We start from the raw sequence: 53,049 nt of genomic DNA, 5'->3' as shown, positions 1-53,049 counted from the left end.
CCGGAAGCTGGGCGATCTCAGGATTGGCCAGCACCAGGATGTCGCGGTTGAAGTTGGTCAGCTCATTGGCCTGGGAACCGGAGGCCTGGGCCACGGCGGGCAGGCCGTCGCCCTCGTCGTTGTAGTACTGCAGCCGACCGTCCGCGTTCTGATCCTCCCATCCCAGAAGGCCCGTGGTCGCCCAGTTCTCGAACCAGGCGGGAGCCTCGTCGATCTGCATGGCCTGCGCCCCTTCGCCGGTGCCGCCCGGCCAGATCGTCGTCATGATGTTGAGCCGCGCCATGGCCCCCACCGCGGGGGCGGTCAGATACACGATGGCGATGAACACCAGCGCCCAGCCCGCCGACAGGCGCGCGTCCGACACCTTGGGCACCGTGAAGAAGCGGATGATGACATGGGGCAGACCCGCCGTGCCGATCATCAGCGTCAGGGTGAACAGGAACATGTTGATCACCGCCGACGGGGTCGTGTCCTGCGCGGTGTAGGACGCGAAGCCGAGATCGGCGAGCGTCTGGTTCAGCGTCACCAGGAGCGGCTCTCCGGTGCCTTCGTAGTTGGAAAACAGGCCGAGTCCCGGGATCGGATTGCCGGTCAGCTGGAGCGAGATGAAGATCGCCGGGACCGTATAGGCGAACACCAGGACGATGTACTGCGCGACCTGTGTGTAGGTGATCCCCTTCATGCCGCCGAGAACGGCGTAGAAGAACACGACCGCCGCGCCGATGAACAGGCCGGTGGTGTTGGACACCTGCAGGAACCGCGAGAACGCGACACCCACGCCGGTCATCTGGCCGATCACGTAGGTCAGGGAGGCGATGATCAGGCACAGCACCGCCACCAGCCGCGCGGTGCGGCTGTAATAGCGGTCGCCGATGAATTCGGGCACCGTGAACGAGCCGAACTTGCGCAGGTAGGGCGCCAGGCACAGCGCCAGCAGCACATAGCCCCCGGTCCAGCCCATCAGGTAGGCCGAAGCGGAATAGCCGGAGAACGCGATCAGCCCCGCCATGGAGATGAACGACGCCGCCGACATCCAGTCCGCCGCCGTGGCCATGCCGTTGGTGACCGGGTGGATCCCCCGCCCGGCGGTGTAGAATTCCGACGTGGATCCGGCCCGCGCCCAGACGGCGATGCCGATATAGAGCAGGAAGGATCCGCCGATGAAGAAAAGGTTGAGATAATACTGGTCCATCGCGTCTACTCCTCATCCACGCCGTATTGCCGGTCCAGCCTGTTCATCCGCCACGCGTAGAAGAAGATCAGGCACAGGAAGACGATGATCGACCCCTGCTGCGCGAACCAGAAGCCCAGATCGGTGCCGCCCACGGTGATCCCCGCCAGAAGCGGACGCAGCAGGATGGCGAAGCCGAAGCTCACCAGCGCCCAGATCACCAGGCAGCCCAGGATGATCCTGATGTTCGCCTTCCAATATCCGACGGCATCCGTCGGTATCCTGTCTTCATCGGTCATTCGCTGTCCTCCCGCTTGTCCCGATCGTTCGCACCGGCGTGCCGGCGGCCGGCCTCCGCCGCACTGCAGGGCCGTCCGCCACCACATACCCTAGGGGCACCGCGCGACAATATGTCTAAAGTCGTAAACCCGTCCACCCGTCCCGTCCCCTTCCCCTTGCCCGCGCCCGGCCGGGCGCAGAGAACGGCGGCATGATTCCCTGGGTCGCCCTTGCCGCCGCCACCGCACCGGATGGCGACATCCTGCGCCTCTGGCGGCGGGGCGCGGAATTCTCGATCCGCCTGTCCACCGGCAACGAGCTGATGAACAGTCGCCTCGGCGGGTCCGAGGCGGCACTGGCCGCCCTGGCGCTTGCCCGGCTGACCGACCGCGCCGCCCCCGTGGTGCTGATCGGCGGGCTGGGCATGGGGTTCACGCTGCGCGCCGCGCAGGAGGCGGCGCCGCGGGACGCGGTCTTTGTCGTGTCCGAAATCGTGCCGGAGCTGCTGGACTGGGCGCGCGGCCCCATGGCGCCGGTCTTCCGCGACTGCCTGGACGATCCGCGCGTCCGGGTCCGGATCGGCGACGTGGGCGCCCTGATCGCCGCCCGCCCGGCCGCCTATGACGCGATCCTGCTCGATGTCGACAACGGCCCCGACGGGCTGACGCGGCCGGCAAACGACGCGCTCTATTCGGCGGCCGGGCTGGCCGGAGCCCGCGCGGCGCTGCGGCCGGGCGGCGTGCTGGCGGTGTGGTCGGCGCATCCGGCCCCCGCCTTCGCGCGGCGGCTGCGGACCGCGGGGTTCGAGGTGACAGAGACCGCGGTGCGGGCCGGCAGCGGACGCCGCGGCCCCCGGCACGTGATCTGGCTGGCGCGCCGCTGACGGATCAGAACATCGCGTGGTCGCCCAGATCGACGGCGACCTCGCCGCGCAGCACGCGGGCGTAATGGTCCCGCAGCGTGTCGGCGCCGTATTCGGGCGTGGCCTCCGCATCGTAGCGGCCCGCCGCGGCGTCCCAGACCAGCATCGACTCCGTCGCGTAATAGTGGCCGATCCGCGCCAGTTCGGCGCGGGCGGCCAGCCCCGGCGACAGGCGTCCGGCCACGTCCAGCGCCCGCGCGGCGCCCGACAGCAGACCGGGCGGCACATGCCGGACGGCCGGCGCGCGGTCCAGAAGGGAGAACAGCGTCTCTGCCTGGTCCAACGGGGTCAGCGCCGGTCCCGGACCGCCCACGGGCAGGGTGCGCCGCGCCCATCCGGGCTCGGTCACCGCGCGGGCCAGAACGGCCCCCAGATCGCGGTCGGAGATCGGCTTGCACGCCGTGAGCCGCCCGTCGCCGAACAGCAGGAACCGCCGCCCCGCCCTGACCCGCGCGATCTGCCCGGACAGCGACTTGAAGAAGGCCGTGGGGCGCAGGATCACGTGCTCCAGCCGGGATGCCCGCAGCGTCGCCTCCATGGTCATCTTGGCGTGCTGAAACACCAGCCGCGGTTTCTGCACGCAGATCGCAGACAGATACACCATGCGCGCCGCTCCCGCCGCCTCGGCCCAGTCGAGCGCGTGGCGGTTGGCGTCGAAATCCACCGCCCAGGCGTCCTGCGGCAGCCCGGTGCGGGATCCCAGGCAGGACACCACCGCATCCGCCCCGTCGCGCCCCATCGCCTCTGCCAGGCCGCCCGGCCGGGTCACGTCGGCCAGGCGGACCTCTGCCGGCAGGTCGCCCGGATCGCGGCGCAGCGCGCAGACGACATCGTGCCCGGCCCCCGCAAGGGCGGTGGCCGCGGCACGCCCGATGGTCCCGGTGGCCCCCAGCAGCAGGACGCGCGCCATCAGTTGCCCATCGCGTCCGGCAGGACGGTGACGATGGACGGAAACACGGTGATGAGCGCGGCGCCCAGCAGCAGCAGCAGGAAGAACGGCAGCGCCGCGCGGGCCACGCGCAGGATGTCGATGCCGGTCAGACCCTGGATGACGAAGAGGTTGAACCCCACGGGGGGGGTGATCTGGCTCATCTCCACCACCAGCACCAGGAAGATGCCGAACCACAACGGGTCGATCCCCTGCGCCTCGACCATGGGCAGGACGATGGAGGTGGTCAGCACCACCAGGCTGATCCCGTCCAGAAAGCAGCCCAGGATCACGAAGAACACCATCAGCACCGCCAGAAGCCCGTAGCGGCCCAGCTCGAACGTGCCGATCCAGGCGGCCAGGTTGCGCGGGATGCCGGTGAAGCCCATGGCGATGGACAGATAGGCCGCGCCCAGCAGGATGAAGGCGATCATGCACGAGGTCATGGTCGCCCCCATGAGCGCGTCGCGGAAATCGGCGAACCCGAAGCCGCCGGTGGAGGCCGCCAGGATCACCGACAGCACGACCCCCACCGCCGCCGCATCGGTGGGCGACGCGATGCCCGAATAGATCGACCCGATCACCCCCAGGATCAGCAGGAACACCGGGATCAGCCGGCGCGCGGCGACCAGCTTTTCGCGCAAGGTGTATTCGCCCGCCTCTCCCGGGATCAGGTCGGGGTCCATCCATGCCCGGATCGCCACGTAGCCGGCGAACATCGCCACCAGCATCGCTCCGGGCAGGATGCCCGCCACGAACAGCCGGGCGATGGATTGCTCGGTCGCCACGCCATAGACGATCAGGATGATCGACGGCGGGATCAGCAGACCCAGCGTGGCCGATCCCGCCAGCGTGCCCAGCACCAGGCTTTCGGGGTAGCCGCGCGAAGTCAGTTCCGGCACGCTCATCTTGCCGATGGTCGCCGCCGTCGCGGCGGAAGAGCCGGAGACCGCGGCGAAGATCGCGCAGCCCAGGATGTTGACGTGCAGCAGCCGCCCCGGCGCGCGGGTGAGCCAGGGGGCCAGCCCGGAGAACATGTCGTCCGACAGCCTGGAGCGCAGCAGGATCTCTCCCATCAGGATGAACAGCGGCAGCGCCGCCAGCGGCCAGCTGTGCGAATTGCCCCAGAGCGTGGTCGCCATGACCAGCCCCGCCGGCGCGTTGGTGAAGAACACCATCGCCGTCAGCGCCATGACCAGAAGCGACAGCGCCACCCAGAGACCGGAGGCCAGCAGCACGATGAGCACGGTCAGCAGGATGCCGAAGATCGCCGGATCGCCCATGGCTCACATGTCCCCGGCGTCCGACACGACCGGGCCGTCGGACGAAAGCGCCTCGATGAACGTGTCGATGAGCGCCACGCAGAGCAGCCCCAGCCCGGCCACCATGAAGACCTGCGGGATCCACAGCGGCACCGGCACCATGCCCGGAGAGGTGTCGCCGTAGCGCCAGCTTTCCCACGTGGTCACGCCCGCGTACCAGGTCGCATAGCCCGCCACGGCGGCCGCCAGAAGCAGGGTCGGAAGCTCCAGCGCCCGCGCCGCACGCGGACCCAGCCGCCGGATCATCAGATTGACCCGGATATGCACCCCCGCCCGAAGCGTGGGCGCCAGCGCCAGGAACGTCGCCGCCGCCAGCGCGAAGCCGGAGAAATCCGCGTAGGAGGGGATCGTCGCCGTGGCCTGCGGCCCCAGCAGCCGGGCGGTCGCGTTCAGCGCCACCTGCGCCGACACGATCACCGCGATCCCCAGGATGCACAGCGCGGCGGCCCACCCGGCCGCCGCATAGGTCGCGTCCAGCGCGCGCCGCATCAGTTCTGGAAGCTGTCGAGGATCGCGACGGTCTCTTGCCCGGCATTCGCCCGCAGCTCGGACAGCATCTGGTCGCCGATCTGCTGCAGCCCGGACAGCAGCTCATCGGACGGCTCGTAGACGGTGATGCCGTTGTCGGCCAGCGCCTGGGTCATCTCCTCGGCCTCCCGCATCGACATCTCGCGGCCGCGCGTCTCGGCGGCCGCGGCGGCGTCCAGAAGCGCCTGCTGCTGGTCCTGCGGCAGGCGGTCGAACATGCGCTGGTTCACCACCACGATGTTCTTCGGCAGCCAGGCGTTGATCGGCGTGTAATGGGTCAGGAAATCCCATGCCTTGGAATTCACGCCCGTGGAGGGCGAGGTGATCATCGCCTCCACCTGGCCGGTGGAGAACGCCTGCGGGATGTCGGGCGCCTCGACCTGCACGGGGGAGGCGCCGGCGGCGCCGGCGAACTCTTCCAGCTGGGCGTTGTAGGCGCGGAACCGCAGACCGTTCAGATCCGCCACGGTGGCGATCTCGCCGTTGGTATAGAGCCCCTGGGGCGGCCATGGCACCGCGTAGAGCGGCATCAGCCCCTGCTCGGCCAGAAGGTCGGTGATGACGGGTTTCTGCGCCTGCCACAGCGCCTCGGCCTGCTCGTAGGAGGTGGCCAGGAACGGCTGGCTGTCGAGCCCGTAGGCCGGATCCTCGTTCGACAGGCGGGACAGGAAGAATTCCCCGATCGGCACCTGCATGGAGCGCACCGCGCCCTTGATCTCTTCGTGCGGGAACAGCGATCCGGCCGAATGGACGGTCAGTTCCAGCGCGCCTCCGGTGGCCTCCTTGACGTCGGCGGCGAACGCGCGCGCGTTCTGGGTGTGGAAGATGCCGTCGCCATAGGGCGTCGGCATGTCCCAGGTCTGGGCGGTGGCGGGAACGGCAAGGCAGGCGGCCAGTGCGGCCAGTCTTACGGTAAGGCTCATGGGGTGGTCTCCCTTCGTGTGGCGCCGGTTGGTTCGGCTGTTGCGGGCTGCGTCCGGACTGGCCGGGGCATTCCCGTTTGACAATCCCACGTGACGGAGAAACCCTTGGCAAGTCAAATCCTCCGCGCCCGGAGCGTCCCTTGCCCGATCCTTCGGCCCTTTCCGGCCCGTCCGCCCCGCCGCGCCTGACGCCGCTGGGGCTGGACGGCCTGCTGGTCACCTTCGCCGATTCGCTGGACGAGGCGGCGAACCGCGCCGCCCTGGCGTTCCGCGCGGCGGTGGATGCCGAAGGCTGGGACGGGGTGACGGAGACGGCGACCTCGCTCGCCTCGGCCTACCTGACCTTCGATCCCGGGCGGACCGCCTATGACGGGCTCCGCGACCGCGCGGCCGACCTGCTGGACAGCCGCGACTGGCGCGACGCCCCCCTGCCCGCCGGCCGCCGCCGCTTCACCATTCCCGCCTGTTTCGACGGCGACCACGCCCCGCGCCTGGACGACGTGGCCGCAGCCGTTGGGATATCCCGCGATGCGGCCATCGCGCAGCTCTGCGCCGACCCGCTGCGCGCGCTCGCGCTGGGCTACGCGCCGGGCCAGGCCTATCTGGGGGACCTGCCGCCGGCCTGGGACATCGCCCGCCGGACGGACCTGACCCGGGTGCCGACCGGTGCGGTGGTGGTCGCGGTGCGGCAGGCCATCGTCTTCGCCACGTCCGGGCCCACCGGCTGGAACCAGGTCGCCATGACCCGGTTCCACGGCTTCCGCCCCGACGATCCCGACCGCCCCATCGCCATCGCGCCGGGCGATGAGATCCGGCTGCGGCCCGTGTCCGCGGCGGATCTGGACGCGCTTTCGCCCCCGGATGGCGGCGTCGAGATCGTGGAGATCGCGGAATGACCGGCCTGACCGTCGCCCGCATCGGTCCCGGCGCCACGGTCCAGGATCTGGGCCGGGGCGGCTATATCGCGCAGGGCCTGTCGCGGGGCGGTGCCGCCGACCGGCTGGCGATCCTGGAGGCCGCGGCGCTTCTGGACCAGGACCCCACCGCCGCGATCGAGCTGCCGCCCGTTCCGGCCACGATCCGCTTCGACCGGCCCGCCCGGCTGGCGCTGACCGGCACGCCGATGACCGCCAGGCTCGACGGTGACCCGCTGACCTGGCACGCCGTGCACGCTGTCGCGCAGGGGCAGACCCTGTCGGTCAGCCCTGCCGGGGGCGGCTACGGCTATCTGTCGTTCGGGGGCGGCATCGACACCGCGATCCGCCTGGGCAGCCGCGCCGCGCATCTTGCCGCCGGCCTGGGACGCGCGCTCGACAGCGGCGACGACCTGCCGCTCGGCGACGACACCGCCGGACGGACGGACCGGGTGCTGGACGCCGGGGCGCGCTTTGCGGGCGGCACGCTGCGCATCCTGCCGTCGGCCCATACCGCGCTGTTCTCGGCCAAGGACATCGCGCGGTTCCAGGACACCGCCTTCGTCCGCGCGCCGCAGGGCAACCGCCAGGGCGTGCGCCTCGATCACGACGGCGCGCCCTTCGCCACCGACGGGCAGCTGTCGCTGCTGTCCGAGATCGCCCGCCCCGGCGACATCCAGATGACCGGCGAGGGCAGGCCCTACCTGCTGGGGCCGGAATGCCAGACCACCGGCGGCTATCCCCGGATCGGCGCCGTCGTGCCCATGGACCTGCCGCGCGCGCTCCAGGCCCCGCCGGGCGCCGCGCTGCGGTTCCGCTTCGTGACCCGCGAAGAGGCGATGCGCGACCACCTGTCCGACGACCGCCTGCTGGCGGCGCTGCGCGGCAAGGTCCGCCGCCTGACCCGCGACCCGCGCGACATCCGCGACCTCGGCCGCTACCAGCTCATCTCCGGCGTCACCGCCGGCCGCCCAGAAGGACAGGAGCCCGACCCATGACCAGCGTCGATCTGAACTCGGACATGGGAGAGGGATTCGGCCCCTGGCGCATGGGCGACGACGCAGCGCTTCTCGACGTGGTGACCTCGGCCAACATCGCCTGCGGCTTCCACGCCGGCGACTGGGACACCATGGCCGCGACGATGGCCCGCGCGGTGGCGAATGGCGTCGGCATCGGCGCGCATCCGGGATTTCCCGACCTGCAGGGCTTCGGCCGCCGGCAGATGAGGATGGAGACCGCCAGCATGGCGCGCATGGTCCAGTACCAGCTGGGCGCGGCTCAGGGCATGGCGCGGGCGGCGGGCGGAACGGTCCGCCATCTCAAGCTGCACGGCGCGCTGTCGAACATGGCGATGGCCGATGCGGAGATGGCCCGCGCCGCCTATGCCGCGGCGCTGGAGGTCGATCCCGACCTCATCATCATGGTCCTGGCCGCGACCCCCATGGAAGAGGCCGCGAAGGCGCTGGGGTGCGCCTATGCCGCCGAGATCTTCGCCGACCGGGGCTATGCCGAGGACGGCACGCTGATCCCGCGCGGCCTGCCGGGCGCCATGATCACCGATGCCGACGAGGCCGCCGAGCGGATGTCCACCATGGTCCGGGAGGGTGCCATCGTCACCGCGAGAGGCACCCGCATCGAGACCCGGATCGACACGATCTGCCTGCACGGCGACGAGCCGTCGGCCGTCGCCGCCGCCCGCACCCTCCGCGCGCGGCTGGAACGCGACGGGGTGACGATCGCGCGGTTCTGACCGGGCCCATCCCGCCCGGGTAAGGCGATTGCGGCGCAGGCCCCGCACCGGTCCGACGGCCGTCCCGCGCATCGGATCCAGGAGCGGTGGCCGAGAGTTCGAGTTGGGAGGCGCCTCGACGGTCACCGCGGCTGCGGCGGATCCTGGCGTGTCCGGACGAAGTGCCGGCGCGGGTGCGCCGCTTCGGGCTCTTCCCCGCGCGGAATATCGGGTCCGGCCGGCCCCGGCGAACAGGTGCCGGGGTCGCAGGAGCACGCGCGGGCCTTCTCAGGGCCGACCCTTGCGAAGCCCCGCCTGCCGTGTCGCGGCGATGGGGCCGCCGATCTCCACGCTCCGCCTTGCCTGCGCCGGAGGGCAAGGCTCCAGCCTTCGGCGTCCGCGTGCGGGGCGTCCATCGGCGCCCGGGCCGGCGGGCGCGCCGGCTCTGCGATGCCGCCACCCAACCTGCCGCGCACGCTGTCAGGGCACCCGGCGACAGGCCATCGGCCCGGACCGGAATGCGGCCGGCCGCTGTCAGACCAGTCCCATGTCGCGGAACCGCGCGGCCATGTCGGCCTCTGGGCGCGGTCCCATGTGACCGATCACCTCTGCCGCGCAGGCCACGCCCATGCGCCCCGCGGTCTCCATGTCGCGGCCCGTGACCAGCCCGTAAAGGAACCCGGCGGCGAACTGATCTCCCGCCCCGGTCGCATCCACCGGCACCACCCGGTTCACCGGCACCTCGACCCGCGCGCCGTCCCGGACGATCACGACGGAGGCGCCGGAGCGGGTGCAGACCACGGTCCGGCAGGCCCGGGCCGCGCGGGCCAGCGCGTCATCCAGGTCGGTCCCGTAGAGCGTCGTCCATTCCTCCTGGTTGCCGATCGTCACGTCCATCTCACCGGCGATGAGGGCCTGGAAATCGTCGCGGTGACGCTCGGTGCAGAACGGGTCCGAAAGGGTGATCGCCGCCTGCCCGCCCGCCGCGTGCATCAGCCGCGCGGCATGGCGGAACGCCGACTTGCCCTCCTCCTTGTCGAAGAGATACCCTTCGAGGAACACCAGCCCGCCCTCTGCGAACGTGTCCGGCGCCACGTCCTCCGCGCCCAGATCCGCGCCGGCCCCGAGATAGGTGTTCATCGAGCGCTCGCCGTCCGGGGAGACGAAGATCATGCTGCGGGAGGTGGGCAGCGGCGCGCCTTTCACGGGCGGGTTGGGAAAACCGATCCCGTCCGCCTCCATGCCCTGCGCATAGCCGCGGCCCAGCGCGTCGTCCCGGACCTTGCCGACGAACGCCGCATCCACCCCGAGACGCCCCAGACCGGCGATGGTGTTGGCGACGGACCCGCCGGGCGTCTCCACCCGGCCGTCCATGGCGGCATAGAGCAGTTCCGCCCGCTCGCGCTCGATCAGCTGCATGATCCCTTTCTCGATCCCCATGTGGTCGAGGAACGTATCCTCGGCCCGCGCGATCACATCGACGATGGCATTGCCGATGCCGATTACCTTGGTCATTCGGTCTTCTCCGGATAGGGGCACAGGTCCCGGATCAGACAGACCGGGCATTTCGGTTTGCGGGCGGTGCAGACGTAGCGCCCGTGCAGGATCAGCCAGTGATGGGCATGAAGCTGGTAGGGCGCCGGCACGTTGTCCTCCAGCGCGCGCTCCACCGCCACCACATCCCGGCCGGGCGCGATCCGGGTGCGGTTGCCGACGCGAAAGATATGCGTGTCCACGGCCTGCGCTGGATGCCGCCACCACATGTTCAGCACCACGTTGGCGGTCTTGCGCCCCACCCCCGGCAGCGCCTCCAGCGCGGCGCGCGACGCGGGCACCTCTCCGGCGTGCTCGTCGACCAGGATCCGGCTGAGCCGGATGACGTTCTTCGCCTTCTGGCGGAACAGGCCGATGGTCTTGATATGCGCGGTCAGCCCGTCCTCTCCCAGCGCCAGCATCTTCTGCGGCGTGTCGGCCACCTGGAAGAGCGCGCGCGTGGCCTTGTTCACGCCCGCGTCCGTCGCCTGGGCCGACAGGGCCACGGCCACCACCAGCGTATAGGCGTTGACGTGCTCCAGCTCGCCTTCGGGCTCCGGCGCGGCGGCGTGAAAGCGTCGGAAGACCTCGACCTGGGTCTGGTATGGAAGCGGCTTGGCCATCGCGGTCCCTCTTGCCCGCGGCGTCGCCCCCTGGCAAGCCGGTCGCCGGGTCCCGATTGCGCAAGCTTCGGGTCGCGCGTGCGCGCGCCGCATAATAGGGTCGACGGCATGGACATGACACCGGATCCCGACACCCGCTATCACTGGCAGCTCATGCGCCGCGCCATCGACCGGCTCGACCGGGGCCGCGACCTGAGCCTTGAGGACATCGCCGCCGAGATGGGCCTCAGCCCGGCCCATTTCCAGCGCCTGTTCTCGCGCTGGGCGGGCGTGTCGCCCAAGCGGTTCCAGCAGTACCTGACGCTGGGCCATGCCAAGGCGCTGCTGGAGTCGCGCCACACCACGCTGGCCACGGCCGATGCGGTGGGGCTGTCGGGATCGGGCCGGCTGCACGATCTGTTCCTGCGCTGGGAGGCGATGAGCCCCGGCGACTACGCCCGCCGCGGCGCGGGGCTTGCCCTGACCTGGGACGAGGTGCCGGGACCGTTCGGCCCGATGATCCTCATGGCCAGTCCCCGTGGCATCGCCGGTCTGGCGTTTTCGGAGTCCGTGGGCACCGAGGCCGCCCTGACAGACCTCACCGCGCGCTGGCCCAGGGCGCGGTATACCCGCGACCCGGCCGCCATCGCCCCCCATGCCGCCGCACTCGCCCGGGGCGGCGCGGCACGGCTGCACCTCATGGGCGGGCCGTTCCAGATCAAGGTCTGGGAGGCCCTCCTGAGGATCCCGGACGGCCATGTGACCACCTATTCCGACATCGCCCGCGCCATCGGCCACCCCCGGGCGCACCGCGCTGTGGGCACCGCCGTCGGGCGCAACCCGGTGTCGTGGCTGGTGCCCTGCCACCGTGCGCTGCGCGCCAGCGGTGGCCTCGGGGGATACCACTGGGGCCTGCCGGTGAAACGGGCGCTGCTGGCCGACGAGGCGGCACGCACCGGGTTCTGAGCCACCTTGGGCCACCGGCGGAAAAGCGCCCATCGTGGGGATGTGCTTTTGGGGTGGCGCGCGATGCCCTATTCCTCGCGCCCGAGATGTGCGTCTCGAACAGACAGAGGACACCATGACTTTCACCAAGACACCGCTCCTGCTGGCCTTGGCCGGCACACTGGGCCTCAGCGCCTGCGTCAGCACCGATCCGATGAACGATCCCAACCGCACCCGCACGGGCGCGATCGTGGGCGGTGTCGCGGGCGCCCTGGCGGGGGCCGCGCGCGACAGCGACGGAGACGCGGGCGACCGCAATCGCAACATCCTGGTCGGTGCCGCGCTCGGCGCGGGATCGGGCGCCGCCGTTGGCTCGTTCCTCGACCGGCAGGAGGCGGAACTGCGCGCCCAGCTGGGCAACGGCATCGTGATCCAGAACACCGGGTCAGAGCTGATCGTGCGGATGCCGCAGGACATCCTCTTCGCCACCGACAGCGCCAGCCTGAACCCCGGCCTCTCCGGCGACCTGCGCCTGCTGGCCGCGTCGCTGAACAAGTACAACGCCTCCACGGTCGAGATCCAGGGCCACACCGACAACACCGGCTCGGCCGCCTACAACCAGGACCTTTCGGAACGGCGCGCCCAGTCCGTGACCTCCGCGCTGATCCAGAACGGCGTGCCGGCGGCGCGGCTGCGGACCGTCGGCTACGGTGAGAACCGGCCGATCTCCTCGAACCTGACCCCGGAGGGCCGCGCGCAGAACCGCCGCGTGCAGATCGTCATCCGCCCGACCACCTAGCGAACGACGGCACGCATCAAGAAAGGGCCCGGTCGCACCCGTGAGCCATTCCGCACTCTCGGACATGCGTCCGACCAGCCTGCCGACCGAGAGGTCGGCAGGCTTCTGTTTTCCGCCCATGGCGACAGAACGGCGAAAGGTCCGACCTGCCCCCGGTAGCGGGCCAATGACCGTGAGCCTCAGGCATCCCGGATGCCGAGAGGTCGTCCAAAGCCGATCGTCCCGTGGATCAGCGCGCTGGTCGTCGCGCCGGGAAACGCGCAGGGTCCGGATGGGCATTGGCCGAAGGAGGCATGTATGGCTGACATCGAGGCATTGATCGGATCGTGGCGCATGGATGCGTGGACCCGGACATCGACATCGACCGGAGAGACCACTGACGCCTTGGGCCCCTCGCCGATCGGCTACATCGCATACCATCGTTGTGGACGGATGATGGCAACCGTGTTCCGTCGCGATCGGCGCGCGCCGCAGGATCGGTCATGGACGATTGAGGAGAAAGCGGCGCTGTTCGACGACATGCTCGCCTATGTCGCCTCTTTCCGTCTGGAGGGGAACCGGGTCATTCACGAGGTCGATGGCTCCTGGAACCCGAAGTGGCGGGGGGCGCTCGACCGTCCCTTCACGCTCGATGGCGACCGACTGGTCATCAGCGGAGCTCCCGGAACCGACCCGGCCACCGGAGAGGACGTGATCTATCGGATGGAGTTTACCAAAGACTGAGCGTCGGAAACGCCATAGGCGTTCGTCCTGATGGGAATCACGCATGGCAAGGCGGTTTTCCGAGGCCCTCTAAAGGGGGTGGGCGGCAGTCGTCTGCCGCCCGTGTCCTGCGTTCCGGAATGGATGCCCGCCCCCGCCGGTCGCTTTCCCGTCCCACCCCGCGGCCCTTGCACGGTCCGCCGCGCGGCAGCGCGACCCCGGGGCCGACGACGCTGCCTCTTTCATCTTCCCCCCGAATAGTCCCCCGCAGGAGCGCGGATGTCCGGCCCGGAGGTCCGTCCCGGCACAGGAGAAAGGCCCGCGGCATCCGCCACGGGCCCCGTCCGGTCCGGCCGGCGGGCCGGATCAGTGCATCTTTTCGCGCACCGTCGCGATGGAACTGTCCAGCAACCTGTCCTGGCGGGCGCCGTCCATCTGCGTCCTCAGCACGTCGCGCGCGGCGGCCACCGCGACCTCCACGGCCCGGTTGCGGACGCGGCGCTTGGCGTCGTCCTCGGCCTGGGCGATCTGTTCGCGCGCGGCCTGGACGCGGCGCTCGACGGAGCGCTGCAGATCCTCGCGCGCCTTCTCGGCATGGGCCTCGGCGTCCTCCCTGGCGGATGCCACGATCCGGTCTGCCTGGGACTGCACCTCCTTCTGCTTGCGCTCGTAGGAGGCCAGCAGCGTCTGCGCCTCCTCGCGCAATTCCCGCGCCTCGGCCAGATCGGCCTTGATGCCCTCGGCGCGCTTGTCCAGCATTCCCATCAGCGTACGCGGGATCTTGTAATAGACCAGCACGGCCAAGAAGATCAGGAACGCCAGCGCGACCACGAAATCCGTGTTGTTGAGCGAAAAGAACGGCCCCGTCGCGGCCAGCGCCGGGACGGGAACCGCGGCGGCGATCACGAACAGCCTCAGCATCACGCGCGCCCTCCCAGCTTCGAGGACACGGCCGCATCCATGTCGGCCTCCTCGGGGTTGCCGCCCATGGCGGCGACGATGGCGCCCGCGGTCTCGCGCGCGACCTGCTCGACATTGGCGGCGGCCTGGTCGCGGATCTCGGCGATGCGGCTCTCGCTTTCTTCCTGCTGCGCGGCGATCTCGGCATCGGCCTTCTCCATGGCCTTGTCCAGATCCTCCTGCAGCGCGGCCTTGTTCTCGTCGGCGATGCGCGCCGCCTCGGCGCGGGCGTCGGCCAGCGCCTTGTCGTAGGCGCGCTCGGCCTCCGCGGCCTTCAGCTTCAGCTCTTCGGCGGCGGCGACATCGTTGGTGATCGTCCCCTGCCGTTCGGCCAGGACCGCGCCGATGCGCGGCAGCGCCACGCGGCTCAGCAGGAAGTAGATCGCGACCAGCGCGATCAGCAGCCAGAAGATCTGGTTCGGATATGTGGCGAAGTCGAGCTGCGGCATCCCGCTGGCAGCGGCGTCGCCCTCGCCCAGAACGGATTCGGTCGTCTCGGTCGCCATGCGCGCGTCCCCTTGCGGATCGGTCGGCCGGGGACGATGCCCCCGGCCTCGGAGAGGTCAGGCAGGTCTCAGACGGCGAACATCAGCAGAAGCGCCACGAGGAACGAGAAGATCCCCAGGGCTTCGGCGAATGCGATGCCGATGAACAGCGTGGCGGTCTGGCCCGCGGCGGCCGACGGGTTGCGCAGCGCTCCCGACAGGAAGTTGCCGGCCACATGGCCCACACCGATGGCCGAAACGCCGGAGCCGATGGCCGCAAGGCCCGCCCCGATGAATTGACCCATGCTTGCGATATCGCCTTCCATGATCTCTCTCCTTGAATTGGAAGTTCAGCGTAAGTAGGCGGGCGCGCGGCCCGCCGGTGTCAGTGCGACGGGTGCAGCGCGTCCTTGAGGTACACGCAGGTCAGGATCGTGAAGACATAGGCCTGGATGAAGGCCACCAGCACCTCCAGCGCGTAGATCGCCGTGATCGCCAGGATCGGCACGAAAGCGAACAGACCCAGCGCGCCGGCGAACCCCGCGAAGACCTTGAACACCGCGTGCCCGGCCATGATGTTGCCGGCCAGTCGGATGGAGTGGCTCACCGGGCGCACGAAATAGGAGATCAGCTCGATGATCGCCAGGATCGGACGCAGCGCCAGCGGCGCGGACGACACCCAGAAGAGGCCCAGAAACCCCGCCCCGTGCTTCACGAACCCCAGGATCGTGACCCCGAAGAACACGAAGGCCGCCAGCAGCGCCGTGACCGCGATATGGCTGGTGGTCGCAAAGGACATGGGCAGCAGCGCCAGGCTGTTGGCCATCAGGATGAACATGAACAGCGTCATGATATAGGGAAAGTATTTCAGCCCCTCGCGGCCCGACACGTCCTCGACCATCTTGTAGACGAAACCGTAGGCCAGCTCGGCCACCGACTGGGCGCGGGACGGGACGACCGCGCGGCCCCGGGTGCCCATGACCAGCAGCAAGGCGGTGCAGGCCACGGCAAGTGCCATCCACAGGGTCGCATTGGTCACGGTGAACATGCCGACAGGCCCGTCCGAAAACAGCGGCTGGACCACGAACTGGTCCATCGGCTTGATTTCCAGCCCGCCGCCCCCTGCGCCAGCTTCCGCTCCGGTCTCAGCCATGTCCGTCCCTCTTCCCGTCACCGGCGCTGGTGCCGCCGGACTTCCCGTCGGGCGTCTCGTCGCCCGGATACACGCTTTTTGCGGTGTTCATCATCACCTTGATGCCCGCGGCGAACCCCAGGAACACGAACAGCACCAGAAAGATCGGCATCGTGCCCATGAGGCTGTCGATGCCGTATCCGATGCCGAACCCGATCCCCAGGCCCGAAACAAGTTCGATCACCATCCGCCAGGCGAGTTCCGCCCCCGAATAGCCCTGCCCCGTCTTCGGCGTCGGCGCGTCGGCGCGCTTTCGCCTGGCGAGCTTCTCCTCGAGCGCCCGCATCCGGGCGCGCGTGTCCTCGTCCACCATGGGATTGACCCTTCGACGGCTGCGCGGACCCTAGGCGCGGGGCGAAACCGGGTCAAGGCGACAAAACTCGTTGTCGATCAATGCCTTACCGGATCGCGCGGTGGGGGCCCGCGCGCCGGCCACATTCAACGGAACGGTTGAACGACTTGACCGGGGCGGGATTTCGGCGCACCCCGCGGCCATGACGCCGCGCCCCCCGCCCGATCCGCTCGACACCGTGTTCCAGGCGCTGGCCGACCCGACGCGCCGCGCGATCCTGCGCCTGCTGCTAGAGGACGACATGGCCGTGACCGACGTGGCCCAGCCTTTCGACATCTCTCTGGCGGCGATCTCGAAGCATCTGGGCGTGCTGACCCGGGCCGGGCTGATCCAGCAGGAGCGGCGCGGACGGGTGGTCTGGTGCAAGCTGCAGCCCGACGCCCTGCGCGGCGCGTCGGTCTGGATGCAGGGCTTCGGCCAGTTCGACCCCGTGGAGCTGGATGCCTATGAGAGGTTCCTGGTGGCCCAGCGACTCCTGCCCGGGGCCGACTGACGGCCCCTGCCGGCCGGGCCGGGGGCGGAACGGCAAAAGGGCCCCCGAAGAGGCCCGTGCCGGTCCCGCGGGACCTATCGCGTCCGGGACCGGGCGAGCCGCCTGATCCCGGTGCGATGCGTTACTCGGTGGTCGTGGTAGAGGACGAGTCGTCGTCGTCATCGTCCAGGGCGGCGGCCAGCAGCGCCAGGGCGGCGACGCCACCGACGACGGCAGCGGCAGTGCCCGCGGTGCCCAGACCGGACAGACCGGAACCGCCCGCGGCTTCGGGGGCGAACACGACCGTCGCGCACTGCGGCGCGTCGGGGGTCACGTCGCAATCCACGGCCGGCGCGATGCCGCCGGCAGAGGCGACCTGGGCGGACAGGATGGCGGCCGAAGAGGCAGCGGCAAGGACAGCACGGTAGGACATGGGACTTCTCCAATCAGGTTAGCGGCTTTAATTCCGTCTACGGGCAGCGCGGTCCAAGCGCAATCCCGCAGTGACGCAAAGCTGCGGAAATCCGCCGTCACGTCAAGGATGTTGTGATTTTGCATCAACGGGACGAAACCGTGGAATAACAGCCCATTCGCCGGGCGTCAGGGCCAGGATTTCGCCTCTTCCTTGAGGAACCCCAACAGCGCCTGCACCTTCGCGCTGCGGTGCAGATCGACATGGGTGACCAGCCACAGGCGCGGCGCCCAGGCCTCTCGCGGGGGCATCACCGCCTCGACCCCGTCCATCTGCGCGGCGCTGGCCAGCGAGACGAATCCCAGCCCGGCGCCGGCGCGGACCGCATCCGCCAGGACGCGGCTTTCCCGCGCGCGGAAACAGACCCGTTCGGGCGGGATCGACCGGGCCAGCCACTGGTAGAACGGTGCGCGGTTCTCCGGCGTTTCGGGGCCGATGAAGTCATGGGCGGCCAGATCGGCATCCGTCCGGGGCCGTCCGCGCCGGTCCAGATACGCCGTGGCGGCAAACAGCCCGACCTGCAGCGCGCCGAGCGGCTGGACGACGTTGTCGGGCTCCTGCGGCGCGGCGCCGGCGCGGACCGCCAGATGCGCCTCACCGTATTCCAGGCGGAACACCCGTGCCCCGGTGATCGCGCGCACCAGAAGGTCCGGGTGGCGGGCGCGGAACCGCACCAGCGCCGGGGTCATCATCGGCGAAAGCTCGTCCAGGTAGGTGACGACCAGCGGCCCCGACATGCCCTCGCCCTGGCCCCTGAGCCGCCCGGCCAATTGCGCGAACTGGTCGTCGGTGGCCCGGGCGACCTGCAGCAGGTCCTGGCCCGCCTCCGTCGCCGTGTAGCCGCGCGCGTGGCGCTGGAAGAGCTTCACGCCCAGCTGCGTCTCCAGCGCGTCGATATGGCGGATCACCGTGGCGTGATGGACGCCCAGCACCTCGGCCGCGCCGCTCACCGTGCCCACCCGCGCCACCTGATAGGCGGTGCGCACCTCGTCCCATGTCTCGATGCTCATGACTGTGCACCTCCGAACAATCTTCCCGCTTCTACGCGTGCCGTGTTCACACTTCCAGCCTCAAGGCCACGGACCGCGATGGAAAGGGCCCCGGGCCCCGGGCGCCGGGCAATCGCGCCCCGGCATACCCCCCCGCGCCGATCCGGCCGGCGGCCGGTCCGGAACCTCTGCGCCCCGTGGCGCATTGCCCCGGCAAATGACATGGAGAGTCCGATGACCCCCACCGCGCGCAACGCTGCCATCGCCGCCGCCGCCACGCTCATCCCGGCGGCCATCGCCGCCGCCATCTATCCCGACCGCGCGCGCGCCCTGCCCGGACGCATCGCCGACACCGCCAGGGACGTGCTGGACGGCGACGATACCGACACGCAGATCCGCCGCACCCTTGCCCGGCTCCAGGCCCTGACCGACAATCTGGATCTGCACACCCGGCAGAGCACGCCGGGGATCTCTCCCGGCGCGCTGATCGCCGCCGGTGTCGCCGCCGCCCTGGTCATCCCCGCCGCCCTGACGGCGATCTTCGCCCCCGGCCGGATCCGCGCCGCCCGCGACCGCGCGGCGGGCACGTTCCGCGACGATGCGGATCCCGATCTGGACGACGAGGTGGACGAGGAACTCTCCCGCGTCTCGGAGCGGCTGGAGACCCTCACCGCCGATCTCGACCGCCAGCGCGACGACGCCTTCGACAGCGTGACCGCCGCCGCGCAGACGGATGACTAACGTTCTCCGCCTCGGCCTGCGCACGGTCCTCAGCCTGGCCTTCGTGTGGTTCGGGCTGGAGAAACTGCTGGGCCTGCCCGGCGCCGTTGCCCTTTACGACGCGCTCGGCTTCGGGCAGTGGCCGCGCTACGTCACCGGCACGGTCGAGACGCTGGCCGCGGTCCTTCTGTGGACCGCCGCCGCGCCGCTGGCCGCGCTGGCGCTCATCGCCACCATGGCCGTGGGCTTCACCGCCAAGGCGGTGCTGGTCGGCCCGCCCGTGATCCATATCGCGGCACTCGGACTGGGCGCGCTGGTCCTGCTGATCCTGGACCGCCGCGTGGCTTGACAGCGCCGCCCCGGCCGCCTAGCTAACCGCGCAATTCCGGGAGTCCCAGGCTTCCGGTCCCGGATCGTCCGGGATCGCCCCCCGTCAGCGAGCGTTCGCCCACGGGGGCGTTCGTTCTGTGCCGCCCACCCTGCGGGGTGCCACCAGTCGCGGGGGTCCGCCCATGTTCGAGAATCTGTCAGAACGCCTGTCCGGCGTCTTCGACCGCCTCACCAAGCAGGGCGCGCTGTCGGACGAGGACGTGAAGACCGCGCTGCGCGAGGTCCGCGTGGCGCTGCTGGAGGCGGACGTTTCCCTTACCGTGGCGCGCGATTTCGTCAAGGCGGTGCAGGAAAAGGCCACCGGACAGGCCGTCACCCGGTCCGTCACCCCCGGCCAGCAGGTCGTCAAGATCGTCCATGACGAGCTTGTCCATGTCCTTTCCGGCGATGCCGAGGACGGCGCCGCGCTGCGCGTCGACAGCCCGCCGGCGCCGATCCTGATGGTCGGCCTGCAAGGCTCGGGCAAGACCACGACCACCGCCAAGCTGGCGAAACGGCTCAAGGACCGCGACGGCAAGCGCGTGCTGATGGCGTCGCTCGACACCAGCCGCCCTGCCGCCATGGAGCAGCTGCAGATCCTGGGCACCCAGATCGGCGTCGACACCCTGCCCATCTTCAAGGGCGAAACCCCGGTCCAGATCGCCAGGCGCGCGCGCACCCAGGCGTCCATGGGCGGCTATGACGTCTATCTGCTCGACACCGCCGGGCGGCTGCACATCGACGCGGACCTCATCGCCCAGGCGGCCGAGGTGCGCGACGTGGCCAACCCGCGTGAGACGCTGCTGGTGGTGGACGGGCTGACCGGACAGGACGCGGTGAACGTCGCCACCGAATTCGACGACAAGATCGGCGTGACCGGCGTGGTGCTGACCCGGATGGACGGCGACGGGCGCGGCGGCGCGGCGCTGTCCATGCGCGCCGTCACCGGCAAGCCGATCAAGTTCGTCGGCCTGGGCGAGAAGATGGACGCGCTCGAAACCTTCGAGGCCAGCCGCATCGCCGGCCGGATCCTCGGGATGGGCGATATCGTGGCGCTGGTCGAGAAGGCGCAAGCCACCATCGAGGCCGAGCAGGCCGAGCGCATGATGAAGCGCTTCCAGAAGGGCCAGTTCAACATGAACGACCTTCGGATGCAGCTTGAGCAGATGCTCAAGATGGGCGGCATGGAGGGCGTGATGGGGATGATGCCCGGCATGGGCAAGATGGCCAAGCAGGTCTCGGACGCAGGCTTCGACGACCGCATCCTCAAGCGGCAGATCGCGCTGATCCAGTCGATGACCAAGAAGGAGCGCGCCAACCCGCAACTGCTGCAGGCCAGCCGCAAGAAACGCATCGCCAAAGGGTCCGGCCTGGAAGTGTCCGAGCTCAACAAGCTTCTCAAGATGCACCGCCAAATGTCCGACATGATGAAGAAAATGGGCAAGGGCGGGATGCTCAAGAAGGCCATGGGCGCGATGTTCGGCAAAGGCGGCCCGTCAGAAGCGGACATGGCCGCGGCACAGGCCCAGATGGGCAAGATGGGCGGCGGCATGGGCGGGATGCCCGGCCTGGGCGGGCAGAACCCGTTCGGCGGCGGCGCGTCCCTGCCGCCGGGCCTGTCGGGTTTCGGCAAGAAGAAATGACCCGCCGCCGCACCCATTGCCGTCGCGGCGCCGTCCGCGTTGCGCGGCCGCCTCTCGCCACCCCGCCGGGCGACCGGCGCGGCCCGGCGGCGGCGGCGGCCGCGCGGACGGCCGCGCCTTGTCCCGCGCTCCCCGGGAGGGCCGCATGACCGGATTTCCCCGCATCGCCCGCCCCGCTCCCGCCCCCACGATCGAGACGGACCGCCTGCGCCTCAGGCCCATGCGGCTGGCCGACTGGCCGCCCTACCGCGACGCCATGACCGGGCCCCACGCGCGCCACATGGGCGGGCCCTACCCGCTGGCCATCGCCTGGGGCTTCTTCTGCTCCGACGTCTGCGGCTGGGATCTGACCGGCGCCGGTGCCCTGACGGTCGAGACCCGCGCCGGCGGGATCGTCGGGCAGGTCGGCCTCAACGACCTGCCGTCCTTTCCGGAGCTGGAGCTCGGCTGGATGACCTATCCCGGCCATGAGGGCCGCCGCTACGCCGCAGAGGCGGCCGCCGCCCTGCTCGACTGGACCCTGGACACGGTGCGGCCCGAAACGCTGGTCAGCTACGTCGGCGCCGACAATCCGGCCTCTGCCGCGGTGGCCCGCCGGCTGGGCGGGCAACCGGACCCGGAGGCGCCGCGCCCCGAGGCGGCGGACCTCGTGTTCCGTCACCGGGGCGCGGAGACCTCTTACGGAACTCTTACGGAACTCCGACGGAACGCTCATCCCGGAAACCCGCCCCGATGAGCGATCTGTCCGCCCTGCGCGACCGCATCGACCAGCTCGACGCGATCCTCGTCCACACCCTGGCCGAACGGTTCCGCCAGACGGCCCGGGTCGGCGCGCTCAAGGCCGCCGAAGGTCTGCCCCCGCGCGACGCCGACCGCGAAAGCGCCCAGCGCGCCCGCATCGACTCCCTGGCAAAGGACGCGGGTCTCGACCCCGAATTCGCCCGGAAGATCCACGGCCTGATCGTCGATCAGGTCAAAGAAAACCATCGTAAAATCTCAGGAGATCAATAACATGGCCATGAAAATCCGTCTGTCCCGCGGCGGCTCCAAGAAGCGTCCGCACTATTCCATCGTCGCCGCCGACAGCCGCTACGCCCGCGACGGCCGCTTTGCCGAGAAGCTCGGCACCTACAATCCGCTTCTGCCCAAGGACAGCGAGGACCGGGTGAAGATGGACGTGGAGCGCGTGCAGTACTGGCTGGGCCACGGCGCCCAGCCCACCGACCGGGTGTCCCGCTTCCTCGAAGCCGCCGGGGTCATCGAGAAAAAGGAGCGCGCCAACATGCAAAAGGCCAAGCCCGGCAAGAAGGCCGAAGAGCGCGCGAAGGAACGCGCCGACAAGGCCGCCGCCGCGTCCGCAGCCGCCAATGCGCCGGCCGCCGAGACTCCGGCGGAAGAAACCGCGGAATAACAGTGACCTGCGGGGTGCGGACCTTTTCCGACGCCTTCCGGTCCGACTTCGCGGCGCTGCTGCACTGGCGCCGCGACGTCCGCGCCTTTCGCACCGATCCGGTGGACGAGGCACTCCTGTCGGAGTGCCTCGACGCCTTTCTGACGGCCCCCTCCGTGGGCCTTTCCGAGCCCTGGCGCGTGGTTCGCGTGACCTCCGGATCCGCCCGCGCGGCGGCCCTGGCGAACTTCCGCGCCGCCAATGCCGAGGCTCTGGAAAGCTATGAGGAAGAGCGCGCAACCGCCTACGCCCGCTTGAAATTATCTGGAATGGAGCGGGCGCCCGTGCACCTCGTCGTCTGCTGCGACGACAGCACCGCGAAGGGCAGCGGGCTCGGCGCGCGCACCATGCCGGAGATGCGCCGCTACTCCGTTGTCGCGGCGATCACCCAGTTCTGGCTGGCGGCCCGGACGCATGGGCTGGGCGTCGGCTGGGTGTCGATCCTCGACCCCGAACGCCTGCTGCGCGACCTTGCCCTGCCCGATGCCTGGCGTCTTGTCGGCTATCTCTGCGTCGGCTGGCCAGAGGCGGAGGACGATACCCCCGAACTGGCCCGTGCCGGGTGGGATGCGCCCCGCGGCCATCTGCCCCTCTGGGAGCGGTAGCATGGCGTCCTTTCTCGCCGTGGCTCACCGAAAACAGGTGCTGGAGGCGCGGCACGCGGGTGCCGTCGCCTCTGGCCATGGCCGCGAGTCGGCGGTGCGCGTACCCGGGGACCGGGTAATCTACGACCCGTCGCGTTCGGAGATGGACGGAGGCCCCGTCCAGGCTTTCGCCGGACACGCCACCGTCACCGCCGCCGCGCCCTATCAGAAGGGCCGGCGCCCGGATTTCACCGCCTTGGTGCGCGGTGCTGCCTTCGACGCGGTGACCGAAACCCCGGTCCGCCCGTTCCAGGAGGCGCTGGACTTCGTGACCGACCCGGCGGACCGGGGCCGTCGGTTCCGGTCCGGAAAGTTCCCTATCGGCGCCGCGGACAACGGGCGCATCGCACGCGCGCTCCCGGGGGGCGCATGAGCCTCGCCCGCTATGCCCCACCCCGCGGATCGGGCGGGCACGGACTCCCCGTGCTGCGTGCCGTCACCCACCGAAGGGGCCGCCCATGACCGATCTCATCTGCATCGGCGCCGTCGCCGGCGCCTACGGGACCCGCGGAGAGGTGCGCCTCAAGAGCTTCTGCGCGGAGCCCTCCGACATCGCCGCATACGGCCCGCTCCTGACCGAGGACGGCGCCCGCAGCTTCGATCTTTCGCTTGGTGTGCAGGTCAAGAACGGCTTTGCGGCGCGGCTTTCGGGTATCCGCACCAGGGCGGAGGCCGAGGCGCTCAGGGGCCTGCGACTGCATGTGCCGCGGGACCGGCTGCCCGAGCCGGAGGAGGACGAGTTCTACCACGTGGACCTCATCGGTCTTACCGTCGTGGACACCGGTGGCAGCCCTATCGGCACCGTCAGTGCGGTGGTCGAGCAAGGCGGCGGCGAGCTGCTGGAGATCGCGCTGCCCGGCCGGGCAGAGGCAGCCCTCGTGCCGTTCACCCGCGCGATGGTGCCGACCGTGGACCTGGCGTCCGGCCGGATCGTCGCCGATCCGCCGGACGGTCTGCTGCCGGACACGGACGATGGCTGATCCGCCCGCCCGGTCCCACGGACGCCTGTCGATCGCCCCCTCCGCCCGCCCGCGCGACCTGCTGGAGGAGCGCCCCACCGTCGCCGGCGCATGGGAAGCCCGCGTCGTCACCCTGTTCCCGCAGGCCTTTCCCGGCACGCTCGGCCTCAGCCTGACCGGCAAGGCGCTGCAAGAGGGGCTCTGGCGCCTCACCCCCATCGACCTGCGCAGCTTCGGAGAGGGGCGCCACCGCACGGTGGACGACACCCCCGCGGGCGGCGGCGCCGGCATGGTTCTGCGTGCCGACGTCGTGGACCGCGCCCTTCGCCATGCTGCCCGCGCCACGCCGCAGGTCCGCGCCGACTGGCCGGTGATCTACCTCAGCCCGCGCGGGACGCCTTTCGACCAGGCGGCAGCGGAGCGGCTGTCGCGGGCGCGCGGCCTTACGTTGCTCTGCGGCCGGTTCGAGGGGGTGGACCAGCGCGTGCTCGACGCCCATGACGTCGAGGAGATCAGCCTGGGGGACTATGTTCTGACCGGCGGAGAGATCGCCGCGCAAGCCTTGATTGACGCGACCGTCCGACTTATACCGCGCGTGCTCGGGAATCAGGCCAGCACGCAGGAGGAGTCGTTCTCCGGACACCTGCTGGAGCATCCCCAGTACACGAAACCTGCCCGTTGGTCCGGCCGCGACATACCCGAGGTTCTTCTTTCGGGACATCACGGCAGGATAGAGGACTGGCGGCGGGACCGGGCCGAAAGGCTGACGAAAGAGCGGCGACCTGATCTCTGGCGGGCATATCGCGCATCGCGTGGCATGGACCCGGACGAAGACCGAGAGCTCTGAGGTTCCACGACATCTCTGCGGGAAAACCGCGGGCAGAACAGGAGTGACAGGCATGGACCTGATCGCACAGATCGAAGCCGAGCAGATCGAAGAGCTCAACCGGGACATCCCCGATTTCAGGGCGGGCGACACCATCCGCGTCGGCTACAAGGTGACAGAGGGCACCCGCACCCGCGTGCAGAACTACGAAGGCGTGTGCATCAGCCGCAAGAACGGCAAGGGCATCGCCGGATCGTTCACGGTGCGCAAGATCAGCTTCGGTGAGGGGGTCGAGCGGGTGTTCCCGCTGTTTTCGACCAATATCGATTCGATCACCGTCGTGCGCCGCGGCAAGGTCCGCCGCTCGAAGCTCTACTATCTTCGCGCCCGCCGCGGGAAATCCGCCCGCATCGCCGAAAAGACCAATTATCGCGCGCCTTCGGGCAGCGGCGCACAGGCCTGAGGAGAGAGCCGATGAAAAAGGACATTCATCCCGATTACCACGTTGTCGACGTCAAGCTGGTCAACGGCGATGTGGTGCAGATGCGCTCGACCTGGGGTAAGGACGGCGATCAGATGTCGCTCGACATCGATCCTTCGGTTCACCCCGCCTGGACGGGCGGCTCGACCCGCCTCATGGACACCGGCGGGCGCGTGTCGAAGTTCAAGAACAAGTACAAGGGCCTGGGGTTCTAGACCGCCGGACGGATTTCAGGACACGGGCGGCGGGACCTCTCGCCGCCCGGACTCTTTGCGCGGGCAGTCCGGCAGCGTTGAGGCGCGCATCGTTGCCAGCGTGAAACCCCGACCCGGCCGGGGATCACCCCGGCGCGCGTCACCGGGCACATCTGGGTGGTGACGGGGTTCGGGCGGCGATAGACGTTGTCGCCGGCACGCGACGTCGGACGGGCTATCGGCGCATCCACGCGGTGCGGGAACGGCGCATTCAAAGCACGTCAAACGGCACCGCGTAGTGGGGCAGCCGCGACTTGGCGGCAGGCAGGTCTCGGGGGTGCGGCTGGGGCATGTCGCACCAAGCGGGTTCCGCACACCGGCGGTAGTCGGAATAATCCACGCCCCCGGCGGTCTCGGGGGCGTGGATATACATCTGAAGCTTCCGGAACTTGAACATCTGTCCTCCGGATGCACCAACCGCCCGGACCGGCCGACCGCAGGTCCCCGGACCCCGGGCGGGCAAGCGATCCTAGCCGCCCGCGGCCGCCTTGGCGAAGGTCTCCAACGCGCTTTCCATCTTGTCCAGCACCTCCAGGTCGTCATCCACGTCGAGATCGTCGATCGTCTCTTCGACCTCTTCATAGGCGACCCAGGTCTGTTCGCCATCGCTATAGACCAGCATCTTCAGCGGCAGGACCAGACCGGCAAGCATGTCCTCCTGCATCACCGGCGTGCCGAGGTCCGGGTTGCCGAAGATCAGAAGCCGGGAGGCTCCAAGCTCCATCCCGGCATCGACCGCGCCCTGACCGTGGTCGATGGTGGCGAAGATGGTCGCCCCGGTGCCCTCGACGGCGGTTTCGAGACGGGCGAAGGCGTCGTCCACCGAACCCTCGGCCTCCATCCTCTCGAAATCGGCGAGCGCGGGCGTGGCGACGAGACAGGCGGCGAGTGCGACGTATTTCATGAGCGGTCCTCCCTTTCCCTACCCAAGCGCCAGAGCCCGGCGGCGGTTCCCCTTCCCCTTGCGCATGGCGCGCGATAGAGCGGGGCCATGCTGAAGACCCGCATCATCCCCTGCCTCGACGTGGCCGACGGGCGCGTGGTCAAGGGCGTGAACTTCGTGGACCTGCGCGACGCGGGCGATCCGGTGGAGGCCGCGCGCGCCTATGACGCGGCCGGCGCGGATGAGCTGTGCTTTCTGGACATCCACGCGACCCATGAGAACCGCGGCACCATGTTCGATCTGGCCACCCGCACGGCCGAGCAGTGTTTCATGCCGCTGACCATCGGCGGCGGGGTGCGCAGCGCCGACGACGTGCGCGCGCTGCTTCTGGCGGGCGCCGACAAGGTGTCGTTCAATTCCGCCGCCGTGGCCGACCCGGATGTGGTGGCGCGCGCCGCCGACCGGTTCGGGTCGCAATGCATCGTGGTCGCCATCGACGCCAAGACCGTCGCCCCCGGCCGGTGGGAGGTCTTCACCCATGGCGGCCGCAAGCCCACCGGCATCGACGCGGTCGCCTTCGCCCGGACCGTGGTGGCCAAGGGCGCGGGGGAAATCCTGCTGACATCCATGGACCGCGACGGGACGCGGGCGGGGTTCAACCTGCCGCTGACCCGCGCCATCTCGGACGCGGTACCGGTGCCGGTGATCGCGTCCGGCGGGGTCGGCACGCTCGACCATCTGGTCGAGGGCGTGACCAAGGGCGGCGCAAGTGCGGTCCTGGCCGCGTCGATCTTCCACTTCGGCGACTTCACGATCCAGGAGGCCAAGGCCCACATGGCCGCGGCCGGCATCCCGGTGAGACCCGCATGAACGACACGCTGACCCGCCTTGCCGCCACCATAGACGCCCGCAGAAACGCCTCTCCGGACGATAGCTGGACCGCGAAGCTGCTGGCGAAAGGCCCGGAGAAAGCCGCCGAGAAATTCGGCGAAGAGGCCGTCGAGGCGGTGATAGAGGCCGTGCGGGGCGACCGTGCGCGCCTGACCGCCGAGGCGGCCGATGTGCTCTATCATCTGCTGGTGATGTGCGCCGCACGCGACGTGACCCTGGCCGACATCTGCACAGAGCTGGACCGCCGCGCGCGTGAATCGGGCCTGGAGGAAAAGGCCCGTCGCTAGGGTGACGCAGTCCGCGTTGTGGGACCTGCATGAACAAGGGGCCGCGCAACCGGGCGGCGCGATCCCGATATCAGAGCGGTCCAGGACAGACCCGGACCGACGCGAACCGGATCTGCCGACGGAACCGGACCGGCGGCGACCGGCCGCGCCCCGGCGGGAGCGGGCGCAACCCATAGCCATGTCCGCGCCGGAAAAGGCGGGCCCCGACGCACGGGACGCTCAGCCGAAATTCGCTGTCCGCGCCCCCTTTTCCCCGGGCGAGCGGCTGCTATAAGGCGCGGACCCGCGGCACGGGGTGTCGCGCGAACAGATTCTCGGGGATCCCTTACATGAGCAGCTTCACCGGCATCTTTTCGTCGGATATGGCCATCGACCTCGGCACGGCCAACACGCTCGTCTACATCAAGGGCCGCGGCATCGTGCTGAATGAGCCCTCCGTCGTCGCCTATCACATCAAGGACGGGCGCAAGCAGGTGCTGGCCGTGGGCGAGGACGCCAAGCTGATGCTGGGCCGCACGCCCGGCTCGATCCAGGCGATCCGGCCCATGCGGGAGGGGGTGATCGCCGATTTCGACGTGGCCGAAGAGATGATCAAGCACTTCATCCGCAAGGTGCACAGGCGCACGACCTTCTCCAAGCCCAAGATCATCGTCTGTGTCCCGCACGGCGCCACCCCGGTGGAAAAGCGCGCGATCCGCCAGTCTGTGATCAGCGCCGGGGCACGCAGGGCGGGGCTGATCGCGGAACCCATCGCGGCGGCCATCGGGGCGGGAATGCCGATCACCGATCCGACCGGCTCGATGGTGGTGGATATCGGCGGCGGCACGACGGAGGTCGCCGTGCTGTCCCTGGGCGACATCGTCTATGCGCGCTCCGTGCGGGTCGGCGGCGACAGGATGGACGAAGCCATCATCTCCTATCTGCGCCGCCAGCAGAACCTGCTGATCGGCGAGGCGACCGCCGAGCGGATCAAGACCACCATCGGTACCGCGCGGATGCCGGACGACGGACGCGGCGCGGCCATGTCGATCCGCGGCCGCGACCTGGTCAATGGCGTCCCGAAGGAGATCGAGATCAACCAGGCCCAGATCGCCGAGGCCCTGTCCGAGCCGGTGCAGGCAATCTGCGAGGCGGTGATGACCGCGCTGGAAACCACGCCCCCCGACCTGGCCGCCGACATTGTCGACCGCGGTGTGATGCTGACGGGCGGCGGCGCGTTGCTCGGAGAACTCGATCTTGCCCTTCGTGAGCAGACGGGGCTTGCGGTCTCTATCGCCGACGAGTCACTGAATTGTGTGGCGCTGGGAACGGGCAAGGCGCTGGAATACGAAAAACAGCTTCGGCATGTGATAGATTACGACAGCTGACCCCTCCCGGCCTCCGGGGATGTCCATGGCGCGAAACAGACAGACGAGCGAGGAATACACCCGGCCCGCCAGGCGGATCGTGGTGGGCTGCATCCTGGTCGGGCTGGTCGCGATCCTGCTGTTCTGGCGGATCGACAGCCCCCGGGCAGAGCGGTTCCGCGCCCAGATCGTCGACCGGGTGGTGCCCCCCATGGACTGGGCGCTGCTGCCGGTGACCAAGGTCGTCGGCATGGTCGAGGACTTCCAGAGCTACAGCCGCATCTACGAGCAGAACCAGGAGCTGCGCCGTGAGCTTCAGCAAATGAAGGCCTGGAAAGAGGCGGCCCTGCAACTGGAACAGGAAAACGCCAAGCTGCTGGACCTGAACAAGGTCCGGCTGGATCCCAAGCTGACCTTCATCACCGGGGTGGTGCTTGCCGACGCGGGCGGCCCGTTCCGCAAATCGGTGCTTCTCAACATCGGTGGGCGCGACGGCATCCGCGACGGCTGGGCGACAACGGACGGGCTGGGCCTTGTCGGACGGATTTCCGGCGTCGGCGACACGTCGAGCCGGGTGATCCTGCTGACCGACAGCAACAGTCGTGTCCCCGTCACCATCCAGCCCTCAGGCCAGCGCGCGATCCTGGCCGGCGACAACGCCAAGCTGCCCCCCCTGGACTTCCTGGAAACGCGCGAGCAGGTGCGCCCCGGCGATCGGGTGGTCAGTTCCGGCGATGGCGGCATGTTGCCCGCGGGCCTTCTGGTCGGCCAGGTGGTGCTGGGCGCGGACCGGCGGATGCGGGTCCGTCTGGCCGCGGATTACGAACGGCTGGAATTTCTCCGGGTGCTGCGCTCTGCCCCGCAGGCCGCGATCGACGATCCCGGCGGGCTGGTCCCACCGATGCGGGAGCCGCAGACCGTCGCCCTTCCGGAGACGCCCGCCGATGGTTGATCCGCTGACCCTGCGCCGCTGGAGCTTTCGCGCGCTCTTCGCGGCCCTCGCGCTCCTGGTGATCTTCGTGCGGATCCTGCCCTATCACGTGGGCGAGGATAACTGGCCCGCCCCGGATCTTCTGGTGCTGCTGACCTTCGCCTGGGTGCTCCGCCGCCCCGATTACGCGCCGGTCTGGCTGATCGCGCTGACAGGTCTCTTCGCGGATGTGGTGTTCGTCCAGCCGCTGGGGCTCTGGACCCTGCTGACGGTGCTTGGCGCGGACTTCTTGCGGCGCCGCCATCACGCCACGGCCGGGCAGCCCTTTCCGATCGAATGGCTGACGGTGTCCCTTGTTCTTCTGGCCATGCACCTGGGCCAGACGTTGATCCTGGGGATCTTGCTGGTACCGCAACCGCCCGTGGGGGCGACCGGGTTGCGGCTGCTCATCAGTGTTCTGGCCTATCCGCTGGTCGTGGCCGCCACCGCCTTCGGCCTGGGTATCCGACCGGCCAGCCCGGCAGAACGCGACGGGGAGATGCGCGCATGAAGCGTGACCAGAAGGATACCGAGGCATCGCTGGCCCTGATCGGCCGCCGCTCACTGGTGCTGGGCGGCGCGCAGCTGGGGGTTGCCGGCCTGCTCGGCTGGCGGATGCGCCAGATGCAGGTCGAGCAGGCCGAGGAGTTCCGCTTTCTGGCCGAGGAAAACCGCATCAACATGCGCCTCATCGCCCCGGCGCGGGGCCTTGTCTTCGACCGCAACGGCGTGCCTCTGGCCGAGAACGCGCAGAACTACCGCATCGTCATCGTGCGCGAGGACGCGGGCGATGTTGAGGACGCGCTCGACCGGCTCCGCCGGATCATCTTCATCGACGACACGGAGCTGGAGCGTGCGCTGAAAGAGATCGGCCGCCGCTCTCCCTTCGTTCCCGTCACCGTCACCGAAAACCGCAGCTGGGAGGACATCGCCGCCGTGTCGGTGAATGCGCCCGCCCTGCCCGGCATCACGCCGGATGTGGGCCTGACCCGTAACTATCCTCTGGACCAGGATTTCGCCCATGTGATCGGCTATGTCGGACCGGTCTCCGACTACGACCTGTCCCGGCTCGACGACGACGATCCGCTGCTGCAGATCCCGAAGTTCCAGATCGGCAAGACCGGGGTCGAGCAGAAATACGAACGCGACCTGCGCGGCAAGGCGGGGGCCCGCCGGATCGAAGTCAACGCCGCCGGTCGGGTCATGCGCGAGCTGGGCCGCGACGACGGCATTCCCGGCGCGGATCTGCAGCTGACCGTGGAAAGCCGCCTGCAGAACTTCACCGAGGCGCGGCTGGCGCTGGGGCTGTCTGCCGCCGCAGTGGTCATGGACGTGCGCAACGGGGACCTTCTGGCCGTGGGCAACGCACCGTCCTTCGATCCCAACAAATTCGTGCGCGGGATTTCCGTCTCCGATTACGGTGAGCTGACCAACAACATCTACCGGCCCCTGGCCAACAAGGCCGTGCAGGGCGCGTATCCGCCGGGCTCCACCTTCAAGATGCTGGTGGCCCTGGCGGCACTCGACGCGGGGCTGCTGTCGTCGGCCGAAACCGTCTACTGCCGCGGATATGTGACGCTGGGCAACCGCCGGTTCCGCTGCTGGAAACGCGGCGGCCACGGCAACGTGAATCTGGAAAAAAGCCTCCAGCAAAGCTGCGACGTGTACTACTATGAGCTGGCGCAGCGCGTCGGCATCGACCGGATCGCCGCGATGGCCCGCAAGTTCGGCATCGGGCAACAGTTCGACCTGCCGATGTCCGCGGTCACCGCCGGTGTCATGCCGGACAAGGGCTGGATCGCCGAAAGATACGGCAAGGAATGGCGCGTGGGCGACAGCCTGAACGCGGCGATCGGCCAGGGCTATGTGCTGGCGTCGCCGTTGCAGTTGGCGGTGATGGCCGCGCGGCTGGCGAGCGGCACGTCGATCCAGCCGCGCCTGGTCCGCTCCGTGGACGGGGTGGAGACGCCGGTCGTCGGCGCGGAGCCCCTGGACCTGAACGAGAACCACCTGCGGCTGGTCCGCAACGGCATGGATGCCGTCGTCAACTCCAATCGGGGCACGGCCTACAGATCGCGCGTCGATCTGGACGGTCGGACCATGGCGGGCAAGACCGGCACAAGCCAGGTCCGCTCGGTCGTGGTGTCGAACCAGGACGTACCATGGGAAGAGCGCGACCATGCGCTTTTCGTGGCCTTCGCGCCCTACGCGGCCCCGCGCTACGCGGTCAGCGTGATCGTCGAGCACGGCGGCGGTGGATCGACCGCCGCGGCCCCGGTGGCGCGCGACATCCTGCTTTTCGCGCTCAATGGATCGCTGCCGCCGCTGGACAGCTATCCGTCCGACCAGCGCGGCGAGATCGAGGACCTCTTCGCGTCTCTTGACCTGCGCCGGGATTTCCGCCCCTCGCGTTCGGGACGGAGCCGCGCATGAGCTATCTCGAACACAACGTCAAGCGGGTGCCGACGGGTCTGGTCAAGATCCTCTATCTCAACTGGCCGCTGTTTCTGCTGATCTGCGCCGTGGCCGCGGTGGGCTTCGGGATGCTGTTTTCCGTCGCCGGCGGCTCCCTGCAACCCTGGGCAGAGCCGCAGATGAAGCGCTTCGCGCTCGGTGCGGTGCTGATGTTCGCCACCGCCATGGTCCCGATCTGGTTCTGGCGCAACATGGCGGGCGTCATCTACGGCATCGCCCTGGCCCTCCTGGTCGCGGTAGAGGTCGCAGGCTCCATGGGGATGGGGGCCCAGCGATGGATCGACCTGGGGTTCATCCGCCTCCAGCCGTCGGAACTGATGAAGATCGCGCTGGTGATGATGCTTGCGGCCTATTACGACTGGCTCGACATCGGCAAGGTCTCCCGCCCCTTCTGGGTGCTGCTGCCGCTGATCCTGATCGCGGTGCCGACCTTTCTGGTCCTCAAGCAGCCCGACCTTGGAACCGCGATCCTGCTGATCGCCGGGGGCGGCATCGTGATGTTTCTGGCCGGCGTCTCCTGGTGGTACTTCATCGTCGTCCTGGGCGCGGGTGTCGGCGCGGTGTCGGCGGTGCTGTCGTCCCGCGGGACGGATTGGCAGCTTCTCAAGGACTACCAGTACCGGCGGATCGACACCTTCCTGGACCCCGCCAGCGATCCGCTGGGTGCGGGTTACCACATCACCCAGTCCAAGATCGCCCTGGGATCGGGCGGCTGGACGGGGCGCGGGTTCATGCAAGGCACCCAGTCGCGGCTGAACTTCCTGCCCGAAAAGCAGACCGACTTCATCTTCACAACCCTGGCAGAGGAATTCGGCTTCGTCGGGGGGGTGTCGCTTCTGGCGCTTTACGTTGGCATCGTGGCGTTCTGCGTGTTTTCGGCGATCACCAACCGGGACCGGTTCGGATCGCTGCTGACGCTGGGCGTCGGGGCCACGTTCTTTCTGTTCTTCTCCGTGAACATGGCGATGGTCATGGGCCTTGCCCCGGTCGTCGGCGTGCCCCTGCCGCTGGTCAGCTACGGCGGATCGGCCATGCTGGTGCTGATGATCGCCTTCGGCCTTGCGCAATCGGCCCATGTCCACAGGCCGCGCGGTCGATGACGAAAGTCCTGTTCGCCGCGGGCGACGCGCGCTGGGAGGATTGGCAGGCCCCTCTGGAGGCTGCCTTCCGCGACGCCGGGATCGATGCGGATCTGGCCCAGTGGCATCCACCCGCAGAGGTCGATTTCGTCATCTGCGCCCCGGCGGGGCCACACCAGGATTTCTCGCCCTACACCGGCGCCCGCGCGGTGCTGAGCATCTGGGCGGGGGTCGAGGGGATCGTGGACAACGACACCCTGACCCAGCCGCTGACGCGGATGGTAGACCCCGGACTGACGGCGGGCATGATCGAATACGTCACGGGACACGTTCTGCGCCATCATCTGGGGATCGACCGGACCCTGCGCGCCTCCCGCGACGGCGCGTGGCGGCCGGAGGTGCCGCCGCTCGCCTCCGACCGCGGGGTGACGGTTCTGGGACTGGGCGCGCTGGGACTGGCGGTGGCGCAGGCGCTCGCCGGCCTGGGGTTCCGCGTCACCGGCTGGTCGCGGAGCGCCAGGGACGCGCCCGCGATCCGCTGCCTGTCCGGCGCCGAGGGCCTGCGCGACGCCCTGCGCGCGGCTGAGATCCTGGTCCTGCTCCTGCCGTTGACCGACGCGACCGAAGGGCTGATCGACAGCGCGGCCCTGGGCCATCTGCCGGCCGGCGCCTTCATCGTGAACCCCGGCCGCGGCGCGCTGATCGAGGATCGCGACCTTCTGGCCGCGCTCGAAACCGGTCATGTCGCCCACGCCACGCTCGACACCTTCCGCCAGGAGCCGCTGCCGCCCGAGCATCCGTTCTGGGCCCATCCCGGGGTTACGGTGACCCCACACGTCGCCTCCGCGACGCGGCCCGCCTCCGCCGCGCGGGTGATCGCGGAGAACGTCCGCCGGGGTCTGGCGGGCGAGCCGCTCTTGCACCTGGTGGACCGCGAACGGGGCTATTGAGCGTCCGTCCGGCCTGCGCCGCGACGGGCCCGCGACGGCCGCGCCAGGATCGCCGCGTGCCGGCGTGTCAGGGCCGCTCAGGCCGCGTCGTGATGGGCCTTGCTGTCCTCGGGCGCCTCGTCCCGCTCGAACATGCCGTAGTCGCGGATGACGCTGGCCACCCGCAGGCGGTAGCCGGCGAACACCCCGCCGCGCCCCTTGGCCTGCATCAGCCGGTGCTTGGCCAGCTTGCGCCACGCCTCCAGCGCGGCCTCGTCGCGGAACACCGACAGGGACAGCAGCTTGCCGGGGGTGGTCAGACTCTCGAACCGCTCGACGGAAACGAATCCGTCCATGCTCTCGACCAGGGGCCGCATCTCCGCCGCCAGATCGAGATACGCACCGCGCTGCCCTTCGGCAGGCTCGACTTCGAAGATGACGGCGATCATTGGCGCTCCTCCCTTGTCCGACACCGCCATAGGGCGCGGCGGGGGCTCAGCGCAAGCGCGGCGGCTTGTCGGGATCCATGCCGGGCGCCGCGGGCTGGGACGCAGGGGCGAATGCCGGCAGGTCGAACCGCAACCCCGCCTTTGCCAGACGGGCCGACACCGGGTCCGCCGCGCGGAAGAACGCGACGTCCAGGGCCCCGGCCTCCAGCCCCGAGAAGACAAGCGCCTCACGCACCGCGCGGGCCAGCGCCCCCTCTGCCCCCGGCGCGGCATCCACGAACGCCAGAAGATGCCCCCGGGCGCCCGTGTCCCAGGTGACGCCGGACAGATACGCCATCCGCGCCAGACCACGGGCCGAGGCAAGCTTGGCGTCCAGCGCGGTCAGCAGGGCGTCCGGCAGCGCGCCGGGCGCGCGGAGTTCGGCCGGACGGGCTTCCAGCTCGTCCGGGGCACCGGAAAGCGCGTCGGCCAGCCATGACACGGCATCGGGCGGCATCAGGTGGCTCGACGGGGCCACGCCGGGGTTCAGCGCCAGCCCAATCCCCCGCCCGGCCAGCATGGCCGCCAGCACCCGGCCCGACAGCGCGGCATAGGGTGCCTCTCCCTCCGCGAACCGGGCCAGCCGTTCGGGGTCGTCGAACGCCAGCACGAAGCTTCCCTGGGAGGTCTCGAAGAGCCGCGGATCCAGCCGGTCGCCCCCTTCCGGCTCGGCGTTGAGCAGCAGGAACAACTCTGCCGAGGCGAGGCGGTCGTGGAACGCCAGCCGCAGCCCGTCGTCGTCCGGGGCGGCGGTCATCGCGGCATGGGCGTCGTCAAGCGGCGTCGTCATCCATCACCTCACGGACGCGGGCCCTGAGGTCGGGCAGAAGCGCGTCCTCGAACCAGGGGTTCTTCTTCAGCCACGCGGTATTGCGCCACGACGGGTGCGGCAAGGGGAAGATGCCGGGCGCATGGTCGCGCCAGGCGCGTACCGTGTCGGTCACGCCCGCGCGGGTGCCCAGATGCCATCTCTGGGCATAGCCGCCGATCAGGATCCGCAACCGGACCGACGACAGCCCCTCCAGGATCGGCGCCCGCCAGGTCTTTGCGCAGACCGGCGGCGGCGGCAGGTCGGACCCTTTGGCGTCGTAGCCCGGAAAGCAGAACGCCATCGGCACGATCGCCACGCGGGACCGGTCGTAGAATGCGGCCTCGTCCAGTCCCAGCCAGTCGCGCAGCCGCTTGCCCGACTGGTCCCAGAACGGCGTGTTCGCCCGATGCACGCGGATCCCCGGCGCCTGGCTGGCGATCAGAAGCCGCGCGCCGGGGCGGAACCAGATCACCGGGTTGGGGCGATGCGCCGTGGCGGTCGCCGCGAAGCGCGCCGAGCAGATGGTGCAGGCGCCCAGGCGCGCGGTCAGATCGTCCATGGTGCCGCAGATATGGCCCCGCCGGAGCACCTGCAAGCGCGGCAAGGTCGCCGCGGCGGGCCGCTACCGCGATACGCGAATGCCGCGCGGTTGCGGCGCCGCGAAGGCCGGCGATGCTGCCGGTCCGGTGCCGCAAATGCGCCCGGAGAGGCCCAAGCTTGTCCCAACAGGGAAAATATGGCCTTAATGTAGTCAGATTGCAGTGCTAGGCCGCCTCGCGGTGCGGTTGTGTTGTTTCATCTCCGTTCCGCGCAGTGACCCCGGCGAATAGTCCATGGCCCGATGATCGAATTCGACACCGTCTCCAAGTCCTTCTGGACCGGAACCCAGCGCAAGGTCATCCTGAACCGGGCATCGTTTCGCGTGACGCTGGGCAATTCCCTGGGGATTTTGGCGCCCAACGGGACTGGCAAGACGACGCTGGTGAATATGATGGCGGGACTGGAGAAGCCGGATGACGGAGAGATCCGGCGCACCTGTCGTATCTCCTTTCCGCTGGGCTTCATGGGGGGTGTGCTGGGCAAGCTCTCGGCAACGGAGAATTCACGCTTCATCGCCCGCCTCTACGGGCTCGACCCCGATTACATCGAATCGTTCTGCCGCTGGGTCTGCGGCCTCGATGAGTACTTCGACAGACCCGTCGGCACGTATTCCAGCGGCATGCGCGCGCGGCTCAGCTTTGCGCTGCTGCTGGCGCTGGATTTCGACATCTACCTCATCGATGAGGGGATGCCCGCCACCGCGGATGTCGAATTCAACAAGAAGGCAGGCCACATCCTGCGCGAGCGGCTTGAGACATCGACCCTGGTGATCGTGTCACACCAGCCGGAAACGCTGGAGAAGTTCTGCCGCTCTGCGGCCGTGCTGCACAACGGTCATCTGCACATGTTCGACACACTGGAAGAAGCGAAACGGCTCTATGACTACGAACTCCAAGCCTAGGAAGTTTCGCATCCGCACGTCGAGCCCGCTGGCCGGCGCCACCGGGCCCCGCGATGCCGGCGGCTCAGATGCGCCGTTCACACCGTCCCCGTCCGACGTCGGGGCCGACGACTTGGCGGACGGCGCCGGCACGGACGGCGGATCGGCCGCGTTCCGGATCGCCCCGGACGCGTTCGACGCGGAGCCAGAGGACCGTGGCGACCCGCCCCGCGACGTCGGCAGCACGGACCTTGCCGACATCCGGCGTGAGGGGCTGACCGGCCGCCAGCTTCGCATGGCGCGCAGGCTGGCGCAGAAGAACGGCCTGACCGTCGAGTCGGATTTCGACGCGGTGCGCCAGTTGCGGTTGAACGGCACCGACCCGTTCGAACGCTCCAACATGCTCGAACTCGTGGTGCCGGACGCCCAAGGATCGGACGATCCGCCGGACCGCGCCATGCTGCCCCAGACCGTGGCCGGGGACAGCGTTCCGGCCCCCCAGGTGGCCGCGCCGCCACCGCCGGACCCCACCTACCAGGTGAGCCAGCTTAAAGAGATCCAGCGCGACATCGCCAGGCGCCGGCGCCGCAAGCTCGCGCTCCTCTTCGCGCGGCTGGCGTTCTTCGTGGGGCTGCCCACCGCGATCGCGGGCTACTACTACTATGAGGTCGCGACGCCCATGTACGCGACCAACACCGAATTCGTGATCCAGCAGGCGGAAACCGGCGGCACGGCGCTGGGCGGCCTCTTCTCGGGCACCGGCTTCGCAACAAGCCAGGATTCCATCACGGTGCAGTCCTATCTGACCTCCCGCGATGCAATGCTCCGCCTGGATCGCGACGCGGGCTTCAAGGCGCATTTCAGCCAGCCGGAGATAGATCCCATCAAGCGCCTGCCGGCCGACGCCACGAATGAAGACGCCTATTCCATCTACGCCGACAACGTGCAGATCGGCTACGATCCCACGGAGGGCATCATGAAAATGGAGGTCGTGGCCGCCGATCCGGAAACCTCGTCGCGGTACTCCCGCCTGCTTCTCGACTACGCCGAAGAACGCGTGGACGACCTGACCCAGCGGCTCAGAGAGGACCAGATGTCCGGCGCGCGGGCCAGCTACGAGGAAGCGGAAACCAAGATGCTGGACGCCCAGCGCAAGGTTCTGGAGCTTCAGGAACGGTTGGGCGTGCTCGATCCGGTCGCGGAATCCGGCTCCGTCATGAGTCAGGTGACCAATTTCGAGATCCAGTTGCGCCAGAAGCAGCTGGAGCTTCAGCAGCTTCTGTCGAACCGCCGTCCGAGCGAGGCGCGCGTCGCCGGCGTCCAGGGAGACATCGCCCGCCTGCAGCAGGCCGTGCAGGAGTTGCGCGGACAGATGACCGACGGTTCCGGGGACGCGGCGTCCCTGGCGCGGGTCACCGCCCAGCTGCGCATCGCCGAGACAGAACTCCAGACCCGCACCGCACTGATGCAGCAGGCGCTCCAGCAGCTTGAGACTGCGCGGATCGAAGCCAATCGTCAGGTGCGTTATCTTTCCCTGGGCGTGTCCCCGATCCCCCCGGATGAGCCTACCTATCCGCGCGCGTTCGAGAACACCTTGCTGGCCTTCCTGATCTTCTCGGGCGCCTACCTGATGATGTCGCTGACGGCCTCTATCCTGCGCGAACAGGTATCCAGTTGACCCGGCGAGGGGACGGTCGAAAATCGCTCGGCCTCCCCTTGCACAGCCCGCGCCCGGGCTCTAGAACGCCGCTCACCGTTGGGGTGTAGCCAAGTGGTAAGGCATCGGTTTTTGGTACCGTGTATCGTAGGTTCGAATCCTACCACCCCAGCCATCATCTTAAAAAACGTATTTATTTCAGAGTTTTAGCTGTTCCAGCTTGGTAGGGCTGGGTCGCAGGTTACACAGGCGTTTACACAGGCCTCGACGTGACCGCCGTAGCTGTTCGGAGCGATGATCTGAAGTGGTCCCAGGAAATCGGACAGGTAGCTAATCGGACAGGTAGCTAGAGCGGGATGAAATCAGCCTGAATCGATAGAGGATTCACAGGCCTGCATTTTGGTGATTCACTGTTGCCGACCACAAGATGGAGGGCGAGTAGTGGGTAGAGCACTTTCAATGGACCTTCGAGAGAGGGCAATGGCGCGGCTGTTGGGGGGCGAGAGCGTGCGTCAGGTCGCAGCGGCCCTGGATGTGGCTCCGTCCAGTGTTGTGAAGTGGTCGCAGCGTTTGCGTGCGACCGGGAGTTGCGCTCCGGCAGGGACAGGCGGCCACCCGCCACGCAAGATTGCAGGCGGGCATGAGGCGTGGCTTCTGGAGCGGATAACGGAGCCGTTCACACTGCGCGGACTGGTGGTGGAACTGGCCGAGCGCGGGCTCAAGGTCGACTACCGCACCGTCTGGGCCTTCGTGCGCCGCACGGGCTACTCGTTCAAAAAAAGACCCAACTCGCCGAGGAGCAGAACCGCCCCGACGTGAGCCGCCGCCGTGTGCGCTGGAAGCGGCACCAGGGCCGGATCGACCCCCGTCGTCTCGTGTTCATTGATGAAACCTGGGCCAAGACCAACATGGCCCCGCTGCGCGGCTGGGCTCCCAGAGGTGAACGCCTGATCGGGCGGGCCCCGCATGGTCACTGGCGCACCATGACCTTTATCGCAGCGCTGCGTCATGATCGGATCGACGCGCCCTTTGTTTTGGACGGTCCCGTCAACGGCGAAGCGTTCCGGGCTTATGTCGCGCACGTGCTCGTCCCAACCCTGCGCCCGGGCGATGTGGTGGTTATGGACAATCTGGGCAGCCACAAAGGGCAAGCCGTGCGGCAGGCGATCCGTAACGCGAAAGCGCATCTACTTTTTCTGCCGCCCTACAGCCCCGACCTGAACCCGATTGAACAGGTCTTCTCGAAGCTCAAACACATGCTCCGCAACGCAGCCGAGCGCACAATGGAGGCAACGTGGCGCAGGATCGGGACACTGCTCGACCGCTTCAGCCCACAGGAGTGCGCGAACTACCTCGCCAATACTGGATACGCTTCAAGCTAATCTCATCATGCTCTAGCCTGTCGGGTGCGGGGTCGTCGCCCCCCACCTTGGGAAATCGAACGCTGATTTCATTGGATTTTCTTACGGAATCAGAGCCCAACATTCCGCCCCGGCCCCCACCACGTGACAAAGCCAGTGAAACGCACATTGCAGGCGACTGATTTCATGTGTCTTTTTTCGGGGTGGTGACAAAGTAGCTGAAAGCGCTCAGCTCGCAGGGGGCTCCGCCCGTTCGTCGCTGAAATCGCTCCACTGGAGCGATTTCCGGGCGCTCGCAGGGGGCTCCGCCCGTTCGTCGCTGAAATCGCTCCACTGGAGCGATTTCCGGGCGCTCGCAGGGGGCTCCGCCCGTTCGTCGCTGAAATCGCTCCACTGGAGCGATTTCCGGGCGCTCGCAGGGGGCTCCGCCCGTTCGTCGCTGAAATCGCTCCACTGGAGCGATTTCCGGGCGCTCCTCACACCATGCGGATCACGTTCTTGTCGATGGACAGCATATAGCCGCGCCGCGCGATGGTGCGCACCAGAAGTTCGCTGACCATCTGGTTGCCCAGCGCGTCGCGAAGCCGCTTGATCCGGGTCGCCCCCGCCGCCTCGTCGCAATCGGCGGCGTTGCGGCCCGATACCATGGCCTCGATCTCCGCGCCCGACAGGATATCCTCATCCATCCGCGCCTCGGCCAGGACCGACAGGGTCTCGATCGCCGCCTCGGTCAGGGTGAACTCCATGTTGTTGAGATAGACCGTCCGCTCCTCGCGGCTGATCAGAAGCGACGACACCTGGATGCCGGCGCGCTCGATCTCGCCCATGCGGCGGTAGAGCGCGACCATGGCCACCAGGAACAGCAGCGCCGCCACCAGCAGCGCCACGGCGAACACCATCAGCACGAAGATCACCACCCGGTAGCTGGTCAGCACCTCAGAGAACGCCGTCCCGGATTGTGCCAGGATCTCCAGAAGCCGGATCGACCGGCCGCCGGTCAGGTCCGAATTTTCAACGAAAATTCGCTCGACCCTCGCGTTGAAGGCATTGGCGTCGGGCAGGCTCAGGAACAGGCCCACTGCCGTGAGCCCCAGGATCAGCACGATTCCCACGACCCCGGCCGCGATCAGCCGGGCGATTCCCTTCGAGCTGTCAATACCTGAGGTAAAACGGGCCAGCATCTGACCTCCTTTGTTCGGCCTGCTGGGGCGTCAGCTTGCCCATCACGGTCAGGAGTTCCCAGCCGTCCGCCGCGATCCGGCCGGCCACGGCCGGGCCCGGGTTCGCACATTCGGCATCGGCGAGTTCGATGATTCCGTAATGGAGCCGCAGCGGGGCGTCACGCTTGGCCTTGTACTCGACAAGGCAGGCGGCATCGGCCGCAGCGGCGCCCAGGACAAGAACCAGCGCGACCAGAATCGGCGTCAGGAAGCGGGGCATGGCGGTTGCGTCCTTCATCGTGAAACGTCGCTCCCCGGATCCGCTCTCATCCGCCGTGAGGCAATGACAGCCCACGCTAATCCGCACTGTCATCCGATGACAAGCGCCCGTCATTGCCTGTCCCGCGGCACCGGCCCCAGCTTCCGGCCAGACCGCGGCGCCTCCCTGCCCGACCGGCTCCGCAATACCGATCGACCGAAGGAGACCACCATGATCAAACCGCTTGCGGCTGCCGTGCTCAGCCTCGGCATCGGCTTGGCGCCCGCCTCAGCCGCGCCGGCCCGCGCCGGAGACCGGCCGGACATCGCCCAGCCGGACATTGCCCAGATCCTGGGCGCTCTCGCGCTTCTGGGGATCGCCGGGAAGGCCTACGGCGACTACCGCGACCGCAAGGACGCGGACAAGGACGCCGAACGCGCGGCCCGGTCCAGGCCCAGCGACCGCGCCGCCCCCGCCTGGGACCGCGACCGGGACCGCGACTGGGACCGCGACTGGGACCGCGCGCGGGGGCGTCACGGGGGCCGCGACGGCCATCGCGACCGCGGCGCGCGCCGGGACCGGACCCTGCCGGCGGGATGCGGCATGTCCGTTGACGCGCGCCACGGCCCGTCCCGGGTCTACGGAAAAAGATGTCTGGAACGCCGCGGCCTGCGCACCGAGCGCCTGCCGCGCGGCTGCGAGACCTGGGCAAGGGTCGGCAACCGCTGGCGCGGCTCCTACGGGGCGCGCTGCCTCGAGGCAAAGGGATGGAGGGAGGCGCGGCACCGCGACTGAGTGCGGCCCCCTCCGCCGCGGTCGCGCCGATTCAACCCGCACATCTCGCCGTGCGCGATCCCGGCCGGGCGGAGGCGTCAGCCTCCGCCCATTTTCTTGTCCAGACCTCCGGCCGGAACGCGCCGTTGCGACTTGCCAGCCGTCCGGCCCGGGTCCATGTCCACCCCGATGCCCGACCTGCTGCTCGAATCCCGCCTCCATGCGCAGGGCGCCCGACTCGTCGCCGGCGTGGATGAGGTCGGCCGCGGCCCCCTTGCCGGCCCGGTGGTCGCGGCCGCGGTGATCCTGCGGCCCTGCCGCGTGCCCCAGGGGCTCGACGACAGCAAGGCGCTCGACGCCCGCACCCGCATCCGCCTGTCGGATGAGATCGCGCTCTGCGCCCATGTCGGCCTGGGCCAGGCGACGGTCGAAGAGATCGACCGCGTCAACATCCTTCAGGCGACCTATCTTGCGATGTGCCGCGCCGTCGAGGCCCTGCCCGTCACCCCCGACGCGCTGCTCATCGACGGCAACCGGCTGCCGCCCCGCCTGCCCTGCCGCGCCGTGCCGGTGGTGCGCGGGGACAGCCTTTCGGCGTCCATCGCGGCGGCCTCGATTGTGGCGAAAACGCGGCGGGATCAAGGCATGCTGACCCTGGCGCAACAATTCCCCGGATACGGCTGGGAGACGAACATGGGCTACGGGACCCCCGCGCATCTCATGGGACTGAAAAGACACGGTGCGACCACACACCATAGACGCAGCTTCCGGCCCGTCCACAATATCTTGTTTCAAGAAAATTAACGACGTCTTACGATCAAATAGTTTTTGCGACTCTCCCGCCGGCTTTGCATCCTGCCCCCACAACAAGCGGCCCACCGAAAAAAACCGGGCCGCACATGAGGCAGTGAGCATGAAACCAGCGACAGAGGCAGCCCCGCTGCCCCTCAACGATGTGCTGTGCGGCGATTGCATCGAGGTGATGGAGACCCTCCCGGAGGCCTCCGTGGACCTGATCTTCGCCGACCCGCCCTACAACCTCCAGCTCAGGGGCGAGCTGCATCGCCCGGACAATTCCCGCGTCGACGGGGTGGACGACGCCTGGGACCGGTTCGCCAGCTTCGGGACCTACGACGCCTTCACCCGGGCCTGGCTGGCCGCCGCGCGCCGGGTGCTCAAGCCCGACGGCGCGATCTGGGTGATCGGCTCCTACCACAACATCTTTCGCGTCGGGGCGGCGTTGCAGGATCAGGGCTACTGGATCCTCAACGACGTGGTCTGGCGGAAATCCAACCCGATGCCGAACTTCCGGGGCAAGCGGCTGACCAACGCGCATGAGACGCTGATCTGGGCCTCCCGCGGTGAGAAATCGCGCTACACCTTCAACTACGACGCGCTGAAGCAGCTGAACGAGGGCACGCAGATGCGGTCCGACTGGGTGTTGCCGATCTGCTCCGGGCACGAACGGATCAAGGATGCCGACGGGCACAAGGCCCATCCGACCCAAAAGCCGCAATCGCTGCTGCACCGGATCCTGATCGGCACGACAGAGCCCGGGGACGTGGTGCTGGACCCGTTCTTCGGCACCGGCACGACGGGCGCGGTGGCCCGGATGCTGGGCCGCAGCTTCGTCGGGATCGAGCGCGACCCGGCCTATATCGACATCGCCCGCGCCCGGCTGGAGCGTGTGCGCCCCCTGGACCGCAGCGCGCTGGAGGTCACCGCCGCCAAGCGGTCGGAGCCGCGCGTTCCCTTCGGCACCCTGGTCGAGCGCGGCCTGCTGCGGCCGGGCGAGAGCCTGTTCAGCGCCAAGGGCGCCGTGGCCAAGGTCCGCGCCGACGGGACGCTGGCGACCAAGACGCACAAGGGCTCCATCCACCAGGTCGGCGCGGCGCTGGACGGCAGCCCGTCCTGCAACGGCTGGACCTACTGGAGCTTCCTGCGCGACGGCCGCCGCGTGCCCATCGACACCCTCAGACAACAGATCCGGTCGGAGACGACCTGACACGCGTTACCGCCAGTGCCTCCCGTCCGCGCCACATGCGCGGGCCCGGACGGCACGACCTTGCCCCGCCATCCCCCTGGGATGCGCGGGGTTTTTTTGCGATTGCCACGCCGGTGTCGACGGGCCAGTGTCCGGCTGTGTTGCGCGCGTGGCTGATCCTTCTGGGCGGCGGTCTGGCCTGCCTGAGCGTACTGGCCGCCCGGTCCCTTCCCGGGACATGGATCTGGCTGTCGATCCTGGCGACCCTGTCCTTCACGGGAAGCTACGCGGTGTCCGTCGCGGTGCGCCGGACGTTGATCGCCGCGGCGCTCGACCCCGGCACGCGGCTCCGGCGGCTCGTGACCGGCCGCATCGGCGCCGCCGCCCGGGCCGCGGCGACCGCGCTGGCCACCGTCCCGACCCTGGGCTACGTGGCCATGACCGGCGCCCGGCAGGAGGTCCTGCTGGTCGTGATCGCGGCCATGTCCACCGCGATGGCGCTGGCGGTGGCCGACCGGCAGCTTGCCGGCCGGATCCGGGCCCCGCTGCGGCTGGCGATCCTGCGGCCGGCGGTCGTCCTGTCGCTGGCCGCCGTGCTGGCGCCGCTCCATATGTGGGTATCCTACGCGATCCTGCCGATCCCGCACTGGGTCGCGCCGGACCGCTTGGCGCGCACGGTCGCGGACGGGCTGGCCGCGCTGCCGCCCGCGCCCTGGCCGGTCGCGCCCGCCTTCCAGGCGATCCGGGCGGTGGACGCCCTGATGCAATGGCTCCTGGCGCAACCGGCCCTGGGCGGGCCGCTGCCTCTGGTGCTGGCGCTGCTGAAGGGCGCGGCGGTGCAGGGCGTCGCCGCCAACTTCGCCGCGGATGCCGCCGCCGCCTGCCTGGTCGCGGGCAGGCCGGTCGCGGGCAGGCCGGTCGCGGAAAGGCCGGTCGCGGAAAGGCCGGTCGCGGAAAGGCCGGCGCGCCATGACTGACACCCCGCCCGCATCGCAGCCGCGCCGCCGCAACTGGGCGGCGGCCGGTTTCTGGTCGGTCATCGTCGTCTTGGCGATGGTCGTCCTCGGCATGATCGCGGCCGTGCTGCTGCGCGACCCGCGGTCGGCGGCCGCGCCCGCGCCACCGCCCGCCCCGGTCGAAAGGGTGATAGAAGAGGGCACGGTCGCCGCCATGGTCTATCGCGCGGCCCGGCGTGCGGACGACCGCATCGCTTCGGACAAGGCGCGGATCCTGACCGCCCTGTTCGCCCCCGTGAACGCCGCCGTGCCCGCCTATCTCGATTTCCACTACTCGGTGATCGGCGAATACACCGAACTGTCCCAGGCGGCGTTCGGGACGATCTCGGACGGGCTGACGGACCGGCTCTACAACGGTTTCGACGCGCGGCTGGCGGCCGGCACCGCGGACATCGCCGCGCTCTGGCAACGGGCCTTCGCCCGCGAACTGGACCGCGAGATCTCGGCCGAGATCGGCACCGGCGCCGTCGTCGCCGACGTGACCCGGATCGTCCTGGACGACACGGTGGACCGGATGCGGGTCGGCCTGCCGGTCATGGCGATCGCGGGAAGCGCCGGCGCCGCCGCGGGCGGCAAGCTGGCCGCGGCCACGATCGGCAAGGCGGCGGTCAAGGGCGGCATGAAGGTCGCGGGCAAGGGCATCGGCAAGCTGCTCGCCGGGGCCGGCACCGGGGCGGCCCTGGGGGCGGCCCTGGGTCCGCCGGGCATGTTCGTCGGCGGCGTGATCGGCGGCATCGGCACCTGGTTCGCCGTGGATGTGCTGGTGCTCACCCTGGACGAGGCGCTCAACCGCCCCGCGTTCGAGGCCGAGCTGCGGACCGCCATCGCCGCCCACCGGGGCGAGGTGGCCCGCCGGATCGACGCCGCCCTGGCGGAGCCGGTGGTCGGGGCCATCCGCACGCTGCGCGACCGCCACGACGCGGCCCGGTGACCCCGCGGCGCAAAAGAGCCGCCCCGAAGGCCCGCCCCCCTTACGCGACGTCTTGAGATCGCCGGCGGTCGGTCTCACGAAGGCGCTTGTGGTCCAGGACCCCCATGATCCAGTCGTCGTGCCCCTCTCCGTCGATCAATGCCGCCTCGCGCCCTACTCCCTCATGGCGGAAACCGCATGACAGATAGCAGCGGATCGCACGAGCGTTGAAAGCGCGCACGCGCAGATCGACACGATGCAGCGCCATGAGGCCGAACGCGTGACCGAGGCAAGGCGAGATGGCCCGGCGCCCGATACCGCAGCCGAGTTGAGCGTCGGAAAACAAGCCGATCGCAGTTCGAGCCTTACGGTCAGCCTCGCTCAGCGACTGCAGGCGGATATGTCGAACGGTTCGCCGTCCGCATCGATCATCGCTCCGAAGGGCTGCGCTGTCAGCCGGCTGAGCCGTTCTGACGATCGCCCCATGTCGGGATTGGGGACCGCACCGGTGCTGCCGCCATAGATCCGAAGGATCGAGGCTTGCGGCGGATGGGCGAAATGTGCAGCCGCGTCGGACGGCTCCGGTGCGCGAGGCCGCACATCCGGGGCGATTACCTCCCTCAAGACAATCCTCCGGGTTTTCGCCGAAGACGACTTGGGGAACGGCCTGGCCCAGAGAAAGAGCGCCGCCGAAGGATCGGCGGCGCTCATCGACATCTACCGTCGGTGGCGGGCCGCGAAGGCGGCCCTTCCGTCTGGCCCGTCAGGGCCGGATCAGTTGTTCACACTGTCCTTGAGGGCCTTGGCGATGGTCATCTTCACCACCTTGTCCGCGTCCTTTTTCATCTGCTCGCCGGTGGCCGGATTGCGCACCATGCGCTCGGGACGCTCGCGGCAGTAGATCTTGCCGACGCCGGGCAGGGTCACGGCCCCGCCGGACGACACTTCTTCGGTAATGATCGCGGTGATCGCGTCGAGCGCCTCGGACGCGTCTTTCTTCTGGGCATCCATCTTGTCGGCAAGCGCCGCGACAAGCTGCGTCTTGGTCATCGGTTTCTGGGCCATCTGCCTGTCTCCTCAAGTTTTCGCCTATGCGGCTGTGTGCAGGACTTAACGCCATCTTGCCGCGCCTCACAACAGTTTGTGTGCATCACCGTCCATAAAACAAGGCAGATCGGCCGTTTTTCACCGTCACAGAAAGGCGGTTTCCTCGAACGAGCGCAATTTGCGGCTGTGAATGCGCTCCAGCGGCATCTCGCGGATCGCCTCCATCGCCCTGACCCCGATCAGCAGGTGCCGCGCGACCTGGGTGCGGTAGAAGTCCGTGGCCATGCCCGGCAGCTTCAGTTCGCCATGCAGCGGCTTGTCGGACACGCACAGCAGCGTGCCGTAGGGCACCCGGAAGCGGAAACCGTTGGCGGCGATGGTCGCGCTTTCCATGTCCAGCGCCACGGCGCGCGACTGGCTGAGGCGCTGCACCGGCCCGGACTGGTCGCGCAACTCCCAGTTGCGGTTGTCGATGGTCGCCACGGTGCCGGTGCGCATGATCCGCTTGAGCTCATAGCCCTCAAGCTGGGTCACGCTCTCGACGGCCTCCTCCAGGGCGATCTGGACCTCCGCCAGGGCCGGGATCGGCACCCAGACCGGCAGATCGTCGTCGAGCACGTGATCCTCCCGCAGATAGGCATGGGCCAGCACGAAATCCCCCAGCCGCTGGGAATTCCTGAGGCCGGCGCAATGGCCCACCATCAGCCAGGCATGGGGCCGCAGCACGGCGATGTGGTCGGTGGCGGTCTTGGCGTTGGACGGGCCCACGCCGATGTTGACCAGGGTGATGCCTTGGCCGTTCTCCCGCTCCAGGTGGTAGCTGGGCATCTGCGGCATCTTGGCCGGCGGCTCCAGAACGTCGTCCGGGCCGGTGATGCGCTGGTTTCCCGGACCCACGAAGCCGGTGTATCCGGAGTCCGGATCACCCAGCGCGGCGCGGGCATAGACCTCGAACTCGTCCACGTAGAACTGGTAGTTGGTGAACAGCACGTGGTTCTGGAAATGCACGGGATCCGTCGCCGTGTAATGGCTGAGCCGCGACAGGGAATAGTCGATCCGCTGCGCGGTGAACGGCGCCAGAGGATGCGAGCCGTCGGCAAAGGCGAACCCCTCTCCGTTGACGATGGCGTCATGCGTGGTGCTCAGATCCGGCGTGTCGAACACGTCGCGCAGGCTGAACGTCATCGCCCCGTCCTGGGGCACCGTCAGGCCGGGATCGTTCGCCACCGCGAAATGCAGCGGCATCGGCGTGTCGGAGACGCCCACGTGAACGGCGGTGCCTTGCGTCTTGAGCAGCAGGGTCAGTTGCTGGATCAGGTAGTTGCGGTAGAGATCGGGCCGGGTGATGGTGGTCGAATAATGGCCCGGATGCGCCACATGGCCAAAGCTCAGCCGGCTGTCGGCAGGGGTGAAGCTGGTCGCGGTCAGGCGGATCTCCGGGTAGAAGGCGCGATAGCGCACGCCCGGCGCGCCGTCGGACAGGGTGGCGGCGAACCTGTCGGACAGGAACGCCACCGCCGCGCCGTAGAGATCCTGCAGCCGCCGGACCGCCGCGGCCGCGTCGGTGAAGGCCTCCGGCGCGGGCAGGTCCGGGGTCTCGATCGGCAGGGTCTCGGTCATGGATGCTCCTGTTTGGTCCCCGCACTAGCCCGAACGCCCGGCCGCGCACAAGCGACGCAGGGCGGAACCGCCGCCGCGCCGGGCGGTTTTCCCCGGCCATGACCGAAACGCCCGACCTTGTCTATTATCCCGACACCCGGCCGGGGATCACCCGCAGGCGGGCCGGAAGGGGCTGGTCCTACCGCGCGCCCGACGGCACGCGCATCGCCGATGCCGCCGAGCGCGCGCGCCTCGACGCGCTGGCCGTGCCCCCCGCCTACGACGATGTGTGGATCTGTCCGCGCGCCGACGGGCACCTGCAGGCCACCGGCCGCGACGCCCGTTCGCGCAAGCAGTACCGCTACCACGAGGCCTGGACCGCGTTCCGCGCGGCGCGGAAATACGCCGACCTGCCCCGCTTCGGAGAGGCGCTGCCCGGCATCCGCCGCCGCATCCGCCGCGACCTGAACGGCGAGGCCGGCGACCGCGGCTTCGCCATCGCCGCCGTCCTGGCGATGATCGACCGGCTGTCGCTGCGCGTCGGCAACCGCGACTACGCCGATGAGAACGACGCCTACGGCGCGACCACCCTGCGGCCCCGCCACGTGTCGCTCACCCCCGACGCGCTGAAGCTCGACTACCGCGGCAAGGGCGGGGCGCGGATCCGGCGCAGCCTCAGGGACAAGCGGCTGGCGCAGGTGCTCCACCAGCTCGACGACCTGCCGGGCGCCACGCTGGTGTCGTGGGTGGACGACGCCGGCGACACCCATGAGGTGACGTCGAGCCAGGTGAACGCCTTCCTGCACGACATCGCCGGCGACGAGGGGTTCACCGCCAAGACCTTCCGCACCTGGAACGGCACCGTCGCGGCGATGGACGTGGCCCTGCGGGAGGAGACCCTCAGCATCAAGGCCATGGCGGAGGCCGCGGCCCTCACCCTGGGCAACACCCCGTCCATCGCGCGCAACAGCTACATCCACCCCAAGGTCATCGCCCTGACGGAAACGGATCTGCCCGACCGCCGCGGGATCGCCGCGCGTGCCCCCGCCCGGCGCGGACTGCGCGCGACGGAGCGGGCCGTGCTGGCGCTGCTGGACGATTGATCCGCGCGAAGCGTGCGGGCGAGGGGCGCTGCCCCTCGCGCTCCCCGGGATATTTCGGGAAAGATGAAGGGGGGGGGCGCTTCATCTTTCCCGAAATATTTCGTGTTTTCACCGGGTTTGTCACCGGGTTTCGGTGGGTTTGTCGCTGGAAGGGGACGGAGGTCCGGCGTCTGGCGGGAATGGTGCGACGCCGGATGGGGTCGGGATCGGGGGGTCGCGTTTCGCCGGGGGGTCCGGCAGGCGTGGATGGCGGGCGGGACGTGGCCACGGCGTTTGCGACCTGCGCGAATGTCATGCGGTCGATCCGGTCGCTGGCGAAGGCGCGCGGGTCCGGGTCCTATGTCGATCCGGCGCGGCCGTCGGGATCGGTGCGCGCGCCGGTGCTCCTCGGGCGGTGTGGCGGGCGGGGTGAACGGGGTGTTTCGGGGGCGTCGAACGTCCCGTTCACGGGCGGCGTCGGGCGCGGCCCGGACGGTTGCCAGCGCGGCGGCGGCGTCGTCCACGGCCGCGAGGGCCGCAGGCCGTGCGCCGGAKCCGTCGGGGCGCCAGGCAACGCGCCGGATCCGTCGGGGGCCGCGGCGGTCATCCGCGGCGCACGGGCCCGACCGACCGCGCGGCTGCCCTTGCAGGACATCGAGCGCCATTCCGGGCCGCGTCGATACGTGCCGCGCCCGTCATGGCGACGCCCTCCGGACGCAGGGCCCGTGCCGGCGCCCCGAATGCCGAAGCGGCATGTGCGGGTGCCTTCGCGCGCTGCTCGTCGCGTTCGGACATGCCGCGGATCTGCGGACAAGGCGGCACGGGAGGCGCCGAACCTGGCGGACCGGGGCGAGCGATGGACGCGCTCCGTTCGGCCCGCACGCCTCCCGAACCCGAACCCGGACCCGGACCCGGCCGCGTGTCGCCCCCGGCCCGCGGCCGGCGATGGGTCAGCCGAAGGCGCTCGGCCCGAGGGTCGAGCCGGCGGCAGGGCGCGGCGGTGCCGGCATCCACCTGAGCCGCGCCGGGTGCGCGCGGGCGCGGCGGCGGCGTCGTCCACGGCCGCGAGGGCCGCAGGCCGTGCGCCGGATCCGTCGGGGGCCGCGGCGGTCATCCGCGGCGCGCGGGCGCGGCCGGCGCTGCGGCTCGGACAGCTTCGCGACGGGCGCGGCGGTGCCGGCGTCGATATGCGCCGGGCCGGATGCGCGCGGGCGCGGCCGGTGCTGCGGTTCGGACAGCTTCGCGAACGGCGCGGCCGAGGATGAGAGGAACTCGTCGAAACTGTCGGGCGACTGGCGGCGGAGCGCCCCCAATCGCGCATCGCGGGCGTGATGTGGCCCGCGACGGTTGCCGCGTCCACGCGGGCCTCGGCTTCCCGGTCGGACATGCTGGCGGACCGGTCGCGATGGGCGCGCATCAGCTCGGCGACGGCTGCGACGGGCGCGGAGCGGGCCGGGTCCGGAGCGGCGCGGTTCTCGGCTGTCATCCCGTCCGGGGCGGCGCGGATCGCGTCGATGTCTGCATCCCCGGGCCGGGGGCGGCGGCGATCCGGGCGAGGTCGGTCGGGTCGGTGGCGGGGTCGGGTTCGTTCATCGTGGCCTCCTGGCGGGACAGGGCGGTGAGTTCGAGGTTCGGTTCGCGGACCGGACCCGCGCCCTCGACGCGCGGGATCTTGCTGCGGGGCGGGGGTGGAGACGGGGCTCGGGCAGCGGTCCTCCCGCGCGGGGATCGTCGCGCGCGCCCGTGCCGTCCACTCGACACGGCCCCATAGCCCGTCCGGCCCGGCGACCGGTTCCCCGATCCGGCCCGCGGCCGGGACCGGCCCGTTCTTGCGAAGCGCGAGGTGGGCCGAGGGGTGCGCATGGTCCACGGACGGGTCCACACCCCGGTCGCGGGTGCGCCGGATGACCGCGGCCGGATCGTCCGTCCGGTCGCGCCGCCCGGCACGGCTTGCCGGAGCGATGTTCGCGCCGGTGCTCCTCGGGCGTTGTGGCGGGCGGCTTGAACGGAGTGTTTCGGGGGCGTTGAACATCCCCTTCAAGGGCGGATGCAAGAGCGGCGCGAGCGGTGGCCAGCGCGGCTGCGGCCTCATCCAGAGCGGCGAGGGCCTTAGTCATCGGATCGGGCGTATCGGTCACGTCTTGGCTCTATTGGTAGGGCGGCACGGGAGACGCGCCGACCGGGATGAGGTGGACGGGCCGGGTCCGCGCCGTGCCGTCCGGCAGGCGCTGCGCTTGGCGGATGGCGGTCGGGGCGGCCATGGTCGGCCCGCCGGGAACGGCGTCACGACCGGCTCGGCCGCCGCCTTGCGGGGGGTGGAACCGGATCCACCCCGGCCCCGGCATTCGCCCCGGCATCGCGGGCGCGGTCCTCCATCTCCCGCCGGTCTCGGTCAGCTCGGTATCGAGGATGTGCAGCGCGTCGTCTTCCAGCTTCGGCGGGACGACCACGGTGTTCGGCGTGACGCCCGGGATGCGGCCCTTGCCGCGGCGCGGGCGCCTCATCGCGGTGCGGGCGGAGACCTCGTTCCGGACCCGTGCGCGGGGCCTTCGAGGCGAAGCCGAGATGCCACGGGCCGAAGCCCGCATGCACCCGCGCGCGGACGCCGCAGAGGACCTCGCCGGTCATGAAGACATGCGCATCGCCGGGGCGGTTGATCGCGTTGAACCCGTCCCGGTCGAGCCGTGGATCCGGTCACACCCGCCATGTGAACGCGCGTCGCGCGGGCGTGCTCTTCGGACAGGTGCAGCTTGCCTTTCGCGACATGCAGCAGCGCGATCTGCCGCCKGGCGATGCTCATGGCGCGGGCGTGTCGAAGAGATACCAGGCCGGACCCGGCGTGCCGGACGTGCCGCCATCGCAATTGCCGACGGTCCGCATCCACGGTCGGGCGATCGGCGTCGAAGACCGCCTGACCGTCATGGCAGAGCGCCGAGGCTCCGGGTTCCAGCAGGCCGTAGAGGGGCTCTTCGGGMGGCAGCCGCGCGGTGTGGCCC

At 69.5% G+C, this 53,049-nt stretch carries 65 protein-coding genes, 1 tRNA gene and 1 pseudogene (1 of these 67 only partly in view); 38 read left to right on the top strand and 29 right to left on the bottom strand.

From position 1 onward, the window contains the following. Together KW83_RS14920 and KW83_RS14915 are read right to left on the bottom strand one after the other, a co-directional pair. Window positions 1–1,192, bottom strand: the 5' portion of a protein-coding gene (locus tag KW83_RS14920) for a sodium:solute symporter family protein (protein ID WP_036180505.1). The gene continues 596 nt to the left of window position 1, outside the view; only the first 1,192 of its 1,788 coding nucleotides appear in the window; it begins with the start codon at window positions 1,190–1,192; its stop codon lies off the left edge, out of view. A gap of 5 nt (window positions 1,193–1,197) precedes the next feature. Next, window positions 1,198–1,470 (bottom strand): DUF4212 domain-containing protein, encoded by a 273-nt coding sequence (locus tag KW83_RS14915; protein WP_036180503.1) that lies wholly within the window; start codon window positions 1,468–1,470, stop codon window positions 1,198–1,200. Window positions 1,471–1,661: 191 nt separating this feature from the next. Between KW83_RS14915 and KW83_RS14910 the strand changes: the two genes are divergently transcribed. After that, a complete protein-coding gene (locus KW83_RS14910) occupies window positions 1,662–2,333 on the top strand; it encodes a hypothetical protein (protein WP_036180502.1) in 672 nt (223 codons plus the stop codon). 4 nt (window positions 2,334–2,337) lie between these two features. On the opposite strand, the gene KW83_RS14905 is transcribed toward KW83_RS14910, so the two are convergent. The 4 genes from KW83_RS14905 to KW83_RS14890 are packed head-to-tail and all read right to left on the bottom strand — an operon-like array spanning window position 2,338 to window position 6,073. After that, the gene (locus KW83_RS14905; RefSeq protein WP_036180499.1) at window positions 2,338–3,282 is read right to left on the bottom strand and encodes an NAD(P)H-binding protein; all 945 of its coding nucleotides are present in this window, start codon (window positions 3,280–3,282) and stop codon (window positions 2,338–2,340) included. Continuing rightward, the gene (locus KW83_RS14900; protein ID WP_036180496.1) at window positions 3,282–4,583 is read right to left on the bottom strand and encodes a TRAP transporter large permease; all 1,302 of its coding nucleotides are present in this window, start codon (window positions 4,581–4,583) and stop codon (window positions 3,282–3,284) included. Before KW83_RS14900 ends, KW83_RS14905 begins: the two co-directional genes overlap by 1 nt. A gap of 3 nt (window positions 4,584–4,586) precedes the next feature. Beyond that, complete coding sequence (locus KW83_RS14895; protein WP_036180494.1) at window positions 4,587–5,111, bottom strand: TRAP transporter small permease; 525 nt, start codon at window positions 5,109–5,111, stop codon at window positions 4,587–4,589. Then, window positions 5,111–6,073 (bottom strand): TRAP transporter substrate-binding protein, encoded by a 963-nt coding sequence (locus KW83_RS14890; RefSeq protein ID WP_036180491.1) that lies wholly within the window; start codon window positions 6,071–6,073, stop codon window positions 5,111–5,113. The genes KW83_RS14895 and KW83_RS14890 overlap by 1 nt, the downstream gene beginning before the upstream one ends. 140 nt (window positions 6,074–6,213) lie before the next feature. Between KW83_RS14890 and KW83_RS14885 the strand changes: the two genes are divergently transcribed. The 3 genes from KW83_RS14885 to KW83_RS14875 are packed head-to-tail and all read left to right on the top strand — an operon-like array spanning window position 6,214 to window position 8,737. Further along, on the top strand, window positions 6,214–6,969 hold the full coding sequence (locus KW83_RS14885) for a 5-oxoprolinase subunit B family protein (RefSeq protein ID WP_051928548.1): 756 nt from the start codon (window positions 6,214–6,216) through the stop codon (window positions 6,967–6,969). Further along, window positions 6,966–7,985 (top strand): 5-oxoprolinase subunit C family protein, encoded by a 1,020-nt coding sequence (locus tag KW83_RS14880; protein WP_036180488.1) that lies wholly within the window; start codon window positions 6,966–6,968, stop codon window positions 7,983–7,985. The genes KW83_RS14885 and KW83_RS14880 overlap by 4 nt, the downstream gene beginning before the upstream one ends. Continuing rightward, window positions 7,982–8,737: a LamB/YcsF family protein gene (locus KW83_RS14875; RefSeq protein WP_036180486.1), complete on the top strand. Its 756-nt coding sequence runs from the start codon at window positions 7,982–7,984 to the stop codon at window positions 8,735–8,737. Before KW83_RS14880 ends, KW83_RS14875 begins: the two co-directional genes overlap by 4 nt. Before the next feature lie 513 nt (window positions 8,738–9,250). Here the strand turns inward: KW83_RS14875 and KW83_RS14870 are convergent. Then, window positions 9,251–10,231: an adenosine kinase gene (locus KW83_RS14870; protein ID WP_036180485.1), complete on the bottom strand. Its 981-nt coding sequence runs from the start codon at window positions 10,229–10,231 to the stop codon at window positions 9,251–9,253. Beyond that, window positions 10,228–10,872 carry an endonuclease III gene (gene nth / locus KW83_RS14865; RefSeq protein ID WP_036180482.1) on the bottom strand — a complete coding sequence of 215 codons (645 nt, stop codon included), beginning with the start codon at window positions 10,870–10,872 and terminating at the stop codon, window positions 10,228–10,230. The genes KW83_RS14870 and nth overlap by 4 nt, the downstream gene beginning before the upstream one ends. Window positions 10,873–11,025: 153 nt before the next feature. Between nth and KW83_RS14860 the strand changes: the two genes are divergently transcribed. The 3 genes from KW83_RS14860 (at window position 11,026) to KW83_RS14850 (ending at window position 13,318) form a co-directional block, all read left to right on the top strand. Beyond that, entirely contained in the window at window positions 11,026–11,817 is a 792-nt protein-coding gene (locus KW83_RS14860) for a methylated-DNA--[protein]-cysteine S-methyltransferase (RefSeq protein WP_407667876.1), read from the top strand. A gap of 115 nt (window positions 11,818–11,932) precedes the next feature. Then, window positions 11,933–12,595: an OmpA family protein gene (locus KW83_RS14855; RefSeq protein ID WP_036180477.1), complete on the top strand. Its 663-nt coding sequence runs from the start codon at window positions 11,933–11,935 to the stop codon at window positions 12,593–12,595. Between the two features lie 297 nt (window positions 12,596–12,892). After that, window positions 12,893–13,318, top strand: coding sequence for a lipocalin-like domain-containing protein (locus tag KW83_RS14850; RefSeq protein WP_036180475.1), 426 nt, complete (start codon window positions 12,893–12,895; stop codon window positions 13,316–13,318). A 345-nt stretch (window positions 13,319–13,663) separates the two neighbouring features. Here the strand turns inward: KW83_RS14850 and KW83_RS14845 are convergent, their stop codons facing one another. The 5 genes from KW83_RS14845 to KW83_RS14825 form a co-directional block, all read right to left on the bottom strand. Continuing rightward, entirely contained in the window at window positions 13,664–14,218 is a 555-nt protein-coding gene (locus tag KW83_RS14845) for a F0F1 ATP synthase subunit B (protein WP_036180473.1), read from the bottom strand. Further along, window positions 14,218–14,763 (bottom strand): F0F1 ATP synthase subunit B', encoded by a 546-nt coding sequence (locus KW83_RS14840; protein WP_036180471.1) that lies wholly within the window; start codon window positions 14,761–14,763, stop codon window positions 14,218–14,220. The genes KW83_RS14845 and KW83_RS14840 overlap by 1 nt, the downstream gene beginning before the upstream one ends. Window positions 14,764–14,831: 68 nt before the next feature. After that, on the bottom strand, window positions 14,832–15,068 hold the full coding sequence (locus KW83_RS14835; RefSeq protein WP_036180469.1) for a F0F1 ATP synthase subunit C: 237 nt from the start codon (window positions 15,066–15,068) through the stop codon (window positions 14,832–14,834). Between the two features lie 59 nt (window positions 15,069–15,127). Continuing rightward, on the bottom strand, window positions 15,128–15,895 hold the full coding sequence (locus tag KW83_RS14830) for a F0F1 ATP synthase subunit A (protein WP_036180467.1): 768 nt from the start codon (window positions 15,893–15,895) through the stop codon (window positions 15,128–15,130). Next, entirely contained in the window at window positions 15,888–16,247 is a 360-nt protein-coding gene (locus KW83_RS14825) for an AtpZ/AtpI family protein (RefSeq protein ID WP_036180463.1), read from the bottom strand. The genes KW83_RS14830 and KW83_RS14825 overlap by 8 nt, the downstream gene beginning before the upstream one ends. 181 nt (window positions 16,248–16,428) lie before the next feature. On the opposite strand from KW83_RS14825, the gene KW83_RS14820 reads away from it, so the two are divergent. After that, the gene (locus KW83_RS14820; protein ID WP_036180606.1) at window positions 16,429–16,779 is read left to right on the top strand and encodes an ArsR/SmtB family transcription factor; all 351 of its coding nucleotides are present in this window, start codon (window positions 16,429–16,431) and stop codon (window positions 16,777–16,779) included. 121 nt (window positions 16,780–16,900) lie between these two features. Here KW83_RS14820 and KW83_RS14815 read toward each other — a convergent pair whose 3' ends face one another. Both KW83_RS14815 and KW83_RS14810 read right to left on the bottom strand, forming a co-directional pair. Then, window positions 16,901–17,191, bottom strand: coding sequence for a hypothetical protein (locus KW83_RS14815; protein ID WP_036180460.1), 291 nt, complete (start codon window positions 17,189–17,191; stop codon window positions 16,901–16,903). A gap of 167 nt (window positions 17,192–17,358) precedes the next feature. Beyond that, window positions 17,359–18,234, bottom strand: coding sequence for a LysR family transcriptional regulator (locus KW83_RS14810; RefSeq protein WP_036180603.1), 876 nt, complete (start codon window positions 18,232–18,234; stop codon window positions 17,359–17,361). Window positions 18,235–18,453: 219 nt separating this feature from the next. Between KW83_RS14810 and KW83_RS14805 the strand changes: the two genes are divergently transcribed. The 12 genes from KW83_RS14805 to rpmE all read left to right on the top strand — a co-directional run bounded on the left by KW83_RS14805 (window position 18,454) and on the right by rpmE (window position 25,526). Then, complete coding sequence (locus tag KW83_RS14805) at window positions 18,454–18,960, top strand: hypothetical protein (RefSeq protein ID WP_036180458.1); 507 nt, start codon at window positions 18,454–18,456, stop codon at window positions 18,958–18,960. Then, window positions 18,953–19,288, top strand: coding sequence for a DoxX family protein (locus tag KW83_RS14800; protein ID WP_036180456.1), 336 nt, complete (start codon window positions 18,953–18,955; stop codon window positions 19,286–19,288). The genes KW83_RS14805 and KW83_RS14800 overlap by 8 nt, the downstream gene beginning before the upstream one ends. A gap of 163 nt (window positions 19,289–19,451) precedes the next feature. Further along, window positions 19,452–20,951, top strand: a complete 1,500-nt coding sequence (ffh, locus tag KW83_RS14795; protein ID WP_036180455.1) for a signal recognition particle protein — start codon at window positions 19,452–19,454, stop codon at window positions 20,949–20,951. A gap of 145 nt (window positions 20,952–21,096) precedes the next feature. Next, window positions 21,097–21,687 (top strand): GNAT family N-acetyltransferase, encoded by a 591-nt coding sequence (locus KW83_RS14790; RefSeq protein ID WP_051928547.1) that lies wholly within the window; start codon window positions 21,097–21,099, stop codon window positions 21,685–21,687. Next, a complete protein-coding gene (locus KW83_RS14785; protein WP_036180453.1) occupies window positions 21,684–21,962 on the top strand; it encodes a chorismate mutase in 279 nt (92 codons plus the stop codon). Before KW83_RS14790 ends, KW83_RS14785 begins: the two co-directional genes overlap by 4 nt. A gap of 1 nt (window position 21,963) precedes the next feature. Beyond that, complete coding sequence (rpsP, locus tag KW83_RS14780; protein WP_036180451.1) at window positions 21,964–22,362, top strand: 30S ribosomal protein S16; 399 nt, start codon at window positions 21,964–21,966, stop codon at window positions 22,360–22,362. 14 nt (window positions 22,363–22,376) lie between these two features. Further along, complete coding sequence (gene bluB, locus KW83_RS14775) at window positions 22,377–23,006, top strand: 5,6-dimethylbenzimidazole synthase (protein WP_036180598.1); 630 nt, start codon at window positions 22,377–22,379, stop codon at window positions 23,004–23,006. A gap of 1 nt (window position 23,007) precedes the next feature. After that, window positions 23,008–23,418 carry an EVE domain-containing protein gene (locus KW83_RS14770; protein WP_051928546.1) on the top strand — a complete coding sequence of 137 codons (411 nt, stop codon included), beginning with the start codon at window positions 23,008–23,010 and terminating at the stop codon, window positions 23,416–23,418. A gap of 85 nt (window positions 23,419–23,503) precedes the next feature. Continuing rightward, the gene (gene rimM / locus KW83_RS14765; protein ID WP_036180448.1) at window positions 23,504–24,025 is read left to right on the top strand and encodes a ribosome maturation factor RimM; all 522 of its coding nucleotides are present in this window, start codon (window positions 23,504–23,506) and stop codon (window positions 24,023–24,025) included. Next, window positions 24,018–24,851: a tRNA (guanosine(37)-N1)-methyltransferase TrmD gene (trmD, locus tag KW83_RS14760; protein ID WP_081904633.1), complete on the top strand. Its 834-nt coding sequence runs from the start codon at window positions 24,018–24,020 to the stop codon at window positions 24,849–24,851. The genes rimM and trmD overlap by 8 nt, the downstream gene beginning before the upstream one ends. 52 nt (window positions 24,852–24,903) lie before the next feature. Continuing rightward, complete coding sequence (gene rplS / locus KW83_RS14755) at window positions 24,904–25,293, top strand: 50S ribosomal protein L19 (protein ID WP_036180445.1); 390 nt, start codon at window positions 24,904–24,906, stop codon at window positions 25,291–25,293. A gap of 11 nt (window positions 25,294–25,304) precedes the next feature. Next, on the top strand, window positions 25,305–25,526 hold the full coding sequence (rpmE, locus tag KW83_RS14750; protein ID WP_036180442.1) for a 50S ribosomal protein L31: 222 nt from the start codon (window positions 25,305–25,307) through the stop codon (window positions 25,524–25,526). A gap of 250 nt (window positions 25,527–25,776) precedes the next feature. Here the strand turns inward: rpmE and KW83_RS14745 are convergent, their stop codons facing one another. Then, window positions 25,777–25,962 (bottom strand): hypothetical protein, encoded by a 186-nt coding sequence (locus tag KW83_RS14745; protein ID WP_036180439.1) that lies wholly within the window; start codon window positions 25,960–25,962, stop codon window positions 25,777–25,779. Window positions 25,963–26,034: 72 nt separating this feature from the next. Next, window positions 26,035–26,469: a DUF302 domain-containing protein gene (locus tag KW83_RS14740; RefSeq protein WP_036180437.1), complete on the bottom strand. Its 435-nt coding sequence runs from the start codon at window positions 26,467–26,469 to the stop codon at window positions 26,035–26,037. Window positions 26,470–26,556: 87 nt separating this feature from the next. Here KW83_RS14740 and hisF point away from each other — a divergent pair, with 87 nt between their 5' ends. From hisF to KW83_RS14700, 8 genes are all read left to right on the top strand, one after another. Next, window positions 26,557–27,318: an imidazole glycerol phosphate synthase subunit HisF gene (hisF, locus tag KW83_RS14735; protein ID WP_036180436.1), complete on the top strand. Its 762-nt coding sequence runs from the start codon at window positions 26,557–26,559 to the stop codon at window positions 27,316–27,318. Then, on the top strand, window positions 27,315–27,626 hold the full coding sequence (locus KW83_RS14730) for a phosphoribosyl-ATP diphosphatase (protein ID WP_036180434.1): 312 nt from the start codon (window positions 27,315–27,317) through the stop codon (window positions 27,624–27,626). The genes hisF and KW83_RS14730 overlap by 4 nt, the downstream gene beginning before the upstream one ends. Window positions 27,627–27,955: 329 nt before the next feature. Beyond that, a complete protein-coding gene (locus KW83_RS14725; RefSeq protein WP_036180431.1) occupies window positions 27,956–28,993 on the top strand; it encodes a rod shape-determining protein in 1,038 nt (345 codons plus the stop codon). A 25-nt stretch (window positions 28,994–29,018) separates the two neighbouring features. Continuing rightward, on the top strand, window positions 29,019–29,924 hold the full coding sequence (gene mreC / locus KW83_RS14720) for a rod shape-determining protein MreC (RefSeq protein WP_036180429.1): 906 nt from the start codon (window positions 29,019–29,021) through the stop codon (window positions 29,922–29,924). Continuing rightward, window positions 29,917–30,453 carry a rod shape-determining protein MreD gene (gene mreD, locus KW83_RS14715; protein ID WP_036180427.1) on the top strand — a complete coding sequence of 179 codons (537 nt, stop codon included), beginning with the start codon at window positions 29,917–29,919 and terminating at the stop codon, window positions 30,451–30,453. The genes mreC and mreD overlap by 8 nt, the downstream gene beginning before the upstream one ends. Beyond that, window positions 30,450–32,375, top strand: a complete 1,926-nt coding sequence (gene mrdA, locus KW83_RS14710; RefSeq protein WP_036180424.1) for a penicillin-binding protein 2 — start codon at window positions 30,450–30,452, stop codon at window positions 32,373–32,375. Before mreD ends, mrdA begins: the two co-directional genes overlap by 4 nt. Next, complete coding sequence (gene rodA / locus KW83_RS14705) at window positions 32,372–33,517, top strand: rod shape-determining protein RodA (protein ID WP_036180421.1); 1,146 nt, start codon at window positions 32,372–32,374, stop codon at window positions 33,515–33,517. Before mrdA ends, rodA begins: the two co-directional genes overlap by 4 nt. Then, window positions 33,514–34,446 (top strand): 2-hydroxyacid dehydrogenase, encoded by a 933-nt coding sequence (locus KW83_RS14700; RefSeq protein ID WP_036180419.1) that lies wholly within the window; start codon window positions 33,514–33,516, stop codon window positions 34,444–34,446. The genes rodA and KW83_RS14700 overlap by 4 nt, the downstream gene beginning before the upstream one ends. Before the next feature lie 77 nt (window positions 34,447–34,523). On the opposite strand, the gene KW83_RS14695 is transcribed toward KW83_RS14700, so the two are convergent. From KW83_RS14695 to KW83_RS14685, 3 genes are read right to left on the bottom strand one after another with little or no spacing between them, the layout of a single operon-like run. Then, complete coding sequence (locus KW83_RS14695) at window positions 34,524–34,874, bottom strand: antibiotic biosynthesis monooxygenase family protein (RefSeq protein ID WP_036180416.1); 351 nt, start codon at window positions 34,872–34,874, stop codon at window positions 34,524–34,526. Between the two features lie 46 nt (window positions 34,875–34,920). Next, complete coding sequence (locus KW83_RS14690; RefSeq protein ID WP_036180414.1) at window positions 34,921–35,703, bottom strand: SseB family protein; 783 nt, start codon at window positions 35,701–35,703, stop codon at window positions 34,921–34,923. After that, the gene (locus KW83_RS14685; protein WP_036180592.1) at window positions 35,687–36,283 is read right to left on the bottom strand and encodes a uracil-DNA glycosylase family protein; all 597 of its coding nucleotides are present in this window, start codon (window positions 36,281–36,283) and stop codon (window positions 35,687–35,689) included. Before KW83_RS14685 ends, KW83_RS14690 begins: the two co-directional genes overlap by 17 nt. Before the next feature lie 282 nt (window positions 36,284–36,565). Between KW83_RS14685 and KW83_RS14680 the strand changes: the two genes are divergently transcribed. From KW83_RS14680 to KW83_RS20085, 4 genes are all read left to right on the top strand, one after another. Further along, window positions 36,566–37,225: an ABC transporter ATP-binding protein gene (locus KW83_RS14680; protein ID WP_036180413.1), complete on the top strand. Its 660-nt coding sequence runs from the start codon at window positions 36,566–36,568 to the stop codon at window positions 37,223–37,225. Next, entirely contained in the window at window positions 37,203–38,882 is a 1,680-nt protein-coding gene (locus tag KW83_RS14675) for a capsule biosynthesis protein (RefSeq protein WP_036180410.1), read from the top strand. Before KW83_RS14680 ends, KW83_RS14675 begins: the two co-directional genes overlap by 23 nt. Before the next feature lie 79 nt (window positions 38,883–38,961). Continuing rightward, a tRNA-Gln gene (locus tag KW83_RS14670) sits at window positions 38,962–39,036 on the top strand. 266 nt (window positions 39,037–39,302) lie between these two features. Next, window positions 39,303–40,243 (top strand): IS630 family transposase gene (locus KW83_RS20085; protein ID WP_161785428.1). Its coding sequence is split into 2 segments (ribosomal slippage): window positions 39,303–39,635 and window positions 39,638–40,243, totalling 939 coding nucleotides; the frame shifts between segments, so codons are not numbered across the junction. A gap of 455 nt (window positions 40,244–40,698) precedes the next feature. Here KW83_RS20085 and KW83_RS14650 read toward each other — a convergent pair. Then, on the bottom strand, window positions 40,699–41,403 hold the full coding sequence (locus KW83_RS14650; RefSeq protein WP_152563604.1) for a winged helix-turn-helix domain-containing protein: 705 nt from the start codon (window positions 41,401–41,403) through the stop codon (window positions 40,699–40,701). After that, on the bottom strand, window positions 41,375–41,680 hold the full coding sequence (locus KW83_RS14645) for a hypothetical protein (RefSeq protein ID WP_235191433.1): 306 nt from the start codon (window positions 41,678–41,680) through the stop codon (window positions 41,375–41,377). The genes KW83_RS14650 and KW83_RS14645 overlap by 29 nt, the downstream gene beginning before the upstream one ends. A gap of 192 nt (window positions 41,681–41,872) precedes the next feature. Between KW83_RS14645 and KW83_RS14640 the strand changes: the two genes are divergently transcribed. From KW83_RS14640 to KW83_RS14620, 5 genes are all read left to right on the top strand, one after another. Continuing rightward, window positions 41,873–42,436, top strand: a complete 564-nt coding sequence (locus KW83_RS14640) for a hypothetical protein (RefSeq protein WP_036180404.1) — start codon at window positions 41,873–41,875, stop codon at window positions 42,434–42,436. Between the two features lie 156 nt (window positions 42,437–42,592). Further along, window positions 42,593–43,219, top strand: a complete 627-nt coding sequence (locus KW83_RS14635) for a ribonuclease HII (RefSeq protein WP_051928545.1) — start codon at window positions 42,593–42,595, stop codon at window positions 43,217–43,219. Window positions 43,220–43,328: 109 nt separating this feature from the next. Beyond that, window positions 43,329–44,420, top strand: coding sequence for a site-specific DNA-methyltransferase (locus tag KW83_RS14630; protein WP_036180401.1), 1,092 nt, complete (start codon window positions 43,329–43,331; stop codon window positions 44,418–44,420). Between the two features lie 137 nt (window positions 44,421–44,557). After that, a complete protein-coding gene (locus tag KW83_RS14625) occupies window positions 44,558–45,376 on the top strand; it encodes a hypothetical protein (protein ID WP_161785510.1) in 819 nt (272 codons plus the stop codon). Next, complete coding sequence (locus tag KW83_RS14620; RefSeq protein ID WP_036180396.1) at window positions 45,369–46,346, top strand: hypothetical protein; 978 nt, start codon at window positions 45,369–45,371, stop codon at window positions 46,344–46,346. The genes KW83_RS14625 and KW83_RS14620 overlap by 8 nt, the downstream gene beginning before the upstream one ends. 40 nt (window positions 46,347–46,386) lie before the next feature. Here KW83_RS14620 and KW83_RS22000 read toward each other — a convergent pair whose 3' ends face one another. The 4 genes from KW83_RS22000 to KW83_RS14605 all read right to left on the bottom strand — a co-directional run bounded on the left by KW83_RS22000 (window position 46,387) and on the right by KW83_RS14605 (window position 48,992). Next, entirely contained in the window at window positions 46,387–46,593 is a 207-nt protein-coding gene (locus KW83_RS22000; RefSeq protein ID WP_051928544.1) for a GNAT family N-acetyltransferase, read from the bottom strand. Window positions 46,594–46,706: 113 nt separating this feature from the next. Continuing rightward, window positions 46,707–47,036: a hypothetical protein gene (locus tag KW83_RS21005; protein WP_161785509.1), complete on the bottom strand. Its 330-nt coding sequence runs from the start codon at window positions 47,034–47,036 to the stop codon at window positions 46,707–46,709. Between the two features lie 63 nt (window positions 47,037–47,099). After that, a complete protein-coding gene (locus tag KW83_RS14610) occupies window positions 47,100–47,390 on the bottom strand; it encodes an HU family DNA-binding protein (RefSeq protein ID WP_036180394.1) in 291 nt (96 codons plus the stop codon). Between the two features lie 126 nt (window positions 47,391–47,516). Then, window positions 47,517–48,992 (bottom strand): AMP nucleosidase, encoded by a 1,476-nt coding sequence (locus tag KW83_RS14605; RefSeq protein ID WP_036180393.1) that lies wholly within the window; start codon window positions 48,990–48,992, stop codon window positions 47,517–47,519. Between the two features lie 98 nt (window positions 48,993–49,090). Here KW83_RS14605 and KW83_RS14600 point away from each other — a divergent pair, with 98 nt between their 5' ends. Beyond that, window positions 49,091–50,074, top strand: a complete 984-nt coding sequence (locus tag KW83_RS14600; RefSeq protein ID WP_036180391.1) for a DNA topoisomerase IB — start codon at window positions 49,091–49,093, stop codon at window positions 50,072–50,074. Window positions 50,075–50,411: 337 nt separating this feature from the next. On the opposite strand, the gene KW83_RS21995 is transcribed toward KW83_RS14600, so the two are convergent. From KW83_RS21995 to KW83_RS14590, 3 genes and pseudogenes are all read right to left on the bottom strand, one after another. Continuing rightward, window positions 50,412–51,539 (bottom strand): phage protease, encoded by a 1,128-nt coding sequence (locus KW83_RS21995; protein ID WP_152563612.1) that lies wholly within the window; start codon window positions 51,537–51,539, stop codon window positions 50,412–50,414. Between the two features lie 216 nt (window positions 51,540–51,755). Then, a pseudogene (locus KW83_RS21990) lies at window positions 51,756–52,085 on the bottom strand (phage protease); the annotation flags it as partial. 115 nt (window positions 52,086–52,200) lie between these two features. Beyond that, window positions 52,201–52,641, bottom strand: a complete 441-nt coding sequence (locus tag KW83_RS14590; protein ID WP_152563602.1) for a Mu-like prophage major head subunit gpT family protein — start codon at window positions 52,639–52,641, stop codon at window positions 52,201–52,203. Window positions 52,642–53,049: the final 408 nt, after the last annotated feature.

It is taken from the genome of Palleronia rufa, from assembly GCF_000743715.1.
In the GTDB taxonomy this organism is placed as follows: domain Bacteria; phylum Pseudomonadota; class Alphaproteobacteria; order Rhodobacterales; family Rhodobacteraceae; genus Palleronia; species Palleronia rufa.
This window is presented reverse-complemented; position numbering and strand designations above follow the sequence as displayed.

Bases quoted from the DNA above. Each gene is read 5' to 3' on its own strand.
- KW83_RS14915 (WP_036180503.1), bottom strand. From the start codon at position 1,470: ATGACCGATGAAGACAGGATACCGACGGATGCCGTCGGATATTGGAAG.
- KW83_RS14910 (WP_036180502.1), top strand. From the start codon at position 1,662: ATGATTCCCTGGGTCGCCCTTGCCGCCGCCACCGCACCGGATGGCGAC.
- KW83_RS14905 (WP_036180499.1), bottom strand. From the start codon at position 3,282: ATGGCGCGCGTCCTGCTGCTGGGGGCCACCGGGACCATCGGGCGTGCC.
- KW83_RS14900 (WP_036180496.1), bottom strand. From the start codon at position 4,583: ATGGGCGATCCGGCGATCTTCGGCATCCTGCTGACCGTGCTCATCGTG.
- KW83_RS14895 (WP_036180494.1), bottom strand. From the start codon at position 5,111: ATGCGGCGCGCGCTGGACGCGACCTATGCGGCGGCCGGGTGGGCCGCC.
- KW83_RS14890 (WP_036180491.1), bottom strand. From the start codon at position 6,073: ATGAGCCTTACCGTAAGACTGGCCGCACTGGCCGCCTGCCTTGCCGTT.
- KW83_RS14880 (WP_036180488.1), top strand. From the start codon at position 6,966: ATGACCGGCCTGACCGTCGCCCGCATCGGTCCCGGCGCCACGGTCCAG.
- KW83_RS14875 (WP_036180486.1), top strand. From the start codon at position 7,982: ATGACCAGCGTCGATCTGAACTCGGACATGGGAGAGGGATTCGGCCCC.
- KW83_RS14870 (WP_036180485.1), bottom strand. From the start codon at position 10,231: ATGACCAAGGTAATCGGCATCGGCAATGCCATCGTCGATGTGATCGCG.
- nth (WP_036180482.1), bottom strand. From the start codon at position 10,872: ATGGCCAAGCCGCTTCCATACCAGACCCAGGTCGAGGTCTTCCGACGC.
- KW83_RS14860 (WP_407667876.1), top strand. From the start codon at position 11,026: ATGCGCCGCGCCATCGACCGGCTCGACCGGGGCCGCGACCTGAGCCTT.
- KW83_RS14855 (WP_036180477.1), top strand. From the start codon at position 11,933: ATGACTTTCACCAAGACACCGCTCCTGCTGGCCTTGGCCGGCACACTG.
- KW83_RS14850 (WP_036180475.1), top strand. From the start codon at position 12,893: ATGGCTGACATCGAGGCATTGATCGGATCGTGGCGCATGGATGCGTGG.
- KW83_RS14845 (WP_036180473.1), bottom strand. From the start codon at position 14,218: ATGCTGAGGCTGTTCGTGATCGCCGCCGCGGTTCCCGTCCCGGCGCTG.
- KW83_RS14840 (WP_036180471.1), bottom strand. From the start codon at position 14,763: ATGGCGACCGAGACGACCGAATCCGTTCTGGGCGAGGGCGACGCCGCT.
- KW83_RS14835 (WP_036180469.1), bottom strand. From the start codon at position 15,068: ATGGAAGGCGATATCGCAAGCATGGGTCAATTCATCGGGGCGGGCCTT.
- KW83_RS14830 (WP_036180467.1), bottom strand. From the start codon at position 15,895: ATGGCTGAGACCGGAGCGGAAGCTGGCGCAGGGGGCGGCGGGCTGGAA.
- KW83_RS14825 (WP_036180463.1), bottom strand. From the start codon at position 16,247: ATGGTGGACGAGGACACGCGCGCCCGGATGCGGGCGCTCGAGGAGAAG.
- KW83_RS14820 (WP_036180606.1), top strand. From the start codon at position 16,429: ATGACGCCGCGCCCCCCGCCCGATCCGCTCGACACCGTGTTCCAGGCG.
- KW83_RS14815 (WP_036180460.1), bottom strand. From the start codon at position 17,191: ATGTCCTACCGTGCTGTCCTTGCCGCTGCCTCTTCGGCCGCCATCCTG.
- KW83_RS14805 (WP_036180458.1), top strand. From the start codon at position 18,454: ATGACCCCCACCGCGCGCAACGCTGCCATCGCCGCCGCCGCCACGCTC.
- KW83_RS14800 (WP_036180456.1), top strand. From the start codon at position 18,953: ATGACTAACGTTCTCCGCCTCGGCCTGCGCACGGTCCTCAGCCTGGCC.
- ffh (WP_036180455.1), top strand. From the start codon at position 19,452: ATGTTCGAGAATCTGTCAGAACGCCTGTCCGGCGTCTTCGACCGCCTC.
- KW83_RS14790 (WP_051928547.1), top strand. From the start codon at position 21,097: ATGACCGGATTTCCCCGCATCGCCCGCCCCGCTCCCGCCCCCACGATC.
- KW83_RS14785 (WP_036180453.1), top strand. From the start codon at position 21,684: ATGAGCGATCTGTCCGCCCTGCGCGACCGCATCGACCAGCTCGACGCG.
- rpsP (WP_036180451.1), top strand. From the start codon at position 21,964: ATGGCCATGAAAATCCGTCTGTCCCGCGGCGGCTCCAAGAAGCGTCCG.
- KW83_RS14770 (WP_051928546.1), top strand. From the start codon at position 23,008: ATGGCGTCCTTTCTCGCCGTGGCTCACCGAAAACAGGTGCTGGAGGCG.
- rimM (WP_036180448.1), top strand. From the start codon at position 23,504: ATGACCGATCTCATCTGCATCGGCGCCGTCGCCGGCGCCTACGGGACC.
- trmD (WP_081904633.1), top strand. From the start codon at position 24,018: ATGGCTGATCCGCCCGCCCGGTCCCACGGACGCCTGTCGATCGCCCCC.
- rplS (WP_036180445.1), top strand. From the start codon at position 24,904: ATGGACCTGATCGCACAGATCGAAGCCGAGCAGATCGAAGAGCTCAAC.
- rpmE (WP_036180442.1), top strand. From the start codon at position 25,305: ATGAAAAAGGACATTCATCCCGATTACCACGTTGTCGACGTCAAGCTG.
- KW83_RS14745 (WP_036180439.1), bottom strand. From the start codon at position 25,962: ATGTTCAAGTTCCGGAAGCTTCAGATGTATATCCACGCCCCCGAGACC.
- KW83_RS14740 (WP_036180437.1), bottom strand. From the start codon at position 26,469: ATGAAATACGTCGCACTCGCCGCCTGTCTCGTCGCCACGCCCGCGCTC.
- hisF (WP_036180436.1), top strand. From the start codon at position 26,557: ATGCTGAAGACCCGCATCATCCCCTGCCTCGACGTGGCCGACGGGCGC.
- KW83_RS14730 (WP_036180434.1), top strand. From the start codon at position 27,315: ATGAACGACACGCTGACCCGCCTTGCCGCCACCATAGACGCCCGCAGA.
- KW83_RS14725 (WP_036180431.1), top strand. From the start codon at position 27,956: ATGAGCAGCTTCACCGGCATCTTTTCGTCGGATATGGCCATCGACCTC.
- mreC (WP_036180429.1), top strand. From the start codon at position 29,019: ATGGCGCGAAACAGACAGACGAGCGAGGAATACACCCGGCCCGCCAGG.
- mreD (WP_036180427.1), top strand. From the start codon at position 29,917: ATGGTTGATCCGCTGACCCTGCGCCGCTGGAGCTTTCGCGCGCTCTTC.
- mrdA (WP_036180424.1), top strand. From the start codon at position 30,450: ATGAAGCGTGACCAGAAGGATACCGAGGCATCGCTGGCCCTGATCGGC.
- rodA (WP_036180421.1), top strand. From the start codon at position 32,372: ATGAGCTATCTCGAACACAACGTCAAGCGGGTGCCGACGGGTCTGGTC.
- KW83_RS14700 (WP_036180419.1), top strand. From the start codon at position 33,514: ATGACGAAAGTCCTGTTCGCCGCGGGCGACGCGCGCTGGGAGGATTGG.
- KW83_RS14695 (WP_036180416.1), bottom strand. From the start codon at position 34,874: ATGATCGCCGTCATCTTCGAAGTCGAGCCTGCCGAAGGGCAGCGCGGT.
- KW83_RS14690 (WP_036180414.1), bottom strand. From the start codon at position 35,703: ATGACGACGCCGCTTGACGACGCCCATGCCGCGATGACCGCCGCCCCG.
- KW83_RS14685 (WP_036180592.1), bottom strand. From the start codon at position 36,283: ATGGACGATCTGACCGCGCGCCTGGGCGCCTGCACCATCTGCTCGGCG.
- KW83_RS14680 (WP_036180413.1), top strand. From the start codon at position 36,566: ATGATCGAATTCGACACCGTCTCCAAGTCCTTCTGGACCGGAACCCAG.
- KW83_RS14675 (WP_036180410.1), top strand. From the start codon at position 37,203: ATGACTACGAACTCCAAGCCTAGGAAGTTTCGCATCCGCACGTCGAGC.
- KW83_RS14650 (WP_152563604.1), bottom strand. From the start codon at position 41,403: ATGCTGGCCCGTTTTACCTCAGGTATTGACAGCTCGAAGGGAATCGCC.
- KW83_RS14645 (WP_235191433.1), bottom strand. From the start codon at position 41,680: ATGAAGGACGCAACCGCCATGCCCCGCTTCCTGACGCCGATTCTGGTC.
- KW83_RS14640 (WP_036180404.1), top strand. From the start codon at position 41,873: ATGATCAAACCGCTTGCGGCTGCCGTGCTCAGCCTCGGCATCGGCTTG.
- KW83_RS14635 (WP_051928545.1), top strand. From the start codon at position 42,593: ATGTCCACCCCGATGCCCGACCTGCTGCTCGAATCCCGCCTCCATGCG.
- KW83_RS14630 (WP_036180401.1), top strand. From the start codon at position 43,329: ATGAAACCAGCGACAGAGGCAGCCCCGCTGCCCCTCAACGATGTGCTG.
- KW83_RS14620 (WP_036180396.1), top strand. From the start codon at position 45,369: ATGACTGACACCCCGCCCGCATCGCAGCCGCGCCGCCGCAACTGGGCG.
- KW83_RS22000 (WP_051928544.1), bottom strand. From the start codon at position 46,593: ATGGCGCTGCATCGTGTCGATCTGCGCGTGCGCGCTTTCAACGCTCGT.
- KW83_RS21005 (WP_161785509.1), bottom strand. From the start codon at position 47,036: ATGAGCGCCGCCGATCCTTCGGCGGCGCTCTTTCTCTGGGCCAGGCCG.
- KW83_RS14610 (WP_036180394.1), bottom strand. From the start codon at position 47,390: ATGGCCCAGAAACCGATGACCAAGACGCAGCTTGTCGCGGCGCTTGCC.
- KW83_RS14605 (WP_036180393.1), bottom strand. From the start codon at position 48,992: ATGACCGAGACCCTGCCGATCGAGACCCCGGACCTGCCCGCGCCGGAG.
- KW83_RS14600 (WP_036180391.1), top strand. From the start codon at position 49,091: ATGACCGAAACGCCCGACCTTGTCTATTATCCCGACACCCGGCCGGGG.
- KW83_RS14590 (WP_152563602.1), bottom strand. From the start codon at position 52,641: ATGCGGGCTTCGGCCCGTGGCATCTCGGCTTCGCCTCGAAGGCCCCGC.